The organism is Streptomyces sp. NPDC002520 (assembly GCF_053595235.1).
Genome location: NZ_JBSFXG010000002.1, coordinates 1 through 55920, shown reverse-complemented (window position 1 = coordinate 55920; position 55920 = coordinate 1). Strand labels below are relative to the sequence as shown.

At 70.9% G+C, this 55920-nt stretch carries 58 protein-coding genes (1 of these 58 only partly in view); 15 read left to right on the top strand and 43 right to left on the bottom strand.

Annotation, left to right across the window (positions count from 1 at the left end):
* From ACWD5D_RS03340 to ACWD5D_RS03320, 5 genes are all read left to right on the top strand, one after another.
* Positions 1 to 250, top strand: the final stretch of a protein-coding gene (locus ACWD5D_RS03340) for a hypothetical protein (RefSeq protein WP_451371086.1). 1061 nt of this gene lie to the left of the window's left edge; 250 of the gene's 1311 nt are visible here — the last part of the coding sequence; its start codon lies beyond the left edge, outside the window; its stop codon occupies positions 248 to 250.
* Positions 247 to 2805, top strand: a complete 2559-nt coding sequence (locus ACWD5D_RS03335) for a tetratricopeptide repeat protein (RefSeq protein ID WP_451371085.1) — start codon at positions 247 to 249, stop codon at positions 2803 to 2805. Before ACWD5D_RS03340 ends, ACWD5D_RS03335 begins: the two co-directional genes overlap by 4 nt.
* A 3-nt stretch (positions 2806 to 2808) precedes the next feature.
* On the top strand, positions 2809 to 4161 hold the full coding sequence (locus ACWD5D_RS03330; protein ID WP_451371084.1) for a protein phosphatase 2C domain-containing protein: 1353 nt from the start codon (positions 2809 to 2811) through the stop codon (positions 4159 to 4161).
* A gap of 111 nt (positions 4162 to 4272) precedes the next feature.
* Complete coding sequence (locus tag ACWD5D_RS03325) at positions 4273 to 5649, top strand: VWA domain-containing protein (RefSeq protein ID WP_451371083.1); 1377 nt, start codon at positions 4273 to 4275, stop codon at positions 5647 to 5649.
* 45 nt (positions 5650 to 5694) lie between these two features.
* Positions 5695 to 7239, top strand: a complete 1545-nt coding sequence (locus tag ACWD5D_RS03320; RefSeq protein WP_451371082.1) for an FHA domain-containing protein — start codon at positions 5695 to 5697, stop codon at positions 7237 to 7239.
* Between the two features lie 36 nt (positions 7240 to 7275).
* Here the strand turns inward: ACWD5D_RS03320 and ACWD5D_RS03315 are convergent, their stop codons facing one another.
* A complete protein-coding gene (locus ACWD5D_RS03315; protein ID WP_451371081.1) occupies positions 7276 to 8253 on the bottom strand; it encodes a methyltransferase domain-containing protein in 978 nt (325 codons plus the stop codon).
* A gap of 78 nt (positions 8254 to 8331) precedes the next feature.
* Between ACWD5D_RS03315 and ACWD5D_RS03310 the strand changes: the two genes are divergently transcribed.
* The 4 genes from ACWD5D_RS03310 (at position 8332) to ACWD5D_RS03295 (ending at position 16024) form a co-directional block, all read left to right on the top strand.
* Positions 8332 to 8736 carry a globin gene (locus ACWD5D_RS03310; protein WP_451371080.1) on the top strand — a complete coding sequence of 135 codons (405 nt, stop codon included), beginning with the start codon at positions 8332 to 8334 and terminating at the stop codon, positions 8734 to 8736.
* Positions 8737 to 8920: 184 nt separating this feature from the next.
* Entirely contained in the window at positions 8921 to 12286 is a 3366-nt protein-coding gene (locus tag ACWD5D_RS03305) for an FtsX-like permease family protein (RefSeq protein ID WP_451371079.1), read from the top strand.
* Between the two features lies 1 nt (position 12287).
* Positions 12288 to 15020: an FtsX-like permease family protein gene (locus ACWD5D_RS03300; RefSeq protein WP_451371078.1), complete on the top strand. Its 2733-nt coding sequence runs from the start codon at positions 12288 to 12290 to the stop codon at positions 15018 to 15020.
* Between the two features lie 41 nt (positions 15021 to 15061).
* The gene (locus tag ACWD5D_RS03295; RefSeq protein WP_451371077.1) at positions 15062 to 16024 is read left to right on the top strand and encodes an ABC transporter ATP-binding protein; all 963 of its coding nucleotides are present in this window, start codon (positions 15062 to 15064) and stop codon (positions 16022 to 16024) included.
* Between the two features lie 290 nt (positions 16025 to 16314).
* Here the strand turns inward: ACWD5D_RS03295 and ACWD5D_RS03290 are convergent, their stop codons facing one another.
* From ACWD5D_RS03290 to ettA, 3 genes are read right to left on the bottom strand one after another with little or no spacing between them, the layout of a single operon-like run.
* Positions 16315 to 16995 (bottom strand): hypothetical protein, encoded by a 681-nt coding sequence (locus ACWD5D_RS03290; protein WP_451371076.1) that lies wholly within the window; start codon positions 16993 to 16995, stop codon positions 16315 to 16317.
* Positions 16992 to 17405: an acyl-CoA thioesterase gene (locus tag ACWD5D_RS03285; RefSeq protein ID WP_451371075.1), complete on the bottom strand. Its 414-nt coding sequence runs from the start codon at positions 17403 to 17405 to the stop codon at positions 16992 to 16994. The genes ACWD5D_RS03290 and ACWD5D_RS03285 overlap by 4 nt, the downstream gene beginning before the upstream one ends.
* 6 nt (positions 17406 to 17411) lie before the next feature.
* Positions 17412 to 19076 (bottom strand): energy-dependent translational throttle protein EttA, encoded by a 1665-nt coding sequence (gene ettA / locus ACWD5D_RS03280; protein WP_451371074.1) that lies wholly within the window; start codon positions 19074 to 19076, stop codon positions 17412 to 17414.
* A 651-nt stretch (positions 19077 to 19727) separates the two neighbouring features.
* On the opposite strand from ettA, the gene ACWD5D_RS03275 reads away from it, so the two are divergent.
* From ACWD5D_RS03275 to ACWD5D_RS03265, 3 genes are all read left to right on the top strand, one after another.
* Positions 19728 to 20387 (top strand): NADPH-dependent FMN reductase, encoded by a 660-nt coding sequence (locus ACWD5D_RS03275; RefSeq protein WP_451371073.1) that lies wholly within the window; start codon positions 19728 to 19730, stop codon positions 20385 to 20387.
* Between the two features lie 96 nt (positions 20388 to 20483).
* A complete protein-coding gene (locus ACWD5D_RS03270) occupies positions 20484 to 21536 on the top strand; it encodes a zinc-dependent alcohol dehydrogenase family protein (RefSeq protein WP_451371072.1) in 1053 nt (350 codons plus the stop codon).
* A gap of 60 nt (positions 21537 to 21596) precedes the next feature.
* On the top strand, positions 21597 to 21860 hold the full coding sequence (locus ACWD5D_RS03265) for a hypothetical protein (protein ID WP_451371071.1): 264 nt from the start codon (positions 21597 to 21599) through the stop codon (positions 21858 to 21860).
* Positions 21861 to 21911: 51 nt separating this feature from the next.
* Here the strand turns inward: ACWD5D_RS03265 and ACWD5D_RS03260 are convergent, their stop codons facing one another.
* The 3 genes from ACWD5D_RS03260 to ACWD5D_RS03250 all read right to left on the bottom strand — a co-directional run bounded on the left by ACWD5D_RS03260 (position 21912) and on the right by ACWD5D_RS03250 (position 24594).
* Positions 21912 to 22262, bottom strand: a complete 351-nt coding sequence (locus tag ACWD5D_RS03260) for a hypothetical protein (protein ID WP_451371070.1) — start codon at positions 22260 to 22262, stop codon at positions 21912 to 21914.
* A gap of 175 nt (positions 22263 to 22437) precedes the next feature.
* A complete protein-coding gene (locus ACWD5D_RS03255; protein ID WP_451371069.1) occupies positions 22438 to 23802 on the bottom strand; it encodes a Cys-Gln thioester bond-forming surface protein in 1365 nt (454 codons plus the stop codon).
* A gap of 327 nt (positions 23803 to 24129) precedes the next feature.
* Positions 24130 to 24594 (bottom strand): single-stranded DNA-binding protein, encoded by a 465-nt coding sequence (locus ACWD5D_RS03250; RefSeq protein ID WP_451371068.1) that lies wholly within the window; start codon positions 24592 to 24594, stop codon positions 24130 to 24132.
* A gap of 227 nt (positions 24595 to 24821) precedes the next feature.
* Here ACWD5D_RS03250 and ACWD5D_RS03245 point away from each other — a divergent pair, with 227 nt between their 5' ends.
* Positions 24822 to 25052, top strand: coding sequence for a helix-turn-helix domain-containing protein (locus ACWD5D_RS03245; protein ID WP_451371067.1), 231 nt, complete (start codon positions 24822 to 24824; stop codon positions 25050 to 25052).
* Between the two features lie 66 nt (positions 25053 to 25118).
* Here the strand turns inward: ACWD5D_RS03245 and ACWD5D_RS03240 are convergent, their stop codons facing one another.
* The 6 genes from ACWD5D_RS03240 to ACWD5D_RS03215 form a co-directional block, all read right to left on the bottom strand.
* Positions 25119 to 26300 (bottom strand): methyltransferase domain-containing protein, encoded by a 1182-nt coding sequence (locus tag ACWD5D_RS03240; RefSeq protein ID WP_451371066.1) that lies wholly within the window; start codon positions 26298 to 26300, stop codon positions 25119 to 25121.
* Complete coding sequence (gene tgmB / locus ACWD5D_RS03235; protein ID WP_451371065.1) at positions 26297 to 27271, bottom strand: ATP-grasp ribosomal peptide maturase; 975 nt, start codon at positions 27269 to 27271, stop codon at positions 26297 to 26299. The genes ACWD5D_RS03240 and tgmB overlap by 4 nt, the downstream gene beginning before the upstream one ends.
* 7 nt (positions 27272 to 27278) lie before the next feature.
* Complete coding sequence (gene tgmA, locus ACWD5D_RS03230) at positions 27279 to 27572, bottom strand: putative ATP-grasp-modified RiPP (protein ID WP_451371064.1); 294 nt, start codon at positions 27570 to 27572, stop codon at positions 27279 to 27281.
* Between the two features lie 216 nt (positions 27573 to 27788).
* Positions 27789 to 27974 carry a hypothetical protein gene (locus tag ACWD5D_RS03225; protein ID WP_451371063.1) on the bottom strand — a complete coding sequence of 62 codons (186 nt, stop codon included), beginning with the start codon at positions 27972 to 27974 and terminating at the stop codon, positions 27789 to 27791.
* Positions 27971 to 28348, bottom strand: coding sequence for a DUF6415 family natural product biosynthesis protein (locus ACWD5D_RS03220; protein ID WP_451371062.1), 378 nt, complete (start codon positions 28346 to 28348; stop codon positions 27971 to 27973). Before ACWD5D_RS03220 ends, ACWD5D_RS03225 begins: the two co-directional genes overlap by 4 nt.
* A complete protein-coding gene (locus tag ACWD5D_RS03215) occupies positions 28345 to 28563 on the bottom strand; it encodes a hypothetical protein (RefSeq protein WP_451371061.1) in 219 nt (72 codons plus the stop codon). The genes ACWD5D_RS03220 and ACWD5D_RS03215 overlap by 4 nt, the downstream gene beginning before the upstream one ends.
* Positions 28564 to 28930: 367 nt before the next feature.
* Between ACWD5D_RS03215 and ACWD5D_RS03210 the strand changes: the two genes are divergently transcribed.
* Together ACWD5D_RS03210 and ACWD5D_RS03205 are read left to right on the top strand one after the other, a co-directional pair.
* Positions 28931 to 30361, top strand: a complete 1431-nt coding sequence (locus ACWD5D_RS03210) for a helix-turn-helix transcriptional regulator (RefSeq protein WP_451371060.1) — start codon at positions 28931 to 28933, stop codon at positions 30359 to 30361.
* Between the two features lie 13 nt (positions 30362 to 30374).
* Positions 30375 to 30998: a 2'-5' RNA ligase family protein gene (locus ACWD5D_RS03205; RefSeq protein ID WP_451371059.1), complete on the top strand. Its 624-nt coding sequence runs from the start codon at positions 30375 to 30377 to the stop codon at positions 30996 to 30998.
* Between the two features lie 223 nt (positions 30999 to 31221).
* Here ACWD5D_RS03205 and ACWD5D_RS03200 read toward each other — a convergent pair whose 3' ends face one another.
* From ACWD5D_RS03200 to ACWD5D_RS03055, 30 genes are all read right to left on the bottom strand, one after another.
* Positions 31222 to 31443 (bottom strand): LexA family protein, encoded by a 222-nt coding sequence (locus tag ACWD5D_RS03200; RefSeq protein ID WP_451371058.1) that lies wholly within the window; start codon positions 31441 to 31443, stop codon positions 31222 to 31224.
* Positions 31444 to 31817: 374 nt separating this feature from the next.
* Positions 31818 to 32237 (bottom strand): hypothetical protein, encoded by a 420-nt coding sequence (locus tag ACWD5D_RS03195; RefSeq protein WP_451371057.1) that lies wholly within the window; start codon positions 32235 to 32237, stop codon positions 31818 to 31820.
* Positions 32238 to 32393: 156 nt separating this feature from the next.
* Positions 32394 to 32711 (bottom strand): hypothetical protein, encoded by a 318-nt coding sequence (locus ACWD5D_RS03190; RefSeq protein ID WP_451371056.1) that lies wholly within the window; start codon positions 32709 to 32711, stop codon positions 32394 to 32396.
* Positions 32708 to 32893, bottom strand: coding sequence for a hypothetical protein (locus ACWD5D_RS03185; RefSeq protein WP_451371055.1), 186 nt, complete (start codon positions 32891 to 32893; stop codon positions 32708 to 32710). Before ACWD5D_RS03185 ends, ACWD5D_RS03190 begins: the two co-directional genes overlap by 4 nt.
* A 16-nt stretch (positions 32894 to 32909) precedes the next feature.
* Entirely contained in the window at positions 32910 to 33770 is an 861-nt protein-coding gene (locus tag ACWD5D_RS03180; protein ID WP_451371054.1) for an endolysin, read from the bottom strand.
* A 102-nt stretch (positions 33771 to 33872) separates the two neighbouring features.
* Positions 33873 to 34118 carry a hypothetical protein gene (locus ACWD5D_RS03175; RefSeq protein WP_451371053.1) on the bottom strand — a complete coding sequence of 82 codons (246 nt, stop codon included), beginning with the start codon at positions 34116 to 34118 and terminating at the stop codon, positions 33873 to 33875.
* A gap of 12 nt (positions 34119 to 34130) precedes the next feature.
* A complete protein-coding gene (locus tag ACWD5D_RS03170; protein ID WP_451371052.1) occupies positions 34131 to 34907 on the bottom strand; it encodes a glycine-rich domain-containing protein in 777 nt (258 codons plus the stop codon).
* Entirely contained in the window at positions 34904 to 35716 is an 813-nt protein-coding gene (locus tag ACWD5D_RS03165) for a hypothetical protein (RefSeq protein ID WP_451371051.1), read from the bottom strand. Before ACWD5D_RS03165 ends, ACWD5D_RS03170 begins: the two co-directional genes overlap by 4 nt.
* Entirely contained in the window at positions 35717 to 36793 is a 1077-nt protein-coding gene (locus tag ACWD5D_RS03160; RefSeq protein ID WP_451371050.1) for a DUF5047 domain-containing protein, read from the bottom strand.
* A gap of 10 nt (positions 36794 to 36803) precedes the next feature.
* Positions 36804 to 38270 carry a hypothetical protein gene (locus ACWD5D_RS03155; RefSeq protein WP_451371049.1) on the bottom strand — a complete coding sequence of 489 codons (1467 nt, stop codon included), beginning with the start codon at positions 38268 to 38270 and terminating at the stop codon, positions 36804 to 36806.
* Complete coding sequence (locus tag ACWD5D_RS03150) at positions 38267 to 42655, bottom strand: phage tail tape measure protein (protein WP_451371048.1); 4389 nt, start codon at positions 42653 to 42655, stop codon at positions 38267 to 38269. Before ACWD5D_RS03150 ends, ACWD5D_RS03155 begins: the two co-directional genes overlap by 4 nt.
* A gap of 152 nt (positions 42656 to 42807) precedes the next feature.
* On the bottom strand, positions 42808 to 43248 hold the full coding sequence (locus tag ACWD5D_RS03145; RefSeq protein ID WP_451371047.1) for a hypothetical protein: 441 nt from the start codon (positions 43246 to 43248) through the stop codon (positions 42808 to 42810).
* A gap of 7 nt (positions 43249 to 43255) precedes the next feature.
* A complete protein-coding gene (locus ACWD5D_RS03140) occupies positions 43256 to 43729 on the bottom strand; it encodes a hypothetical protein (RefSeq protein ID WP_451371046.1) in 474 nt (157 codons plus the stop codon).
* Positions 43726 to 44205 carry a phage tail tube protein gene (locus ACWD5D_RS03135; protein WP_451371045.1) on the bottom strand — a complete coding sequence of 160 codons (480 nt, stop codon included), beginning with the start codon at positions 44203 to 44205 and terminating at the stop codon, positions 43726 to 43728. The genes ACWD5D_RS03140 and ACWD5D_RS03135 overlap by 4 nt, the downstream gene beginning before the upstream one ends.
* A gap of 3 nt (positions 44206 to 44208) precedes the next feature.
* Entirely contained in the window at positions 44209 to 44514 is a 306-nt protein-coding gene (locus ACWD5D_RS03130) for a hypothetical protein (RefSeq protein WP_451371044.1), read from the bottom strand.
* Positions 44511 to 44849 (bottom strand): hypothetical protein, encoded by a 339-nt coding sequence (locus ACWD5D_RS03125; protein WP_451371043.1) that lies wholly within the window; start codon positions 44847 to 44849, stop codon positions 44511 to 44513. The genes ACWD5D_RS03130 and ACWD5D_RS03125 overlap by 4 nt, the downstream gene beginning before the upstream one ends.
* 37 nt (positions 44850 to 44886) lie before the next feature.
* Entirely contained in the window at positions 44887 to 45348 is a 462-nt protein-coding gene (locus ACWD5D_RS03120) for a hypothetical protein (RefSeq protein WP_451371042.1), read from the bottom strand.
* A gap of 1 nt (position 45349) precedes the next feature.
* Entirely contained in the window at positions 45350 to 46159 is an 810-nt protein-coding gene (locus ACWD5D_RS03115; RefSeq protein WP_451371041.1) for a hypothetical protein, read from the bottom strand.
* 6 nt (positions 46160 to 46165) lie between these two features.
* Positions 46166 to 46498, bottom strand: a complete 333-nt coding sequence (locus tag ACWD5D_RS03110) for a hypothetical protein (protein ID WP_451371040.1) — start codon at positions 46496 to 46498, stop codon at positions 46166 to 46168.
* A gap of 6 nt (positions 46499 to 46504) precedes the next feature.
* Positions 46505 to 46786: a hypothetical protein gene (locus tag ACWD5D_RS03105; RefSeq protein WP_451371039.1), complete on the bottom strand. Its 282-nt coding sequence runs from the start codon at positions 46784 to 46786 to the stop codon at positions 46505 to 46507.
* Positions 46783 to 47274, bottom strand: coding sequence for a hypothetical protein (locus ACWD5D_RS03100; protein WP_451371038.1), 492 nt, complete (start codon positions 47272 to 47274; stop codon positions 46783 to 46785). Before ACWD5D_RS03100 ends, ACWD5D_RS03105 begins: the two co-directional genes overlap by 4 nt.
* 64 nt (positions 47275 to 47338) lie before the next feature.
* Complete coding sequence (locus ACWD5D_RS03095) at positions 47339 to 48634, bottom strand: phage major capsid protein (RefSeq protein WP_451371037.1); 1296 nt, start codon at positions 48632 to 48634, stop codon at positions 47339 to 47341.
* 280 nt (positions 48635 to 48914) lie between these two features.
* The gene (locus ACWD5D_RS03090; RefSeq protein WP_451371036.1) at positions 48915 to 49892 is read right to left on the bottom strand and encodes an HK97 family phage prohead protease; all 978 of its coding nucleotides are present in this window, start codon (positions 49890 to 49892) and stop codon (positions 48915 to 48917) included.
* Positions 49885 to 51300 (bottom strand): phage portal protein, encoded by a 1416-nt coding sequence (locus ACWD5D_RS03085; RefSeq protein WP_451371035.1) that lies wholly within the window; start codon positions 51298 to 51300, stop codon positions 49885 to 49887. Before ACWD5D_RS03085 ends, ACWD5D_RS03090 begins: the two co-directional genes overlap by 8 nt.
* Before the next feature lie 10 nt (positions 51301 to 51310).
* Positions 51311 to 51544, bottom strand: coding sequence for a hypothetical protein (locus ACWD5D_RS03080; protein ID WP_451371034.1), 234 nt, complete (start codon positions 51542 to 51544; stop codon positions 51311 to 51313).
* A 9-nt stretch (positions 51545 to 51553) separates the two neighbouring features.
* Positions 51554 to 53074 (bottom strand): hypothetical protein, encoded by a 1521-nt coding sequence (locus ACWD5D_RS03075; protein ID WP_451371033.1) that lies wholly within the window; start codon positions 53072 to 53074, stop codon positions 51554 to 51556.
* Positions 53028 to 53390 carry a hypothetical protein gene (locus ACWD5D_RS03070; RefSeq protein ID WP_451371032.1) on the bottom strand — a complete coding sequence of 121 codons (363 nt, stop codon included), beginning with the start codon at positions 53388 to 53390 and terminating at the stop codon, positions 53028 to 53030. The genes ACWD5D_RS03075 and ACWD5D_RS03070 overlap by 47 nt, the downstream gene beginning before the upstream one ends.
* A 234-nt stretch (positions 53391 to 53624) precedes the next feature.
* Positions 53625 to 53951 (bottom strand): HNH endonuclease, encoded by a 327-nt coding sequence (locus tag ACWD5D_RS03065; RefSeq protein ID WP_451371031.1) that lies wholly within the window; start codon positions 53949 to 53951, stop codon positions 53625 to 53627.
* 152 nt (positions 53952 to 54103) lie between these two features.
* Positions 54104 to 54343 carry a hypothetical protein gene (locus tag ACWD5D_RS03060; RefSeq protein ID WP_451371030.1) on the bottom strand — a complete coding sequence of 80 codons (240 nt, stop codon included), beginning with the start codon at positions 54341 to 54343 and terminating at the stop codon, positions 54104 to 54106.
* Between the two features lie 30 nt (positions 54344 to 54373).
* Positions 54374 to 55360: a hypothetical protein gene (locus tag ACWD5D_RS03055; protein WP_451371029.1), complete on the bottom strand. Its 987-nt coding sequence runs from the start codon at positions 55358 to 55360 to the stop codon at positions 54374 to 54376.
* Between the last annotated feature and the right edge of the window lie 560 nt (positions 55361 to 55920).

Below are 55920 nucleotides of genomic sequence, written 5' to 3'. Positions count from 1 at the left end.
GGTCCGCGCCGAGCTGCGGGGCCGGCTGGACGCCTACAAGGCGAAGGTCGCCCGGCACGGGCTCGCCGAGGACTCGCTGCTGGTCGAGCGGTACGACGCCGCCCGGCGCATGCTGTGGAGCGCGCCCTGCGACCTGCGCGTCGCCGAACAAGCCGTCCTGCGCTACCAGCGGGCGGCCGCCGATCTGCTCGCCGCGCCCGGGGCTCCCGGCCGGTCCGGGCCCGAGGACCGCAAGGGGGAGCACGCGTGAGCCAGGCACAGCAGGCCTGTCAGCGACCGGGCTGCGAGGGGAGGTACGAGGACGTCGGCGGCGGTGAGCTGTACTGCGACACCTGCGGTCTCGCCCCGGTCGTCGCCACGTCCGGTGCCGCGTCGGTCCGGCAGGCCGGGAACGGGCTGGTCGGCTCGCTGCCCACGGGGATCACCGGGGGCGGCAGGGGGTCGGCGGGCAGCGGCAGTTCGCGCTCCAGCTCCCGCAGCTCGCGGACGTCCTCCCAGTCCGCCCAGTCTGCCCAGTCTTCCAAGTCCCGGCGCTCGGTGTCGGGACGGCTCTCGCGCTCCCTGTCGGGCGCGTCCACCGGCCGTTCGGTGTCGGTGCGCAGCTCGGGCTCGTCCTCCGGCGCGTCGGCCCGGGGGCGGCTGGGTGCCGGGCTGGTGGCGGTGCCGCAGGTGCCGCGCCCCGACCCGCGCGCGATGGTGCTGGAGAACCCGGAGGTGCCCGAGCGCAAGCGGTTCTGCTCGCGCTCGGACTGCGGGGCTCCGGTGGGCCGTTCCCGTGGCGAGCGGCCGGGCCGCACGGAGGGCTTCTGCACCAAGTGCGGGCACCCGTACTCGTTCGTGCCGAAGCTGAAGTCCGGGGACATCGTGCACGGCCAGTACGAGGTCGCGGGCTGTCTCGCGCACGGCGGCCTCGGCTGGGTCTACCTCGCCGTGGACCGGGCCGTGTCCGACCGGTGGGTGGTGCTCAAGGGTCTGCTGGACACCGGCGACCAGGACGCGATGGAGGCCGCGATCTCCGAGCGGCGGTTCCTCGCGGAGATCGAGCACGCCAACATCGTGCGGATCTACAACTTCGTCGAGCACCTCGACCAGCGCACCGGCTCCCTCGACGGGTACATCGTCATGGAGTACGTCGGCGGCAAGTCGCTCAAGGAGATCGCCAACGCCCGCCGCACCCCGGACGGCCGCCGCGACCCGCTGCCGGTGGAGCAGGCCTGCGCGTACGGTATCGAGGCCCTGGAGGCGCTCGGCCATCTGCACGGCCGCAGCCTGCTGTACTGCGACTTCAAGGTCGACAACGCCATCCAGACCGAGGACCAGCTCAAGCTGATCGACATGGGCGCCGTGCGCCGCGTGGACGACGACGAGTCCGCGATCTACGGCACGGTCGGCTACCAGGCGCCCGAGGTCGCCGAGGTCGGCCCCTCGGCGGCGAGCGACCTGTACACGGTGGGCCGTACCCTCGCGGTGCTCACCTTCGACTTCCAGGGCTACACGAACGTCTTCGTGGACTCCCTGCCCGACCCGGACACCATCGAGGTCTTCCGCCGCTACGAGTCCTTCTACCGGCTCCTGGTCCGCGCCACCGACCCCGACCCGGTCCGTCGCTTCGCCTCCGCGCAGGAGATGGCCGAGCAGCTGACCGGTGTGCTCCGCGAGGTCGTCTCGCTGCAGACCGGGCAGCCGCGGCCCGCGCTGTCGACGCTGTTCGGGCCGCAGGTGAGGGTCACGGACACGGAGTTGTTCCCGCGGCTGGACGGGGACGTGTCCCGGCTGGGGGCACGGCAGGTCAGCGGCGGCAAGCGGGCCTCCGTTCCCGGGCAGGCCCCGGCCCTCGCCCGGGGCCCGGCCCCGGCGGCCCTCGTCCGGCCCGTCGACACCGCGGCCGCGGCCCTCGCCCTGCCCGTCCCGCTGGTCGACCCGGGCGATCCCAACGCCGGTTTCCTCGCGGGCCTGATGGCCTCCGGGCCGGCCGAGCTGATCGGCGCGCTGGAGGCGGCGCCCACACAGACCGTCGAGACCCGGCTGCGGCAGATCCGCGCCCGGCTGGAGAGCGGCGACCACCAGGCGGCCCTGATGTCCCTGGCCAAGCTGGACGAGGAGCGGCCCGACGACTGGCGGGTGGTCTGGTACCGGGGCGTGGCCGCGCTGGTCACCGGCGACTTCGAGCACGCCGCGCTCGCCTTCGACGCGGTCTACGACGCGTTCCCCGGCGAGGCCGCGCCCAAGCTGGCGCTCGGTCTGTGCGCGGAGGTGCTGGGCCAGCTGGACAACGCGGCCGAGTACTACCGGCTGGTGTGGGCGACCGACCCGAGTTTCGTGAGCGCCGCGTTCGGTCTTGCGCGGGTGCAGCTCGCGGCCGGGGACCGCGGGGGTGCCGTGCGTACCCTGGAGTCGGTGCCGGAGTCCTCCATCCACTACACCGCCGCCCGGGTCGCGGCCGTGCGGGCACGGCTGAGACAGCGGACCGCGCAGGCGGGTGACGTACCGTTCCTGGAGGATCTGACGGCCGCCGCGAGGCAGGTCGAGGCGCTGCAGGCGTACGGTCTGGACCCGGCGCGACGCGAGCAGTTGTCCGCCGAAGTGCTCGGCTGCGCGCTGGACTGGATACTCTCCGGAGGCCAGGGCTCCGCTCAGCCCGCCACCGGCGGCCGGGTGTTGCTCGGCAGCGGTCTGGACGAGCGGGGTCTCCGCTTCGGCCTGGAGCGCTCCTACCGCACGCTGGCACGGCTGGCGCCCGGTGGCGAGGAAAGGATCGAACTGGTGGAACGGGCCAACCGTTACCGCCCCCGGACGTGGGTGTAGTTGATGTCGCAGATGCCCCAGCAGGCCGCACTGTCGAAGTGCCCGAGCTGCGCGGAGCCGCTCGAGTCGGGTGACCTCTTCTGTGGCGCGTGCGGATACGACCTCTCCGTCGTACCCGCGCCGCCGCAGGACCACCCGACCCTCACCTTGTCCGGCTCCCCCGCGCCCGGGGACGACGTGGACTGGCCCGCCCCCGAACCCGGTTCCGGCAGCGTGCCGCACGCGCCGCACCTGCCCTCGGACCTGCCCGGGACCGACTCGGCCGGAGCCCCGCTGGCCGGGCCGGAGCCGGCCGCGGCCGGGGTGCGTTTCGACCGGCCGCCGGACCCCGAGGAGTACCCGCTCCAGGCCCCGGACCCACGCGCGACCCCCGACCCGACGGATCCGGCCGACCCGACGGATCCGGCAGGTCCGGCAGGTCCGGCAGGTCCGGCCGCCGGCGGGCAGGCGTGCGTGGCCTGCCGCGCGGGCCGGGTGGACGACGACGGCTACTGCGAGAACTGCGGGCACGCCCAGCCCCACGAACGCGACCACATGGAGCGGGAGTCGGGCCCGGTCGCCGCCGTCAGCGACCGCGGCCTGCGCCACCACCGCAACGAGGACTCCTTCTCCGTCGGCCACACCACGCTGCCCGACGGCACGCCGGTCGCCATGGCGATCGTCTGCGACGGTGTGTCCTCGGCCACCCGGCCCGACGAGGCCTCGATGGCCGCCGCCCAGACGGCCGGTGACACCCTGCTGGCCGCCCTGCCGCGCGGCACGCATCCGCAGACGGCCATGCACGAGGCGATCGTCGCCGCCGCCCAGGCCGTCAACGCGCTCGCCGACGAACCCGCCTCGGACCGCGAGCACGCCCCGCACCAGAACGCCCCGGCGTGCACCATCGTCGGCGCGGTCGTCACCGCCGGTCTGCTGGTGGTCGGCTGGGTCGGCGACAGCCGGGCCTACTGGGTGCCGGACGACCGCTCCGGGCCCCCGGCCCGGCTGACCGAGGACGACTCCTGGGCCGCGCAGATGGTCGCGGCCGGGCTGATGAACGAGGCGGAGGCCTACGCCGACGAGCGCGCCCACGCGATCACCGGCTGGCTCGGCGCCGACGCCTACGAACTCGAGCCGCACACCGCGTCCTTCAAGCCCGACCGGCCCGGCGTGGTGCTGGTGTGCACCGACGGCCTGTGGAACTACGCCGAGACGGCTGAGGAGATGGCCGAGGCGGTGCCGCCGGACGCGGCCGTGCGTCCGCTGCACAGCGCCCGGGTCCTGGTCGGCCACGCCCTTGACGGCGGGGGCCACGACAACGTAACAGTGGCCGTCCTGCCGTTCCCGATGCCGCCCCAGGGGGCAGGATCGGCCTGAGGCCGCACGGCGCACGGCACACGGGGGAAGCCGGCACGGACCGGAGGGGACCGGTCCGTCCACGACGCACCGCCTCGCGTCAGCGGGGTGCCTAGGGGGATGTGAACCAGCATGGCCAATCTGGCGAAGTCGAACGTGCCGCAGTTCTCGATGGACGTCTACCAGAACGAGTTCCTGCCGGAGGGCGGCCGCGAGGTCAACGCGATCGTCACGGTGACCTCGACGGGCGGCGGCACGGTCGGGAGCGGAGTCCCGCACGCGTACACCCAGGGGCACGGCCCGTCCGCAGCGGTGGCGATCATGGTCGACTGCTCGGGCTCGATGGACTACCCGCCGACCAAGATGCGCAACGCCCGCGACGCCACGGCCGCCGCGATCGACACCCTGCGCGACGGTGTGCACTTCGCGGTGATCGGCGGCACGCACGTCGCGAAGGAGGTCTATCCGGGCGGCGGGGGGCTCGCGGTGGCCGATGCGAGCACGCGTGAGCAGGCCAAGCAGGCGCTGCGCCGGATCGGCGCGGGCGGCGGTACGGCGATCGGCACCTGGCTGCGGCTCGCCGACCGGCTGCTGTCCTCGGCGGACGTGGCCATCCGGCACGGCATCCTGCTCACCGACGGCCGCAACGAGCACGAGTCGCCACAGGACCTGCGGGCCGCGCTGAACGAATGCGCGGGGCGGTTCACCTGTGACGCGCGCGGGGTGGGCACCGACTGGGAAGTGAAAGAAGTCACAGGCATCGCCTCCGCGCTGCTCGGCACCGCCGACATCGTCGCCGACCCGGCCCACCTGGCCGCCGACTTCACGCGGATGATGGAGGCGACGATGGGCAAGGAGGTCGCCGACGTCGCCCTGCGGGTGTGGACTCCGGTCGGCACGACCGTCAGGTTCGTGAAGCAAGTGGCGCCCACGGTCGAGGAGTTGACCGGCCGCCGCACGGAGGCGGGCCCGCGCGCCGGGGACTATCCCACCGGGTCCTGGGGTGACGAGTCCCGCGACTACCACCTGTGTGTTCAGGTCCCGGCGGCCGGCCTCGGACAGGAGATGCTCGCCGCCCGCGTCTCGCTGGTCGTGCCGCAGGCTGGGGGCACCTCCCGCTCGAACGCAGCCGAGAGTGAGGGAAGCAGTGTGCTGAACCCGGGCGCGCAGGGGCTCGTACGGGCCGTGTGGACCGACGACATGGCGGCCTCGACGTCGATCAACCCCCAAGTCGCCCACTACACCGGGCAGGCCGAACTGGCACAGGTCATCCAACAAGGCCTCGACCTTCGCAAAGCGGGTGATTCCGATGGAGCAACGGCCAAACTGGGGCGTGCTGTTCAGCTCGCCAGCGCCTCCGGCAACGCCGATACCGCGAAACTGCTTGCGAAGGTGGTGGACGTCGTCGACGCGGCGACAGGTACTGTGCGGTTGAAGGCGAAGGTCGCGGAGGCCGACGAGATGACTCTCGAAACCCGGTCCACCAAGACTGTTCGTGTGAAGAAGTGACCCAGCAGGACACAGAAGGACACCCGGAGAAGGGGAAGCCCCGCCATGCCGACCTGCCCGAACGGACACCAGTCGGGTTCCGACGACTGGTGCGAGGTCTGCGGTCACCGCATGGCCGGTGCCGTACCTCCGCCCCCTCCGCCGCCGCCCCCGGCCGGCGGTGGCTACGGATTCCCGCCCCCGCAGGGCGCGCGGCCGCCGGCCGCGGGTCCCGGACCGGAGCCGGAACTGTGCCCGCAGTGCCGTACGCCCCGCGAGGGCGGCGCGCCCTTCTGCGAGGAGTGCCGGTGGAACTTCCTGACCAACACGGCCACCTCGTACACCCCGGCCGCGCCGCGCACGTCCCAGCCCCTCTTCCAGCCGCCGAGCACGACGTACGGCGGCGGTGACGGGTACGAGTACCAGGGTTCGCGGCCCTCGCAGGTGAACCGTCCCGCCGAGCCGATCCCGTCGTTCCCCAGCGAGCCGTCGGGTCCGACGCCGTTCGCCGGCGCGCGCCCGTCCGCCCCGCCGCCCCCGCCGCCCACGTCGGGCGGGCCCGGTGGCCCCGGTGGGCCTGCCGGTCCGGGTGGTCCGGGAGGCCCTGGCGGTCCGTCGGGCTTCGGCGGCGGCATGCCCGCGGGCGGGCCTCCGTCGGCCTTCGGCGCCGGGCCCGGTCAGGGTCCCGGCGGCCCGGGTGGTCCCGGTGGCCCCGGTGGTCCGCCCGGTTTCGGCGGTGGGCCGGGGCAGGGTCCGGGTGGGCCCGGCGGCCCGGCCGGTCCGCCGCCCTTCGGTCGCGAGCCGTCCGGTCCCGGCGGTATGGCCGGTCCCGGTGGCCCCGGTACGGCCGGCCCCTCGGGCTTCGGTGGCGACCCCTCGCGTCCGGTTCCGCCGCCGCCCGGTCCGACCCCGCCCGCGGGGCCCGGTGGCGTGCCCGGCGGAGTCCCGCAGGCCTTCCAGCAGCCCGCTCCGACCGCGCCGCCCGGCTTCCCGCAGGAGACCGGCCGACCGCCGGCCGGGGGTCCGCCCTTCGGCGGCGGTGACGACGACTGGGTGATCTCCCCGCCGTCGTCCGCGAACCCGTCCGGCGGTCCCGGCGCACCGGGTGGTCCCGCGGGCGGTCCGGGCGGTGGCTACGGCTACCCGCCGCCCGGCGCCACCCAGGCACCGCCCGCCCCGGTCTTCCCGCAGGCTCCGCAGGGCCCGCTCACCTGGATCGCGACCATCGGTCCCGACCGCGACTACTTCATGGCGATGATGCACCGCTCGGGCCCCGAGGCCGCGGGTCTGAACCTGCCCGCGTACTCCCCCGAGCAGCAGCGCACCCTCAGCGGCAACCAGGTCACCATCGGCCGCCGCCGGCACTCCACCGGCGACACCCCCGACATCGACCTGTCGGTGCCGCCGGAGGACCCGGGCGTCTCGCACCAGCACGCGGTCCTGGTCCAGCAGCCGGACGGCGGCTGGGCGGTCGTCGACCAGAACTCGACCAACGGCACCACGGTCAACGGCTCGGACGAGCCGATCCAGCCGTTCGTGCCGGTGCCGCTCCAGGACGGCGACCGGGTGCACGTGGGCGCCTGGACGACGATCACGGTCCGCCGGGGCTGACCGCGCCGGCCCGGGGATCCGGGTCCGGCCGGCACGTCACGGCAGCGGCCAGGCGTACGGCCCGTCCGGGCCGTCGAGCCACGCCCAGGCGCGCTCGCCGCTGACCGTGACGCCGTACCGTTCGCGGTCGGGCATGCCCTCGCGCTCCCACAGCGCGTACGCCTCCCGCGGATCGGGGACGCCCCGGGTCAGGCCCAGCAGGAAGCGGAACGGCTCCCGCTCGCGGGCCCTGATCGGCAGCCCGCCCAGGGACACCGGCTGCGGGTACGCCCGGATCCCGCCGCGCAGCGGCACGAAGTAGGCGGGGTGGGGCAGGAATCGGCCCTCCGCGTGCCCGGCGTCCTGGACGGTGAGGACGAGCAGCCCGGTGGCGAGCGGAGTCAGGATGCGGGCGCCGGGACGGCACTGGGCGAGCCAGGCGCGCGGCACGGTGGGCAGCGCGCAGGTGGCGATGATCCGGTCGAAGGGGGCACGTTCGGGTACCCCGCGGGCGCCGTCCCCGGTGACGACGACCGGGTGGTACCCGGCGGCGGCCAGGTGCTGCCGGGCCGACTCGGTGATCTCCGGTTCCAGGTCGATCGTGGTGACGAGGCCGTCGTCGCCGAGGCGGTGGGCGAGCAGGGCCGCGTTGTAGCCGGTGCCGGCGCCCACCTCCAGCACCCGGTCGCCGGCGCCCACCCGCAGGGCGACCAGCATCCGCGCCATCAGCGAGGGCTGGCTGCTGGAGGAGAGCAGTTCGCCGTCGCGCAGCCTGGTGGCCAGCGGGGTGTCGGCGTAGGCGCCGCGCACCCAGCGCTCACGGGCCTCCCGGTCGGGACTCTCGCCCCAGCGGCGTTCGTAGCCGCCCGCGGTCGCCACGTAGTAGTACGGCACGAACAGATGCCGGGGCACCTCGGAGAACGCCTCCCGCCACACCGGGTCCGCGTCCCATATCCCCTCGGCGTCGATCTCCCGCACCAGCGCGGCCCTCGCCGCGGCGGCGAGTGCGGTGATCTCGGCGTCGTAGGCAGCCATATGCCCACAGTAGGGGTGAACCCATGAGGTTGGACCTAAGCCTCGGGTCCTGGTCACCCCGTCTGAGACCATGGACGGGTGAATGAGATTCGGCGCGGCACGCTTCAGGAGCAGACCTTCTACGAGCAGGTCGGCGGGGAGGAGACCTTCCGCCGGCTGGTGCACCGTTTCTACGAGGGAGTCGCCGAGGACCCGATCCTGCGGCCGATGTACCCGGAGGAGGACCTGGGCCCCGCCGAGGAGCGGATGACCCTGTTCCTCATGCAGTACTGGGGCGGCCCGACGACGTACAGCGAGCAGCGCGGCCATCCCCGGCTGCGGATGCGGCACGCCCCGTTCACCGTGGACCGGGCCGCGCACGACGCGTGGCTGCGGCGAATGCGGGTGGCCGTCGACGAGCTGGGGCTGTCCGAGGAGCACGAGCGGACGCTGTGGAACTACCTGACGTACGCGGCCCAGTCGATGGTGAACACCCCGGAGTGACGGGGCCCGGACGACCGGCCGGACGGCCGACGGGCTGAATGCCGGAATCCGGTCGCATGCGGCCGCATTCCGGTCACGATCCGGTATAGACCGGTGTCCCACGGCTTACCTGTCGCCGGTTCCCTCTGCGAGCATCGCCCAAGATCTGGAAGGTGTCGGGAAGGCCGGACGGCACGGGGGCCGGGTGACGGGGTTCGTCGTTCTACGCGCGCGGGCACACCGCCTGCTGCTGTGCGCCGCGCTGCTCACGGTGCTGCTGACCACCACTGTCCTGGCGACACTCACGGCCTACTCGGGGGCGCTCGGCGACGCGGCGCTCCGTCATGTGCTGAACGACCCGCGCAACGCGGCCGACACGTCGCTGATCATCAAGGCGGACGTCCCGGCGGGCGGCCAGGGCGCCGCGGACAGCGCCGTACGCGCGGGTGGCCGCAGGACGTTCCCCGGGCTGCCGGTGACCGTGCGGACGCTGCGCCGGTCGGGCCCGTACGCCCTGCCCCGCTCCCTCCAGCCGGCCGCCGAGCGCGCGGGCGACCCGGATCTCACGTACGTCGCGGCGCTGGACCACAGCCAGATACGGCTGACCGGCGGCCGGTTGCCGAGCCGCACCGCCGGCGAGGTCGAGGTGGCGCTCCCGGAGAGCGCCGCCCGTCCGCTCGGCCTGAAGCCCGGCGCCCGCCTCACCCTGGCCGACCGGCTGGGCGGCCGGCCGGTCCGGGTGCGGATCACCGGGCTGTACCGCCCGGTCACCGTGACCGCGCCGTACTGGCGGCTGGACGACCTCCTCGGGCGCGGCGTGCAGGTGTCCGGCTTCACGACGTACGGCCCCCTGCTCACCGACCCCGCGGTCCTCGCCGGCGGACGGGTCAGCACCGGTCCGTCGGCGTGGCTGGCGTCGGCCGACTTCGCCGCGGTGACGACCGGGCGGATCGACGCGCTGCGCGAGGCGGCACACACCGGCAGCGTGGCCCTGCGCACCTCCGGCCCGCGCGGTACGACGGTGTCGACGACCTCGCTGCCGGACGTGCTGGACCGGATCGAGCGCTCGCTGCTCGTCTCCCGCTCCACCCTGCTGATCATCGCGCTCCAGCTCGTCCTGCTCGCCGGGTACGCGCTGCTGCTGGTGGCACGGCTCCTCGGTGCCGAACGGGCCGCCGAGACACAGCTGTTGCGGGCCCGCGGCGCCTCCCGCGCCCGGATCACGGCCCTCGCCGCCACCGAGTCGCTGCTCCTCGCCGTCCCCGCCGCCCTGGTCGCGCCCCTGCTCGCCGGACCGCTCACCACCCTGCTGGCCGCGCACGGCCCGCTGACCCGGCTCGGCCTCCACCTGAAGGTCCCGGTGGGCGGCGGCCTTACGGTGTGGCTGGCGGCGGCCGGCGTCGCCCTGGGCTGCGCGCTGGCGGTGACGCTGCCGACGCTGACGAGGGGCGAGGCCGAACGGCGGGACCGGACACGGGGACGGGGACGCAGGGCGGGCAACGGCCGGGCGGCCCTCGGCGCGCGGCTCGGGTCCGCCGTGCGGCGCACCGGTTCCGCCGGAGCGGCACGACGGTCCCGTCCCCGCCGCGACCTGCTCCCCACCCCCTCGCGCGCCGGTGCCGACCTCGGGCTGCTCGTCGTCGCCGGAGTGGCCTACTGGCAGTTGGGCCGGCAGACCACCGGAGCCGTGGCCGCCGACCGGACCGGGGCGCTCGGCATCGACCCGCTGCTGGTCGCCGCGCCCGCGCTGGCGCTGCTCGCCGGGACCGTGCTGACGCTGCGGCTGCTGCCGCCGGTGGCGCGCCTCGCGGAGCGGTGGGCGGCGGCCGGGCGGGGGCTGCCCGCCGCGCTGGCCGGCTGGCAGTTCAGCCGGCGTACCGCGCGTGGCGCGGGACCGGTGCTGCTGCTCGTGCTCGCCGTGGCGCTCGGCATGCTGGCGATCGGGCAGGCCGCATCCTGGGACCGCTCGCAGGACGACCAGGCCGACTTCCGGGCCGGGGTGCCGGTGCGCATGTCGGCCGCGGGGACGAGTGGCCTCGGCCGCAGCGACCTGTACGCGCGTCTTCCGTACGTCCGGGAGGCCGCCCCCGCCCACCGCGGCGAGCAGCCGCTGTCCGGCGACCGTACGGCGACCGTGCTGGCGCTGGACACCACGCATGCGGCGGACTCGATGCTGCTTCGCCCGGATCTGGCGTCCGTACCGGTGCGAAAGCTGTTCGCCGGGCTGTCGCCGAAGGAACCGGCGGCCGGGACCGCGGTCCCGGCCGGCACCGCCGAGCTGCGGCTGACGGCGAGCCTGCGCAGCGACCGGGGACCGGGAACGACCCCCGACGTCACGGTCACCCTGGAGGACGGCTACGGGGTGCCGTACCAGGTGCCGTTCGGGCGGCTCGTCGCCGACGGCCGCCCGCACACCCTGACCGTCTCCCTCCCCGCCTCCCTGAAGCGGGCCACCCTCACCGCAGTGCAGCTGGACGCGTCCCAGCCCCCGAACCGGGGTGAGCGACACAGCATCACCTTCCGGGAGTTGACCGCCCTCGCCGCCGACGGGACATCACGGCGGCTCACGCTCCCGGCGACCTGGGCCCCGACCGCCGTCGCCACCGGCACCGCCCTCCAGGGCCCGGACACCGCCCCCACCCGGCCCCGGACCACCGCCACCCACCCCCTGACCTTCACCTACGGCACCGGCTACGTCATGAACCCCGACCCCTGGACGTTCGGCGGTCTGATGGTCCGGTTCCAGGTGCCGCAGCCCACGCTGTCCGAGGTGGCGGCCGTCACCACCGACCGCTATCTCGCCTCCACCGGCGCCCGTGTCGGGCAGCGCGTGGACGTGGTGATCGACGGACAGAACCTGCCGGTGCGGATCGTCCGGTCGGTCCGGGCGCTGCCCGCCACCGCCGACCCGGGCTACTCCGGCGCCCGCGACGGCGGTGCCGTCCTGGTGGACCTGCGCGCCGCGAACCGGGTGCTGCAGGCGCGGTACGGGCTGCGCGCCGAGCCGACCGAGTGGTGGCTGGACACCGCGCCGGGCCGGGTGGCCGATGTCGCGGCGAGCGTGCGGGCGCTGCCGTACGTGGACCCGGGGCAGGTCGTGGTGCGGGACGAGATCGCCGCCGAGCTGCGCGACGACCCGTTCGGCGCGGGTCCCACGGCCGCGTTCGCGGCGGCGGCCGTGGTGGCGGCGGCGCTCGCCGCCGTCGGCTTCGCCGTGGGCGCCGCCGGATCGCTGCGGGCCCGGGAGGCGGAGTTCGCGGTGCTGCGCGCGCTGGGGACGCCGCGCCGCCGGCTGGCCCGGTCGATCGCCGCCGAGCAGGCGGTGCTGGTGGGCCTGGCGCTGGCGGTGGGGGTGGGCCTGGGCGCCGTACTGGCCCGGGGAGTCCTGCCGTTGATCGTGCTGACCGGCGAGGCCACCCGGCCCGTTCCGGACCTGATCGTCCAACTCCCGGCGGTACGTGTGGTGTTGCTGCTCGCCGCCGTGGCCGTGACACCGCTGGCCGTCACGGCGCTGCTGGCGGCGCGGCGGGCGGATCCGGCTCGGGCGCTGCGCGAACAGGGAGGCGAGTGAGGTGAGTTCGACATCCCGTACGGTCGCGCCCTGGGTGCGCACCCGGCTGCGGGCCGCGCCCGGTGCCGCGCTGGCGCTCGCGCTGCTGGTCGCGCTGACCGCCTGCCTGGCGGGGGCGCTGCCGCGCGCGGTCGACCGGTACGAGAACGCGGGGCTGGTGCACGCCCTGCGCGGCGCCCAGCCCGACCGCACCACCGTGCGGGTGACCGCCGATCTGCCCCTCCCGGGCACCTTCTCCGGCGACGTGTCCGAGGTCCTCCGCGACGACCTGCTCGGACGGAAGTACGAACAGGCGCTGCGCACGGCCGGCGGTCTGCTGCCCGTCGACCCGGACCAGTCGTCGTACGGCGTCGCCACCGCCAGGAACCAGGCGGTGGGCGACCCCTGGATCCCCCGCCCGGACGGGCTCCCCGCGAAGGTGGCGATGGCGTCGCTGAGCGGCCTGGCCGAGCACGCGAGCGTCCGCGCGGGCCGTCTGCCACGCGTCGTCGGCCCGCTGGGCGCCGGGACCCCCGGGATCGAGGCCGCCGTCACCGCCGCCACCGCCAAGAGCCTGCACATCAAGGTCGGTTCGGTCATCCATGTGCCCGGCGTCGGCCGTCCCCCGCTCGCGGTCCGGGTCACCGGCATCCTCACCCCGCGCGATCCCGGGGGCGCCTACTGGTCGACCGAACCACTGCGGCGCACCCCCTCCCTCGTCCCGACGCCCGGCCCCGGCCCGCAGCTGAGGTACTGGGTCGGAGCCCTCCTGATTCCACCGGACGCGGCACCCGCCCTCATGTACACCGGCGGGAATCCGGTCCGCTACTGGTACCTCGCCCCCGATCTCAGCGGGCTGCGCGCCTACGACCTGGGCGGCCTGCGCTCCGCCGTCGCCTCGCTGGAGAGCGGCCCCGGCCTGAACCGCACCCGCGCCGCCACCACCCAGGTCAGCGACGTCTCCACCGAGCTGGACACCGTCCTGGACTCGTTCTCCGGGCTGCGCTCCGGCATCTCCCCGCTCGTCGCCGTGGCCGGCGCCGGCGCCGGCACGGTCGCCGCCGTCGTCCTGCTCATGGCGGGCGGCCTGGCCGCCGACCGGCGCCGCACCGAACTCGCGCTGCTGCGGGCCCGCGGCGCGTCCCTGCCCGGCCTCGCCGGCCGGCTGCTGGCCGAGACCGCCGTGATCGCCGTACCGGCCGGGGCGCTCGGCCTGGCCGCCGCGCTCCTGCTGCTGCCCGGCGGCCGCGCGCGCTACGCCGTCGCCGCCGCGACGGCCGTCACGCTCACCGCCTGCGCCGCGCTCCCGCTGCGCGCCGTCCTCGCCCACCGCCCGGTCCAGGTCACCGCACCCCGCGCCGACGTGGCGACCGTACGGCCCTCCCGGCGCCGCACGGTCGTGGAACTGACCCTGCTGGTGCTGGCCGCCGCAGCGGTGGAGGTGCTGCGCAGAGGCGGCGCGACGGGCAACCAGCTGGTCTTTCTGGCCCCGGTGTTGATCGGCGTCGTCGCGGCCCTGCTGCTGCTCCGCCTCTACCCGCTGCTGCTGCGTCTGGCGGCCCGCCCGGCCGGACGGCTGCGCGGCGCCGTCGCCCAGCTGTCCCTGGCCCGCGCCGGACGCACCTCCGCCTCCGGCGTGCTGCCGCTCCTCGCTCTGCTGACCGCGCTGACCACGGCGGCCTTCGGCGGCTCGGTCCTCACGGGTGTGGCCGAGGCCCGGACCCGGGCGGCCCTGCTCACCGTCGGCGCCGACGCCCGCCTGGAATCCAGCGATCCCCTGCCGGCGGACCTGGCGGGACGCGTACGGCAGTTGCCCGGGGTGCGCGGGGTGGCCGCGGTGACCATCGCGTACCAGGCGACGGCCGGGGAGGATCAGGGGAAGGTTCCCCTGGTGGGCGTGGACCCGCGCAGCTACGGGGACCTGGCGGCGCACACGGGTCTGGGCCCCTTCCCTCGAGGGGCGTTGAAGCAGACCGGCGGCGTCAGGGCCGAGGGCCCCCTCCCGGCCCTCGCCTCCCCGTCCCTCGCCGCGACGTACGGCACGCGCCGCCCCTTCCCGGTGAACCTGCCGGACGGCGACACGGTCACCGTCCGCATCACCGCCGTGCGGGCCGACACGCCCGCCATCACCAGCTCCGACTTCCTGGTCGTGGACCGCGCCGGGCTCCCCTCGTCCGACGCCCGCCCGACCACGCTGCTGCTGACCGGCGACCACCTGGACGCCGGCGCGCTGCGCCGCGCGGCCGGCGGCTCGACGGGCGTCCTCGTCCAGGCCGAAGAGCGCTCCCGGTACGCCGCCTCGCCCCTCCAGACCGGCGCCGAGCACGTCTACACGGCCGCCGTGGCCGCGGGCGCCGGCCTGGCCGTCCTCGCCCTCCTCCTCGCCCTGCTGCGCGCGGCCCCCGAACGCGCCGCCCTGCTCGCCCGCCTGCGCACCATGGGCCTCACCCGCGCCCAGGGCCGCCGCCTCCTGGTCCTCGAGTCCCTCCCCCAGGCCCTGCTGGCCGCGGTCGGCGGCACCCTCACCGGCTGGACGGCCATCCGCCTCCTGTCCCCCGGAGTCGACCTCACCACCATCGCCCTCCCCGCCACCCAGGCCCCGGGCGGCCAGGCGGTCCTCCACCCGGACCCCTGGTCCCTCACCATCCCGGCGCTGGCCGTGGTGACGGCCGCGGTGGGCGTGGCAGGGGTGCAGGCATGGTGGACGGGGAGACGGGGGGCTGTGGGGGAGCTCCGGGCGGGGGATACCCGATGAGCCGCCCACTCAGCCCCGGCACAGGGCACCCAGGAGGCCCCATGACAGTCGAACCGACCCTCACCGACCTCGCCAACCAGGTCACCGAGTCCCGCAACCGCCCCGCCTACGGCCACGACGCCCTCATCACCTGCGACCGCCTGGTCCGCATCTTCTCCGCGGACGGCATCGAGGTGCAGGCGCTGCAAGGCCTCGACCTCCTCGTGCGAGAGGGCGAGTTGATGGCCCTGGTCGGCGCCTCCGGCAGCGGCAAGTCCACGCTGATGAACATCCTCGCCGGATTGGACACCCCCACCGCGGGCGCGGCGCGGGTCGCGGGCCAGGACCTCCTCGCCATGACCGCGAGAGACCGCCTGGCCTACCGCCGCGACACCGTCGGCTTCGTCTGGCAGCAGACCTCCCGCAATCTGCTCCCCTACCTCACCGCGGCCCAGAACGTGGCCCTCCCCCTGCAGCTCGCCGGCGCCCGAGGCCGCCGCGCCCGCGGCGCCCGCGCCCTGGAACTCCTGGAGCTCCTCCAGGTGGCCGACTGCCGCGACCACCGCCCGCACGAGATGTCCGGCGGCCAGCAGCAGCGCGTGGCGATCGCGGTGGCCCTCGCGGGCGCCCCGGCGGTGCTCCTCGCCGACGAACCCACCGGCGAGCTCGACTCCCAGACCGCCGCGCAGATCTTCGAGGCGTTCCGCACGGCGAACGAGAGCCTCGGCACCACCATCGTCATCGTCACCCATGACCAGGCGGTGGCGGGCGAGGTCCGCCGTACGGTCGCCATCCGCGACGGCCGCACCTCCACCGAGGTGCTGCGCCGCAGCGAGGTGGACGCCGCGACCGGCCACGAGACGGTGGTCGCCCGCGAGTACGCCATGCTCGACCGCGCCGGCCGCCTCCAGCTGCCCGCCGAGTACACCCGGGCCCTGAACATGCGCGAGCGGGTGGCCCTGGAACTGGAGCCGGACCACATCGGGGTGTGGCCGGACGACAGCGAGGGGGAACGGACAGAGTGAGCCGCCCTGCGATCGGGCGGCTCGGGGCGGCTCGGGGCGGCTCAGGGCGGCTCAGGGCGGCTCAGGGCGGCTCAGGGCGGCTCAGGGCGGCTCAGGGCGGCTCAGGGCGGCTCAGGGCGGCTCAGGGTGAGTCGGAGTGAGCTGGAGCGAATCAGAGCGAACCGGCGTGAACCGGCGTGAATCAGAGCGAATACGGCCGGATCGGCGAGGCCGGCACCGGCCGGCGCATCAGCACCTCGGCGAGGCCGGCGCATCGGCACCTCAGGGCGTCGACACCTCAGGGCGTCGGCTCATCCACGCACGCTGACGCCGAGCGTCCCGAGCCCCGCCCGCCGGACGGCCACGGAGCCGTACGGAGTCCGTAGCCTCAGCCACGCCCCCGACGAGAACAGCGCGGTGTCCCGCGCGGGAGTTCCCGGCCGCAGGAAGCCGAGGGACTGGGCCGCGTGCACGGCCCGTACCGGGAGCCGGGTCTCGCCGATCTCCCGGGACCAGATGTCCCGCCCTATCCGGTCCAGTTCCGCGCGGGTGCGCAGCTGCGGTGCCAACTCCTCGCTGCGGGACCGGAATTCGGCGACCGACCGGGCGACGGTGGTCCGCAGCGCCTCCGGTGCCGGCAGTCCCGGCTCCGGCTGCCAGCCGCCGCGCGGCGGCAGCAGTCCGGCCCACGGGGGTCCGGTGACCGCGGCCGGTACGGCGGCGGTGGCCGCCCGCTCGTCCACGGACTCCAGGAACTCTCCCGCGGAGACGGTCACGTCGAGGGTGACGTCCAGACCGTTCTCGTACGGCTTGGCGAGCCGCACCGCGCGGACCGCGAGCACCTCGAAGGACGGCGGCCGCCCGAAGACGGCGAGCGCGGTCCCGGCCGCCTGAAGGCGCACCGCGGCTCCACGGTCGTAGTGGAGCAGCCGGGAGAGGAAGGCGGCGAGGTCGGCCGCCTCCGTCTCGTCGGCCAGGTGCAGCACCGTCATGCGGCGACGGCCTCCTCGTCGGCCGCGTCCGTGTACTCCTCGAGGAACTCCCGCTCCTCCTGGGTGATCCGGCGCGGCCGCTGGGTCTCGAAGTCGAACGGTACGACGACCGTCGAGGCCCGTACGTAGACCAGGTCGTCGTCCTTCACCTCGTAGGTGATGGTGAAGGACGCGGCCCTGATCTGGGTGATCCACAGCTCGATGTCCACCGGATGGTGCCGGTGGACGAGCTGACGCTTGTAGTCGATCTCGTGGCGTGCCACCACGGACCCCTGCTTGAAATCCTTTTCCGGGCGGAACAGGAAGTCGATGCGGGCTTCCTCCAGGTAACGGACGAAGACCGCGTTGTTGACATGGCCGTACGCGTCCATGTCGGACCAGCGCAGGGGGCAACGGTAGACGTGACGCAAGACCGATCAGCCCCGGGTCAGCTTCTTGTAGGTGGCACGGTGCGGACGCGCCGCGTCCGGGCCGAGCCGCTCGATCTTGTTCTTCTCGTACGACTCGAAGTTGCCCTCGAACCAGAACCACTTGGACTCGCCCTCGTAGGCGAGGATGTGGGTGGCGACGCGGTCGAGGAACCAGCGGTCGTGGGAGACGACGACGGCGCAGCCGGGGAACTCCAGCAGCGCGTTCTCCAGGCTGGAGAGGGTCTCGACGTCGAGGTCGTTGGTGGGCTCGTCGAGGAGCAGCAGGTTGCCGCCCTGCTTGAGGGTCAGCGCCAGGTTGAGGCGGTTGCGCTCACCACCGGAGAGGACACCGGTCGGCTTCTGCTGGTCCGGGCCCTTGAAACCGAAGGCGGACACGTACGCCCGGCTCGGCATCTCGACCTGGCCGACGTTGATGTAGTCGAGCCCGTCGGACACGACCTCCCACAGCGTCTTCTTCGGGTCGAGGTTGGCGCGGGTCTGGTCGACGTAGGAGATCTTGACGGTCTCGCCGACCTTGATGTCGCCGGAGTCCGGGGTCTCCAGGCCCTGGATCATCTTGAACAGCGTGGTCTTGCCGGCGCCGTTCGGGCCGATGACGCCGACGATGCCGTTGCGCGGCAGCGTGAAGCTCAGGCCGTCGACCAGGACCTTCTCACCGAAGGCCTTGCCCAGCTTGTCGACCTCGACGACGATGCTGCCCAGGCGCGGGCCCGGCGGGATCTGGATCTCCTCGAAGTCCAGCTTCCGCATCTTGTCCGCCTCGGCGGCCATCTCCTCGTACCGCGCGAGACGGGCCTTGGACTTGGCCTGGCGCCCCTTGGCGTTGGAGCGGACCCACTCCAGCTCTTCCTTGAGCCGCTTCTGCCGCTTGGCGTCCTTCTGGCCCTCGACCTTGAGGCGGGTCGCCTTGGTCTCCAGGTAGGTGGAGTAGTTGCCCTCGTACGGGTACGCGCGGCCGCGGTCCAGCTCGAGGATCCACTCGGCGACGTTGTCGAGGAAGTACCGGTCGTGGGTGATGGCCACGACGGTGCCCGGGTACTTGGCCAGGTGCTGCTCCAGCCAGTTCACCGACTCGGCGTCGAGGTGGTTGGTGGGCTCGTCGAGGAGCAGCAGGTCGGGCTGCTCCAACAGCAGTTTGCAGAGCGCGACGCGGCGCTTCTCACCACCGGAGAGGTTGACGACCGGCCAGTCCCCGGGCGGGCAGCCCAGGGCGTCCATGGCCTGCTCGAGCTGGGCGTCCAGGTCCCACGCGTTGGCGTGGTCCAGCTCCTCCTGCAGCTTGCCCATCTCGTCGAGCAGCGCGTCGGAGTAGTCGGTCGCCATCAGCTCGGCGATCTCGTTGAACCGGTCGAGCTTGCCCTTGATCTCGGCGACACCCTCCTGGACGTTCTCCAGGACGGTCTTCTCCTCATTCAGCTTGGGCTCCTGCATCAGGATGCCGACGCTGTAGCCGGGCGCCAGGAACGCGTCACCGTTGGACGGCTGCTGCAGCCCCGCCATGATCTGCAGGACGGTCGACTTACCCGCGCCGTTCGGCCCGACGACACCGATCTTCGCCCCCGGAAGGAAGCTCAGGGTGACGTCGTCGAGGATCACCTTGTCGCCGTGCGCTTTGCGCGCCTTGCGCATGGTGTAGATGTACTCAGCCAAGAGAAACCGTCCGGCAGCTTGAAATCTGGCAGTGGGCAGATACACCCCATCTTGCCTGACGGCCACCCCTGGATGGAAACCAGCGGCCGTGAGGAGCGCTGACCTGGGCTTTCGTCGGTGTCGGCTGGGGCTCTCCTGTCACAGCCGGCCGCCGTCGGGCGGCCTCGGGCGCCTTGTACGTCCCAGGGGCGACCAGAGGCGGCCAGGGACGGCACAGAACCGATCACACGGACCCGCCCCCTTGATCTACTTGATCTACTTGATCGACGGCCGACGCCTGCGACGCGGGCCGCACCCACCTCAGCCGCCGGCAGCCGGCCACGACGGCGGGTGCGCCGGCCGGTCAGGCGCGCGCATGCCTCGCCGCACCGCCCACCGCCTCGACCTCCTCCCCGCCCTGTCGTCCGGGGGGGGCAGCCCGGAGACTCGTCCGGGACCTGACCGACGGCCGGGCTTCGTCGACGGCCGGGCTTCGTCGACGGCCGGGCTTCGTCGACGGCGAGGAGACGACCTGCCGGCGCCGACCGTCCTCGGCCCTGTCGGTACTCGGGCCTGCCGGTTCTCGGCCCTGTCGCGCGGCGTCCGTCGGGGAACCACACTGGCAGTGGGGCGCCCTCTTGGAGGCGCTTGCCCGCGACGGAAGGACGGACCATGCCCACGGACGCGCTTCCCGGCCCGCTGCGATTCCTGGTCTTCGGCGCGGCGCTGCGAGCCGATTCGGCCAATGCCCGCCTCGCCTCCCTCGTGGCCCGGCTCATCTCCGACACCGGTGCCACCGTCGACCTCGCCGGCATGCGTGACTTCGACATGCCCCTGTACGACGGCGACATGGAGGCAGGCGAAGGGCTGCCGGACGGCGCCCTCGCCCTGCGCGACCGGCTCGAGCAGAGCGACGCCTTCGTCATTTCTTCGCCGGAGTACAACGCCTCCGTACCGGGAGTGCTGAAGAACGCGATCGACTGGGTCTCGCGTGTCCGGCCGCAGCCGTTCAAGACCAAGCACGCGCTGCTCGTCTCCGCCTCGCCGTCGCTGATCGGCGGCAACCGCGGGTTGTGGGCCCTGAGGGTTCCCCTGGAACACCTGGGCACCCGCGTCTACCCGGACATGTTCAGCGTGGCCAACAGCTACGAGGCCTTCGCCGAAGACGGAACGCTGACCGACCCGGGGCTGCAGCAACGTCTCACCGAGACGGTGTCGGGTTTCCTCAGCCTCGTCGAAGCGGACGTGCGCTACGTCTGCCTCGAACGCCGTTGGTACGAGTTCCTGGGGGACCGTACCGAGGCGGCCATCACCCAGCGGGCCGAGAAGTGACGCCGGGACGCAGCACGTTCCCATCGGGCGACTGACGCCGGGGCGGCCGGCCGACCGGACGCGTGTCGCCGGCTGCCGAGAGACGAAAGGTCACTCATGCCGCAATCCATGCGCGCGCTCGTAGCCGGAGAGCTCGGCGAGCCGAACGACGTCCTGCGGCTGGAATCCCGGCCTGTTCCCACACCGGAAGCCGGCCAGGCGCTGATCCGCGTGAAGGCGACTCCGATTCACGCCAGCGATCTGCACGTGTTGCGTGGTCGCTACGGTTTCTCCCCCGAGTTTCCCACTGTCGGCGGGCACATGGAATGTGTGGGCCGTGTCGAGGCCCTGGGTCCGGACACCGAGGGACTGCAGGTCGGCGAGCGTGTGGTGGCCGTTGCCGTCCCGGCCGTACCCGGGCCGCGGGTGGCCGGCACCTGGCAGGAATACCTTGTTGCCGATACACACAGGCTTCTGCCGGTCCCCGACCGTCTGAGCGACTCCAGCGCCTGTCAACTCGCCGTCAACCCGTTGACCGCGCTGCTCCTGGTCACTCGCGAACTCGACGCACAACCGGGGGAATGGCTGTTGCAGACGGCGGCGGGCTCCACTGTCGGCCGGCTCGTCATCCAGTTGGCCGGACATCTGGGTATGCGCACGATCAACGTGGTGCGGCGGCGCGACGCCGTCGGGGAGATCAAGGCGCTTGGCGGCGACGAGGTCATCTGCACCGAGGACGAGGACCTGGTGCAGCGTGTGGCCGAGATCGCAGGACCGGCCGGCGTGCGCAAGGCCGTCGACTGTGTCGCGGGCCGCGTGGGCGCCCAGGTGTCCCAGGCATTGGCTCCGGGAGGAGAGGTCGTGGTCTACGGCGCGCTCTCCACCCACCGGCAGACCGACCCGGCGGCGCTGACCATTCCGCTGTCGGCGCGCTCGGTCATCTACGAGACCAAAGTGGTCCGTGGCTTCTGGCTGAACCGCTGGTTCGGCACCGCCTCACCCACGGATGCGCTGCGCGCGCTGTCCGAGGTTCGCAGCCTCGTCGCCGATGAGGTGCTGAGCATCCCCGAGGGCCGGCCGTTCCCGCTCGAACGCTTCACCGAAGCCATCTCGTTCGCCGAAACCCCCGCTCATGGCGCCAAACCGCTCTTCGTCTTCGAGGGACCGTAGTGCGCGGCCGGTGTGGAGAGGCGTCTTCCGGCTGAGGCAAGGACACGGCAGACTGCCGCTGTGTGGATACTGGTGACGGTCGCGGTGCTGCTCCTCGTGCTCGCGTCGGCCTCCGCAATCGTCCAAGCCCGTAAGGGCCGGTGGTGGAGCGCGGTCGCGGTCTTTCTGCCGTCCCTCGGTGTGGCGGCGCTGTTCGGCAGTTCGGAGTGGCGGAGTACGTCGCTCCTGTGGCTGTCGGTCATGTTCGTGGCGGCCGGCTTCGGCGCGGAGGCCATGGCCTACCAGAAGACGCGAACGCCTGCGAAGCAGCAAGCGGGGCAGTGAGCAGGGGCGACGCCTCGAGGCCGGTCGCCGTCGGTCGGACCCGCCGTGCGTCTACGGCTCGCGGGTGGCGTCCAGGACGTCGACCGAGATCCGGAACAAGAGGGTCGCGAGCGCCAAGATCAATCCGGCGGACACGACCACACGCAGCGCCACGCTGTCGGGGACGCCGCCGGCCAGCATCAGTACGCACAGTCCCACGTCACCCAGCACGATGACCGCGACGGACAGCGTGAAGACGCGCACCCGGCTCTTGCTCCAGAAGCGCACGCCGTTCGTCGGGTCCTCACTGCGTAACCGGCGCTGCTCCTGGCGTATGCGCTCCAGATGCCGGGACTCGAACACCAGCGCCAGCAGCAGCACCGGCAACACCTGCGCCACCGTCGCATAGAAGTCGCGTGGCATACATGCACTCCTGGAGTGTCGGTCCGACAAGCCGATCGCCTGCGGCAGGGCAGGGATCCTACCCAACTCACCAACTTGCATAGGGTAGTTGGCGAATCGCCAGATCGACTGACCTACAGGAGCGCAGACCCGGCCGGGGGCCGGGCCGCGCGCGGTGAGCGGGCCGCGGTGGAGGTCACTCGCCCTGGCGAATCTCCCGGTTGCGGAGGATGACCAGGACCGCGCCACCGATCACCACGAAGCCGATGGCCACTCCCGCGATCAGCGGGGTGATCGCGGAGCCGCCGGTGGCGGCGAGGTCGGTGTCGCCGGCGGCGGGCGTCGTGAGGGGTGTGGGTTCGCCGAGGGCCTGGGTGGTCTTCGTGGTGACGGGTCCCTGGGTCTTGCAGTCGAGGACGCCGGCGAAGCGGCGGCTGAAACCGTTCGGGCCGCTGATCGTGAAGTCGTAGGGTCGATCCTCCTCCAGCGGGACCGTGACCGTGCGGGTGGCCCCGGCGGGGACCGTGTGCTCGGCGCCCATCAGCTCGAAGGTGTAGGGCTGGTCACCCTTGTTGAACGCGGTGACGTCCACCCCGCCCTTCGCGCAGTCCGTCCGGGCGGAGACGGCCGGTATCGCGCCCTTGGCCACCCAGCCGGCGCTCGCGGTCGCGGAGACCGTGGACTCGCTGGAGCCGGCCAGGATCTGGGTCTGGCTGCGGGAGTCGGAGGCGAAGGCACGCCCCACCGGCACGGTGGTGGAGGCCTGCACGGTCAGCTGGGCCGCGCCGTCCGGCGCGTCCTCGGGGATGTCGAAGTACAGCCGGCTGCCGTCCTTCGCCGAGGTCATCACCTTGCCGGTCTTGTCGATGATCCGCACCCCACTGGTGACCGCGTCCGCAGGCGGGGTCACCGTCACACTGCGCGCGTTGGTGTGCACGGTCACCGGTCCCAGCAGGTCACCGGGGCGGCCGGAGACCGCGGGCGGGTCCAGGGTCAGCGAGGCCCGCGGCTCGGCGATGTTCCGGGCGCTCTTCTCCAGGTAGTCGGCGAGCTTCTCGGCCTGCGGGTCGACGGCGTCGGCCTTCGCGCCGTCCGAGTAGCGCCAGATGGCCACCTGGGTGCCGGCCGCCGCGTCCTGCTCGGTCAGGCCGCTCGCACCCGCCCGCCGTGCGAGCTCGGCGAGGTCGTTGACCTGGGGGTAGGAGTTCCGCAGGATCCAGCTGATCCGGCCGGCGTTCTCGTTGCCGCCCAGCGAGGTGCCGCTCCAGGCGGTCTCCTGGTACCGCGCGTCGCGCTGGGTCGGGTTGTGGAGGTCGACGCAGTACGTCTGCAGGGTGCCGCCGCCGTCCACGGACATCTCGAACAGGCCTGCCGACACCGGCAGATCGGCGCCGTCCTCGTGGATCACGGCCTGGCCGTAGACCTTGAGGCCGTTGATCGTGGCCGTCGCCCCGCCCTGGGTCTGCGGGGTCCCGTCGGCCAGGGCCGTACCGGCGCAGGACAGCACACCCGCCGCCGCCAGGCCGGAGGCCAGGACCACGGCGCCGGCGCGGGCGGCCATGACGGACCGGGTGAACCCAGAGAACGCAACAAGCACAGAATTCCCCTTCGCGCAGGACCCGTTGGACGTGGGGGAGGGTCCCACCAGCAGAATCGGCAGCCCAAGAAGGGCACGCCCGGCATCCTATGGATCAACGGGACCCCCACTTGCCGGTCGGATCGTCACAGGGCGGATCCGATCCGCAATCGTTATCGCGAGCACGGCGCGTGAGCTTTGCTCATCGACAAATCCACGGATCCGAACGGGTCGTTCGGGCCGTGATCTCCGTCGGACCGCGGCTCGGTGCCGGTGCGGGCGCCGCAGGTGCAGCGCACAGGCGCTCTGACGTCACGTCACTGCTGCTGGTTCCGGGGGCTGTTGGGCCGGGGGGCGTTGTTGGCCCGGTTCGGTGCCCGGAGGGTCCGCGGGCCGCGGTGTCTCCCAGGCGGGCTCCGGACGGCCCGCCGCCCCTGCCGAATCGGGCCTGGCCGAGCGGACGAAGGCCGCGGTACCGCGTGACAGATCGTGACCGATCGCCATCGCGTCGATGTCGGCCGACGCCCAACCCTGCTGCTGCCCCTCGCGCACCTCCGAGCGCACCTTCAGCCGGCCCTGGACGACGACCGGCTGACCCACGTCCACCGACGCCACGACATTGGTGGCGAGTTGGCGGTTGGCCCACACCGTGAAGAAGTTGGTGTGCCCGTCCTTCCAGAGGTTCTTCTCCCGGTCCCAGTAGCGCGCGGTCACCGCCAGCCGGAACCGGGCCGCCGGACCCGCCGCCGTCTCCAGGTACACCGGCCGCGTCGCCACGTTGCCCACCACACAGACCACGGTTACGTCTTAGGTATGGGTAACGAAAAATCGCCCATTCGAGCGCCTACGGTCAGGGCAGGGCGAAAAAAATATCCCGCCCTGTCCGAGGCTTGCGGTCCTCGGGCAGGGCGGGGGATCGTGCCAGCGAGACAGTCTGACGTACCATCAGAAAAAGCCTCTGACCTGATGCTGACATGTGAACACGTGCCCTCCACTTTTGTCGAGTGCCTCGCGACAACTCGGACTGGATCATGCAGCGACGTCGCGAGCTGGGCGAACGCATCGCCGACTTGCGAGCCGCCGCCCACCACACCCAGGAGAGCCTCTGCGAGGCCACCAGCCTGAGCCGCAGCCATCTCCAACGCATCGAATCCGGCGAGGCAGACGCCCGCTACAGCGATCTCCTGAGGATCGCCGCGATTCTCGGCACGCCCGTGTCCGAACTCACCCGCTGACCAGGCACGGGAAGACCCCGCCCATCTGCTACGGGGGATGCAGACGAGCGGGGCCGGTCAGGGGAATCAGCGGGTGAGGTTCCAGCGTGATCCGTCGGGCAGGTGCCAGACGTAGGCGCGGCCGTCAGGCTCCCGCGCGTAGCCGAACCTGTCCTGTGCCGGGCGACCGGCCGCGTTCCACCACACCCAGGCTTCCTCGGCCTGCTTCCACAGCCCCTCGTCGCCGCCGAAGGTCACCATGCCCTGGTTGTCGCCGGCGAGCGGGACGCGGGCCCATGAGCCGTCGTCACGCTGGAGCTGAAACGACGTCTCCCCCGTGTTGTCGTCGACGTAGTACACGACTTCCGTACCGGGCAGGTGGAACGCAAGCACGAGACGCAGCGGGTAGTTGCTGCGAATCTCCGCGGCCATGAGCCCCGTCGGCCGGGCCCCGGTCGCCGGCGGCCGCGCCGGGCGTTCCACGGCTGGGTAGGTGCGGGCCTCGCTGCGGGCGGGCATGAAGCGGCCCGTCGTGGTGGTGAAGAAGCCGCGGGTCTGGCCGTCGGCACTGTGGGAGAGCCGCACCAGACCGCCTTCGATCCCGAGTGCCACGTCGGTCAGCAGGAGGCCGCCGGGGCGCAGCTGGTCGATCCACGCGGCGGGGATGGACGGCACGGAGCAGGTGGCGATGATCCGGTCGAAGGGCCGGCTGCTCGGGTACCCCTGTGTTCCATCTCCCGCCATGAGGTGAGGCACGTACCCGGCGCCCCTGAGACGCTGTTGCGCGGCGTCGACCAGGCCCTCGTCGACATCCACGGAGTGCACGCGCTCGTCGCCGAGGCGCGCACACAGCAGGGCGGTGTTGTAGCCGGTGCCAGTGCCGATTTCCAGGACCCGGTGCCCGTCCTGGACGCCCAGGTCTTCGAGCATCCCGGCCATGAGGCTGGGCAGCGTGCTCGACGACGTCGGGATGCCGGCCCAGGCGCCTGCGTCGACCTGCTCGGCCGTCGCCGGGTCCAGGCCCGTCACGAGGGTCACGTCCCGGTAGACGGCCGCGAGGGCTCCCTCGTCTGCGGTGCAACGCCGCCGCCAGACGGTGATGCCACGGTCGTTGGTCTCCTGCTCGTACCACTCCGGGACGAACACGTGGCGCGGGACGGTGGCGAACGCTTCGGCCCACGGCCGGGTGCGGATCGCGCCGGCCTCGCTGAGTTCCTCGGCGAGTGCGGCCATGTACGGGCGAGCCGTGCCGTGGGCGGGAACGCTCATGGAGCAACTCCTTCGAGTTCGTCGGCGATGGCCTGGGCGATGGGCAGGCCGGTGGCGTGTTCGATCCAGTCCCATTGCCCGCAGGGGTTCGCCTCCAGGAACGTCCATCTGCCGTGCGGGCCGACGATGAAGTCCATGGCGGCGAAGCGCAGATCGAGCCGGTCCATGTAGCGTCGCACCCCGGCCGCGACATCGTCAGGTACTTGGGTGACCTCGTAGGTGAGGGACGCGTAGTCGCTGCGCCAGTCGATGACCGACGCGTCGCTTTCCGCGTGGATCTCTGCGGCCAGGAGCCGGTGCCCGACGACCGTGAGCCGCACCTCGTAGGCCTTCGGGATCCAGGCCTGGAACAGGTGGGCGGTGGTCTCGATGCCGCGCAGGTCGTCGAGGTCGTCCTCGGTGAGCAGGCGGGTGTAGACGGTCTTGAGCTGGTCGTCCTCGATCAGGACAGGGCTGGCGACCGGCTTGCAGATGACCTGGCCGCCGAGGTTGGCGATGTCGCCGACGAACGTGCGGACGGCGTCAGCACCGTTGGTGATGAGGGTAGGCGGGATGGCGAGACCGCAGGCGCGCGCGGTGGCGAGCTGGAGGGGCTTGTACTCGGCGCGGGACATGGCGGCCGGGTGGGAGACCCATCGGCAATCGAGCGCGGTGATGATGCCGCCCAGGCCGGACCGAGCCTGCGCGGCGGCGAACCGACGCTCGGGCTCCGACATGGTGGGGGGCAGCGCGAAGGCGTTCGGCGCGCGGTAGTAGACGGCGGTGATGTCGGCGATGTCGACCGCGCGGAGCGGAGTGGCGAGGCCTCCGGACCAGCCTCGCCGGGCATCGATGCGCCCGGCGAGGGTCAGGTCCATCGGGAACTCAGCGGTGTCCATACGGAACACCTCCGCGCCGCCGTCGGTGAGCGCCTTGACGACCCGGTCGGTTGGCCAGTCGTCGCGGGCCGCGATCACGAGAACGGCGGGCATCACGGCATCAGTCCTTCGTGCCCTCGTCGAGCGGCGGCGGGTTGGTCGTGCTGCCGTCCGGGATGGTCGGAGTGTGCGTCTGCATGTACGGCAGCGGGCCCTCGTACAGGCCGACGGACATCTGCAACTCCTCGTCATACACGGCGAGCGGCAGGACGACCGCCTGTGAGGCGTCGGGGGTGCGGACGAAGCGAAGGATCCAGGGACGGGACTCGGGGCCCGTCGGCGGCTCCGTGCTGTGCGGGATGCGCCCGCCTTCGGGTGCCAGCGGGAAGGCCTCCCGCAAGTCTGCAACGGTCACAGCTTGTCTCTCCTTGACTCGGTTGCGGTGGTCTGTCGGACGTGACCCGCCCCGCCGGCGTCTTGCGGGACACCGACGGGACGGGCGTTCTTGGGGTGCGGCCCTGACCCGGAGCGGCCGCCATGGGGGTGCGTCAGTGCGGTTTCCTCGCGAGCACCAGGGCGAGGGCGGGGCCGGTCACGGCCGCCACGTACACGAGCAGGCCAGCGATCGCCTTCATGAGGCGGTCGGAGGCTGCCGGTGGCACGAGCAGCCGCAGCGGCGCGAGAGCAGGATGCCGCTGGAGTGCGGCAGCGGGATGTCCTTGAGCTGCTGGCACTGCCTGTGCAGGCAGCTGTAGTCGGGCCGGCGCGCAACGGCGCATTCGGCGGACAGGTTCTCGGTGTCGCTCGCTGCGCTCACGCGCCACCGCCGAGCTTCTCGTAGTGGTCGCAGAGGGCGTTGACGGAGCGGGCGAGCTTTCGGGCCACGGCTACGCGGACGGCTGGCGTGTCGCCGTCCCCGACTCGCAGCTTCCTGGTCGCCTCACCGACGCAGGCGAACGCGCAGTGCCGGGAAACGCTGTCCTTCGGCTGCCGCCCGGCCTTCGCCTCGACCTCGGGGATCAGCAGCTCCAGGTGGCCGCGCAGCATCGAGGTGAAAGTGTCCAACTCCTGAGGGACCGGGGGAAGCGCTTCGGACCCGTCGTCCGGCCCCAGCAGCTTGGCCGCGGTCTCACGCATCGTGTCGATGTCCAGGGGCAGGGTCGCGTTGCTTGTCTCGACCGTGGTGTTCACCGGGTCACCGCCTGTCCGGCCCGACAGCGCCCGCACTCGCACGGCGGGTAGGCGGTGCTCATCATCGGCAGCTGCGGCAGCGGCTGATTCCCGAACGCGACGGTGACCGTGCCTCGGTCCCGGGTGATCGTGCCGTAGCGGTCCACTGTGTAGACCCGCATCGTCATCCCGTGCGCTCGTTTCTTGGGCTCGGGATGAGCGGTACCGTTCGTCATGTCGACGCTCCTCGCAGGTTTCGAGCGTTGGCCATGCCCCCGGATCGGTCGCACGGTCGCGGGGGTCCATGTGTCCCGGGAAGGTGTTGTTTCCGGTGCTCTTCTACGGTTCCAAGGAACGCAGTTGGCGTCACGAGCAGACGTGCCCAACTTTTCTGGACACTCAACGCGCGCGCTGACCAGCCAAATAGCCGTTCTTTGGACGGGTAGTTGGGCGGCATGTGGGGCCATTTACGGCTGACGGTCACTCAGGCGGGCGACAGCGCCGCTACCGTGAACTCATCAAGCACACGGTGCAGGGAGCATGCTGATGAACGCCCCTATGAAGCCTGGCTCGAAAGCCGACCGCGATGCCCTCCGACACGACATGACAGCTACGGGCTGCACCGTCGCGGACATCTCCATCGAGATGCGCACGCGCTACCGGATGCGCCCGCGTGAGGCCTGGCGGCACGCCCACGGCTGGACTCTTCAGGAGACAGCCGACCGCATCACCCGTGCCAGCCTCCAGCGGCCGGGCGGAGCAGTCGCAGCGGACGCGTCGCTCGTCGGCAAGTGGGAGAAGTGGCCCACACCGTCCACACGACGGCCAAGCTTGCCGGTGCTGCTCGCCATGGCCGACGCCTTCGGGTGCCGCGTCACCGACCTTCTCGACCTGGAAGACCGGCGCAGCCTGCCAGACGCCGACCTGCGTATGCTGACCGGCCACGCAGAGCAGCCCCGCACCGAGCCTTCGCCCCCGGCCATCACGCCGCCGCCAGCCCAGGAGCTGGAGCCGACCGGCCCAGATCTCGTACACCTCGCCGCAGATGAGTCTGCCACCTGGGCAATGTGGGCCGAGGCCAGCAACGTTGGGGACATCGCGCTCGAACAGCTGATGGCCGAGACCCACGCCCTGGCCTCCGACTACCTCATCTCCGACCCGGTCGGCCTCTTCCTGCGCACCCGAGCGCTGCGCGACCGCGTGTTCACCCTGCTCGAAGGCCACCAGTACCCGCGCCAGTCCGCGGACCTCTACGTCTCCGCCGGCTACCTTTGTGGCCTGCTCGCCTGGATGTCCTCAGACCTCGGCCAGCTCCGGGACGCCGAAACCCAGGGGCGTACGGCGTGGCTGTGCGCCGAACTCTCCGGCCACAACGACCTGCGCGCCTGGGTGCTGTCGACACGGTCCAAGGTTGCGTTCTGGGACGGACGGCTGCGTGAGGCCATCACCTTCGCCCGGCGCGGGGCCACCTACCGCACCTCCGGCTCCGTCGCCGTTCTACTGGCGTGCCAGGAGGCCGACGCCTGGTCGGAACTCGGAGCCGGGTCCGAAGCGCTCGCTGCACTGGCCCGTGCGGAGGATGCCCGAAGCACCACGCAGGGCGAAGACGAGGTTGGCGGCATCTTCGCCTGCGAACCCGCACGCCAGCAGAACTACGCCGCCGCGGTCCAGCTCCGCGTCGGACAGCCCGCCGACGCCCTACGAGCCGCAGAGGATGCCCTGTACCTCCTGTCGAGGCAGCGAGTCAGGGCCTACGGCACGGAAGCCCAGATCCACATCAGCCAGGCCGCCGCACACCTGTCCAGTGGTGAGGCCGAAGGAGCCCTCGAAGCACTGACACCCGTGCTGGCCCTTCCCCCCGACCACCGCCTGGCCCCGGTCGCCCACCGGCTCAGTGAACTCTCCGCAGAGATCGGCCGGCGACCCTGGCGCACCGGCGTCGCCGCGATCGGCCTGCGCGCGGCCATCGAAGAGTTCTGCGTGAACTCTGCTCCGCGCCAGCTTGCACTCTCGCCAGGCGAGGGCTCCGCCTGATTTGATCCCGGCCATGAGTACTCCGCCTCACACAATGCGCAACCACTGGTGGTGGCGGCCCGGTTGGAGCGTGGGCCGCCGCTTCTACACCTGGCACATGACCTTCGATGGCCAGGACGACGTACACCAGCTCGCCGCCCAGTACCGCAACGCGCTCGCGCCCCTCGGCGACATCCTGACCCCCATTCCGGACCGATGGTTGCACCTCACCATGCAGGGCATCGGCTTCGTCGGCGAGGTCAACGACCAGGACGTCCACGCCATCGTCGACGCCGCAAACGTCCGTCTCGCCGCGGTGCCTGCCTTCGACCTCCAGATCGGTCCGCATGTCCCGGACCCGGAGGCCATCCTGCTGCACGTCCACCCGGACGGCCCCGTCCACGCGGTACGGAACGCGATCCGCAGCGCGATCGGTGACGTCCTCGACGAGGTCCCTGAGAACGCTGACGGCTTCACGCCGCACGTCTCCGTCGCCTACAGCGCCGGCGACGGACCGGCGGCCCCCATCCGGGAGGCCCTTGCCGGGCTCGACCTCACTCCGGCGCACGCCCGCATCACCAGCGCGGAACTCATCGTGATCCACCGCGACCATCAGATGTACGAGTGGGAGCCCTTTGCCACCGTGCCGCTGGGCTGAACAACCGAGGGCCCCGGCAGCTCGAACAGGAGCGGCCGGGGCTCGAACCATCCCTTCCACCCGGGGGGAGCGAAAAAAAGGGGGCGGCCAACCGCCCCTGGGAGAGCCGGATCTAGACGACTCCGGTGAGGCAGTGGGGCGACCCCAATGCGCCACTCTGGCCGAAAGACGCAAGACTCCGGACCTGCGGAAAATCCCCGCGCCCTAGGTGGGCGGCGATGCGTCACCGTGTGAGCCGGATGCTGCGCGGCTGCCAGCGTTCGCGGACGATGACGCCCTTCTTCTCCAGTTGCCTGAGGTGGTAGTGCACCGAGCCGATGCTGCCGAGCCCTACCTGCTCGCCGATCTCGCGCAGCGTGGGCCCCTCTCCGTGTTCGGCGATCGCCTCACGGATGCACGCCACGATCTGCTGTTGCCGCTTGCTGAGATACGCCACTCGGTGCATGCACTTAATTAGATCGCGTGTTCGATTTTCTACGCAAGGCTACGAGGCGGCAGGTCCGTGCCGCGCCAGGCAGTAGCAGGCCGCGTAGATTCGGACACATGAACGAGGCGCCCAGACGCATCGACCCCACCACGGACCGCGCGACGGCCGCCTTCATGCTGGGCTGTCCCCCGGACCAGGTCGGCTCCTGCCCACGGTGCCAGGGGCTGACGCAGCGCCTACGGTCCAGTCTCGCGTGTGCCAGGCCTGCCGCGCGGCCGAGGCGTCCGCCAACGGGACCGAGGGGGCCGCACCGAGGGCATGAAGAAGCGCCCCCGCCGCAAGGAACGCGGCGGGGGCTAGCCATATCAGTTGAACTGGCGGCGTCGAGGGGCTTACTCCTGCGGGACCGAGTTGGACCAGCCTGCGATCTGGGCCAGAGGTGCGCGCCACAGCCCCAGGCGCTGACGGGTCGAACCGCTGACGAACGTGGCCTGCTTCAAGTGAACAAACCTGACGGGCCGATCCTCGTCTCCATCCTCGCCCTTCATGGAAGCCACCTGAGACAACACATCGCCAACCCACTCGTTGGCCTGACCGACCTCCCGCAACCAGAGCTTCTCCCAGACATCCCGGGAAACCAGCTGGCCGTAGACGAGGCCGCCGCTCACGTTGAAGCTCATGCTGAGGCTGCTGTCTTCCCCCAAATTCTCCAGCAGCTTCACCAACGCCAAAAGGTAGAAGTCGTAGATCGGCTCCACCACCGTGGGTCCGTCAACCACCGGTTCGGCACTCTCTGCGCGCGACTCGCTCATCGTTCCTCCGTGTTCTGATGTGAGGCGAAGTGCTCCTGGGGCGCAGAGGGTATAGGGCGCCACTGACAATGCCGCCAAGATGACGCCCCCGTGGAGAAGCGCCCCCGCCGCAGGAATGCGGCGGGGGCTCGGTGATCTGTGGGGTCTACAGACGGATCAGTGGACGAAGAACGCGACGACCGCGGCGGCCAGGGCGCCGGCGCCGACGAGGGCGCCGATCTGGGCCAGCGGCCAGCGGCCCCGCTTCAGGTCCTCCAGTTCCGCGCGCAGCGGCTTCAGTTCGTCCTCGCGGATCTTCTGGAACTCGCCTTCCATGTCGGCGCGCAGCTGGCGGACGTCGGCGTCGGTCCGCGTCGTACGCTCGACGAGGATGCCGAGCGTGCCCTTGATGGACTCCAGACCCGTGTTGATCTCCCCTCGTAGCTGCGCCAGCTCAACAGCGACATTCGTCGTCGGGTCCGGGGCCCCGCTCACGATGCGTCCGTGGACCCTCGGTTCGGCACGGCCCACGTCACGGCGTAGGCGCCGAGGACGGCGAGCGCGATGGTGATGCCCTCGGCAGTCGTGACCGTCCCGTCCTGCACCGCCGTCGCGGCAGCCGCGGAACCGGCAGCCAGGCCGCCCGCGACTGCCTTCCACACCTTCGAGATCTTCATGGTCTGTCCTTCCGATTCAGGCGACGACGCCGAAGCCGTGTTTGTCGCCGAGCTTCTTGAGGCTGGTCATGCCGGGTATGCCGTCCGCGGCGGTCCCCGCGTAGCCGAGGCGGCGCTGCCAGCGGGCGTACGCGCTCTTCGTCAGCGTGCCGAACGAGCCGTCCACGTACGCGGCGGCGAGCAGGTTCTCCGCCTTCAACGCCCGCTCCACGACGAGGACTTCCGTCTTGTACGTGGTGTGGCCCTGCGGTGCGGCCGGATCCCGCTTCGCGGCCGCCACCACGTGCGCCAGCGACACCTGCGGCCGCGTCGGGACGGATGTGAACAGGTTCGGCATCGGGCCGGGGTCGACGTGGCTGTTGCCGGGTATCTGGTTGTGCCCGTAGTGCCCCCCGCGATGGAGCCAGGTGTCCAGGGAGACGGTGTCACGGGCGAACGCGGTGGGCGCGCCGCCGGGCCACACGTCGGGGATGCCGAGGCTCCGCAGCCAGGCCATGATCTGGTCGAGACCCTTGCACGGGGTGTCCTGGACGGTGGCGTAGCGCTTGCCGTTGACGGTCTCGCCCGCGGTGAACACGGTCTCGATCTGCACGCAGTAGGCGCCGGTCCGGTTCGTCTTCACGTCACCCGCGTTCTCCAGTGCGAGCGCGCGGGAATCGGCAGGGAAGAACTGGGCGATCTGCCCGGTGAACGGGTCCCACAGCAGATGCGGAGCCACTCCGGCGCCGCCGCCGGTGAACCAGCCGAGTTCGCGGGCGAACGTCCAGTCGGTGGCGTTGCTGGTGATGTGCCAGACAGCCCGAGACGGGCCGCCGTTCATCGCCCCGGTGTTACCGAGGGAGTGCCGGAACGCTCCCGGCATCCAAAGGTCGGGCATGGTCAGGCTCCGTTCACGTGGTTGTCGCGTCCCCGCGCCTGCATCAAACCCAGCCCCTGAACCAGGCATGGATCCGCGGCAGGAGTGGGCGGCGGGTGGAAGTCAGGAGGGCTGCATCTGCCGGGTCTCGCGGGCGCTGGCGCTCTTGACGCCGGTGACGTTGCTGTAGCCGCCGCGGGTGGAGAGGGCATTGACGACGTCCTGGAGGGCTGCGTCCGCGTCGGCCTCAGTGGCAACGTCCTCGATGATGATCCGGGCGGCTACCGTGACGGAACTGACAGTCCCGAACCGGGCGCTGACCGTCCAGGTCGTCTCTTCGGTGGATGAGGTGGGCGGATCGTAGGCCATGAATCTCTCCCTCTACGCCTTGATGGTGGTGACGATGACAACGCCCGCGGCACCAGCCGAGCCGGCGGTCGCCGCGTTGCCGGACCCGCCGCCCTGGCCGTTGGAGCTGCCAGACGCGCCGCCGCCGTACTGACTGCCGGCGATGCCCGAAGCGGTACCGATGGCAGCGCCGGCCGGGCGTGCTCCCTGACCGAGGAATGAATTGCCGCCGTGGTTGCATTTCACGGCGAGGCCGCTGATGACGACACCGGCACCGCCTCCCCCGCCGGGGATGCGCACGGTGCCGCCGGTGCCGCCGGTGCCGCCGTCGCCGCCGGCGCTGCTCAGCACGCCCGACGCTGATGTGACGGCGCCAATGCTGCCGCCGCCGCCCAGCGCGGTGATGGTCGCCCCGAAACTGCTGGTGCCGCCGTTGCCGCCTGCGTTGGCGCCGGTAGTGCCCGCCGTGCCGCCTGCGCCGACGGTCACTGCGACGGTTGCGCCCAGTGACGAGGCGGCGTATGTGCCGCGTGCGTATTCGCCGCCGCCTCCGCCGGGGGCGCATGCGGACTGGCTGCTGGTCGTCGTGGCCGAGCCGCCGCTGCCGCCGCCTCCGCCCTGCACCTCGACGACGACCCAGATCGCGCCGGCGGGCTTGGTCCAGGTACCGGAGCTGGTGAACACCTGCACATCGACCGAGCCGGGGATGATGCCGTCCGCGCCCGTGGCGAGCGCGGCCAGATGCTCCCACAGCCTGGTGTGGTCGGTGGACTCGGGGTAGACGATGCCCTTGGACGTGGTGAGGCTCACGTGGAACGCCTCCAGGAGAGCGAGAGCGTGAAGGCCGCTGACCAGCTGCCGCGGCCGGCGAGGTGGATGTACGGGTCGTCGCTGCTGACGGCGATGGCGATGCCGCCTCGGGTGCCGTCGATGAGGGCTTGACCCCAGCTGGTGGGGAGCGTGAACGTCGTCGAGTCGTTGATCTTTAGGCTGGGGCCGCTGGTGGTCTCGTTGAGGGTGGGTGCACCGCCGGGGCGGGCCTTCTGGGAGACGAGCCGCAGGGTGGCGGAGCGGGCCGAGTAGTCGCCCGCACTCAGTCGTTTGATCTTCACAGTGGCTTTGGTGCAGGTCGCGCCACCCAGCGTGCTGGGTTTGCTGCCATAGAAGGCGACTCCCGTGTTTCGTCCGAACGAGCTGCCGCCGTAACGGCCCTGGTACAGGTCGAACGAATTCGTCGGGTCGCCGTCGGAGCGCCAGGAGCCGTCGCGATAGCAGGCGGTTGCCGTTGGCACGCAGGTGAGGGTGCCTGTTGTCACGACCGGTTTCGGCGCGGGCGGGGTGTCGCCCGGGTCCGGCCCCGGGCTGTCCGGGGGCGGAGGCGGCGTTGGCGTCACGGTCGGGGCGGCCGGGACGACATTCGTGACGTAGTAGGTGCTGCCCAGTCGCGCCAGCAGCACGATGTTGCCCACCGCGATGGCCAGGCTGGTCGCGACTCGCGCCGTGACCTGGATACCGCCCACTTTGACCAGGCATGCCCCGGACGACACCGTGGTCTGGGCGATGCCGCGGACCATTCCGATGCCTGCCAGGGACACGCGTGTGTTCGCGAAGTCCGCCATCTACAGCACTCGCAAGGTCAGGCTCTGCTCGCCGGGCGAGTAAGGCAGCGTCAAGGACTCGATGACACACCGGGCGTTCCGCAGGTCGGCGCCGGTGACGGTCACGATGTCGCCAGTAACCAGCCCCGGGTGAGGGATCATCGTCACGCCCAGTTTCCGGAAGGCCTGGCGGCGCAGAAGCTTGAGCTGAGCGGCCGCCGCGGTCCGGCACTGGGCGACCGTTGTCAGCAGCGACGACTGGTACAGGTAGGGGATCGGCAGCGGGCTGAACGGCCCGTCGAACCGGAACGGGCTGAGTCCATCTGCGTCGTAGACGACGCCCTGGATCTGGGTGCCGGCGCTGTCCTCCCCTTGCGCGACAACGCAGTTGAAGGCGCCATCGCGGGTGGTGGCACCCTGCCAGCGGACGACGGTGCCGGTGTCCCGGTCGTCGGTGATGCTCAAGACGGAGCTGCCTGCGTCGCTGACCGGTTCGATCAGGAGGTAGCCGTCCTCGGTGACGCGTTCGGCGGCCCCCCAGGCGTCCAGGACCTCGGTGACCGCGGCGAGACGGTCGGAGTCCCACTGCATGCCCAGCGGGACCGCCCGGTCGACCAGGCTCCCGTCGAACTGCACGGTCAGGCCGGGCTCGACGAGCGCGCGCACAACGGAGGCGAGGGTATCGCTGCTCGACGGCTGGAACGGGGCGACGAGTTTCGCCTCGTCGATGAGGGTCAACAGGCCGGCGCAGGTGACGGAGACCGTGTCACCGTCGGCCGAGCTTTCGGTGATGAGGAACCAGCCGCGGTTGATCCACTCCCAGCCGTTGCCGACGTCGACGCCGTAATCGATCCTGAGCATCTGCCCGTAGGCGGCGAGCGGGTGGGCCGGATCGGTGCCCGGGTCCCAGTCGAACCCGGCGTCGCGCCGGGGAACGGTGAGGCTGATCTGCTCGGGTACCGCGAGGGAGCGGTCCCGGTTCTCCGTGCCGTCCACGATGGGGATGTTGTCGGCGATGAGCTGCCCGTCGAGCCAGGACTCGGCGCGCATGGCCATGGTGTAGCTGCCCTGGACGACAGCGAGCGCGGTGGCGGACATGTCGAGCATGTCAGGGTCCGAAGTCGTAGAGGGCGATGGCCAGCAGGTTCGTCGTGAAGAACGTGCTGATGTCTTGCAGCGTGGCGAAGTTCGCGGCGATGTCGGCGAGGGTGAACCCGGCCGCTTCCATCACGTCGGGCCAGTCGTCGCCCTGGACTAGATCGAGGGTGAACCAGCGGACCTCGTCGTCGAACCAGGTGGGTGCCTCGCTGTCGGAGAGCAGCGCGTAGGTGCCGTCGAGGCGGCTGCGGCTGACCTGCTTGCGGACGAGGATGACGCCCTCGGTGGCGTTGTCCAGGACGTCGTTGAGTGCGTCGCCGGCAGCGTCGGATTCGGTCCTGACTGTCATGGTGGTAGATCGGGATGAGCGGGGCCGGCCGACGACGACGATCCGGCCGTTGATGTTGAACTGCGAGGCGTCGCGGTCGCGTTTCCACTCCAGCGGGGATTCGATCTTCACGGCGGCGCCGACGCCTCGGACCGCGTCGGAGATGACGTCGGAGTCGACAGTGGACGTGATCGGGGCGGAGTACACCGTCCACTGGTTGCCGTTGACGTCGGTGAGCACCGCTGCGTAGGTGAGGCTGACGCCGAGAGGCTGCTCCGCGTCGACGCGCAGGAGACTGGACTGTCCGGTGACGTCGACGCTGCTGGCCGCCCGCACCGCTGTGAGGTTGGTGTCGACCTGCCGGTACAGCGTGACCGTGGTGATGTCGTCGCCGGTGAGGCCCGTCGCAGACACGAGGTTGCGGGGCGGGAACGCGGATTGCGGACCGACTGTGATGTCCGAGCTGGCCTCGCGGACGCGGACGACGCCTGCGATGCCGATGGAGGCAGTGCCGAGTGTGGCGGTCACGGTCGGTGTGACCGTGGCCGTCCCGGACGACACCGCGCCGGTGGCAATCGCCATCGTGGCGCCGTTGCCGGACGCGACTGCGTTATCAGCCCGCTCGGTGATCACGCCGAAGGTGACGCCCGCCGCGGTGACGGCCTCGGCGCTGTAGGAGTCGGCATTCGAGGCGACGCCATAGCCGAGGACCGCGAAGTCTCCGGTGGCCCACGTCAACGCGGTCGTACCGGTAACCGAGAAGGCTGTGCCCGACACCTGGTCGTCGCCAAACGACACCGCCCACCGCCAGCCGGTGCCAGCCGTGCGCGTCAGGCTGACGATGCGACCGGTGATCAGCGAGCCTGCCGACCCCGACGGGATCGCCGTCGTAGGGCTCGCGTCCCCGCCGGCCAGGACCCGCGCGAAGAACGTCAGCCGCCTCGGCCCGGCCGAGGCCCCGAAGACTCCGCCGCCGCCGGAGGCGCTGCCGATGAGCGTCCAGCCGGATGGTGTGCTGGGGACGGAGTCACTCGGGTGCCCGGACACGACCTGGAGGATGGCGAGGTGGCCCGCCGTTCCGACCATCCCTGGCGTGATGGTGTCCGTGTGGCTCGACTGCGCGCCGGTCGACCCGAAGCTGATCGTCATCCGATGCGCCTCCCGACGTTGGCCCGGAATGCCTGCCGGGCGCCGGACGCCGCGATCTTCGGCTTGGTTGTGACCTCGATGAGGTCGCGGAGGCGGTCGTCGTTGAAGTGGACGTGCACCTCGGAGCCCGCGCCCTCGAGGGCTGTGGCGAGCCGCGCCCAGATCTCTTCCTGGTCTGGCGCGCTGCGGCCGCTGGCTGCGGTCGGTACGTACCGGCGTCGCATGGACACCCCCGTGGCCATGCCGGCCAGGCGCTGCGCGGAAGCGCCGACGAGGTGGCCGTGAGCGTCCATACCCTGCACCCAGCCGAGCACGACGTTCTTGCCGATCTCGTCGCGCATGACGACCGACGGGCTCTTGATCTTCAGGGCCTTCTTGATCTGGTCGACCAAGTCCTTGGCCAGCTTGGCCATCTGCTTGCCAAGCTCCTTCTCCTGGCCCTTCAAGCCAGCCAGGAAGCCCTTCCCAGCGTCCTTGCCGCTGTCGTACATCAGGTCGGCCATGTCGCGGCCGAAGGACGTGGCCAGCTTGTTTCCGCTCTTGGACAGCTTGTTCAGCTTGTCGATGTCCTGCGTGGTGACGTTCTTCTGGCCGAGGATCGTCGCGAGCTGGCTGCCCGGGCCAGCCTCGGCGAGTTGCGCCAGCAGTTCCTTGGACGCGCCGCGCGCCTTCAGCGACTTGGTCAGCGCCACGAAGCTTCCGGCGGTCTTCTGCTGGCTGCCCATCTGGGAGATGAGGTCGCCGACATTGGCCGCGGACGTCCCGCTGATGGACAGGAAGTCCTTGATGTTCCCGGCCTGGTCGGCAGCGTACTGGTTCGCCTCGGCGATCTTCTTCTGGATGGAGGCCCGCTTGTCGGCGAGCTTCTCCAGCTGGGCGCCCTTCTTCTGGACCGACTTCGCGGTCTTGGTGTAGCCGGCGTTCAGGAGCTTCGTCGCCAGAGACTTGATCGCCGAGGCGATCGCCGACGACGTTCCCGCCGAGAGGGTCTTCAGCAGGCCCGTGGCGATGGTGTTGGCGATCGACGTCTTCGCTGAGCGCTTTGCGTTGGCCAGCGCGATCTCTGCCGCCTTCAGCTCCTTCTGAGCAGCCTGGAGCCGCTTCTCAGCCGCTGCCACACCCTTGTGCCTGGACTTGGCACGGGCCAGATCGTCCTTGGCGTCAGCCACCCGCTGCTTGTCGCGGTGAACGCGGTCGGCGGCGTTCATGATGGTGCCCGACGCGTACCCGGGCAGCTTGATGCCGTTGGCCTTGGCGAACACCATCGACTGCGGGTGCGACAAGACGTCCTCGCCGCCCTTGAAGTCGACCAACTCGGGTCCCTTTTCGCCGACCCATGCGAGGCCGCGGGCAGCGCCACCAGTGCCCTTGGCGTACCAGTGCGGGGACCGGGACAGCCACGCGCTGTAGGCGTTCACCGGGTTGCCGTACCGCGAGGCGATGTACGACAGGCCCCACTTGATCTGGGTGGCCGGGTTCGTCTTCCAGTCCGAGCCGGCCGACGCCATCTTGCTCGCCGGCAACGACTGCGGGATGCCATAGGCGCCGGATGAAGCGTTCAGCGCCTTCTCGTTCCAGCCGGACTCGCCGTTCCACAGAGCCCGCAGTGCGGTCCACTGGGGGCCGGCCCAGCCACGCAGCGCGGCCAGCGTGGCACCGATCTTCTGGTTGGCCGACGAACCGCCCCCGCCGCCTCCCAAGCCGAGCAGGCCCAGGATGTCGCCGCCGAGGCCGCCGAGCGCCTTCAACGCCTTGCTGGGCAGGGAGGCGATGGAGACGAGGCCCTTCCTCGCGATGGCCGCCAGGGCCTTCGGCATCGACCCGAAGATCTTCTTTGCGATCGTCGTGCCGTTGGCCTTCGCCATGCCCTTGATCAGGCCGCTGACGAGGTGGCCGCCGATGCTCATGAACACGCGGGACGGCGACTTGATCCCGAAGAACCGCTTCACCGCGCCCACGACAGGGTCGACCACGGTGCCCTTGATCCAGCGGCCGATGCCCTTCATGGCCCCGGAGACGCCGGACTTCAGCCCGGACACCAGGGCGGCGCCCTTCGACTTCAGCCAGCCACCGGCACCCTTGAAGGCATTCACGACGGGAGAGCCGGTGTGCCTCCACATCCAGGAGCCGATACCGGCCGCCGCGCCGAGGATGCCGCCCTTCAGGCCGGCCACCAGGTTTCGGCCGATACCGGCGAACACCTTCGACGGGCTCGCGATGCCGAAGCCGGACTTGACCCAGCCGACGACTGGGTCGACGAGATGCTTCTTCAGCCACGATCCGACGTCGGCCAGGGCGTTGTTGATGCCGGACAGCAGCGACTTCGCCAGGTTCACGCCGATCTGGTAGAGGGTGAAGCGGCCGAAAGCCTTGAGGGCAGCGCGAATGAACTTGTTGCTGGAGCCGGGGAGGTGGTCGAGGAGGCCCTTGCCGAGGGCGCGCACCAACGCAGCGCCCTTCCGGCCCATCTCGATGGCGATGACACCGAGACGCGTGGGCAGCAGGCTCACCTCGCGACCGAACCACTCGGCAGCTTTCGGGAGGTAACGGGCGAACGCCTCGCCCATCTTGAGACCGATCGTGGCCACGAACTCGGTGACCCGCAGGATGATCGGCCCGATCGCCGCGCCCAGCTTCTCCGAGAACGGGATCAGCTTCTGCCAGGGAATTTTCGACAGCGCCTCACCGAACTTGCCCCAGGGCACCTTGGCGCCGAGCTTGGTGACCACCCCACCGATCTTGCCGACCGGCACGACAGAGATCACAGCGAGGATGGTGTCCAGCCAGTGCTTCTCCCAGAACTCCTTATGGAACATGGGGTCGAGCAGGCTGTTCAGGATGCCGATGGACAGTGGCAGGGCGATGACACCGAGCGTCTTGCCCACGCTCACCCAGTCGATCCTGCCGATTGCCACGCCGAGCTTCTTCGACAGGTCGGCGCCGTGAGAGACCAGCCACTGGAAGGCCTGGCCGAGGCCGTCGCCGAGCGTCTTGCCCAGAGAACCCCAGTCGACGTCTTTGAAGCCGCCCGCGATCGCGTCGTGGATCGTCTTGCCGAAGTTCGCGGCATCGGACATGGGCGCCTTCGGCAGGGTGACGACGTCCGGCGCCTTCAGCATCGGCGTCGGCAGCTTCTCCGGCTTCGGGCCCTTCAGACCGCCGAAGAAGTCCGTGACCAGTTGCTTGGTCTGTTCGAAGCGCTTCTTGATCTCCCCATAGGGGATGAGCTTCCCGACCGCCTTGCCGAACCGACTGGCGGCCGGCATGGCAGTCGTGGCCAGGTAATGCACGAAGTCGGTGATGTACGGCAGCACCTTGGTGCCGACGCGCACGCCCATGACCTCCAGGTTGGAGGTGAGCAGGTGCCACTGAGCCTCGGCGGTCTTCCGCTGCATCTTGACCGCGTCGTCGAACTTGCTGGTGCTCTTGTTGACCTGGTCCTGCTTCTTCTTCAGGACGTCGAGGTTGTTGAGCATCAGCAGGATGCCGGAACTGGACCGGCCGCCGCCGAACGCGCGGGACAAGATCTGCGACTGCTGGGAGGCGGACAGACCGGACGCGTCGAGGTGCTCCTTCAGGAGCTGGATCGCGCCGATGAGGCCGTCCTTGCTGCGCATCGCATCAGCGAGCTGCAAGCCGGTGAGCCCGATCTTCTTCAGCTGCTTCTCGGCCGCCCCCGAAGGGGCGCCGAGCAGGCTGAAGGACATCCGCAGCCGGGTGGCCGCGGAGGCGGAGTCGATTCCCTCGTCTGTCATCAGGGCGAGTGCGGCGCCGACCTGCTTCATCGACAGGCCGAACTCCTTGGCCGACGGCAGGATGCCGGTGCCGATGGCCGCGTTGAACTGGTCCATCGACATGTTGCCCGCACCGATGATCGCGTTCACCGTACTGACGGCCTCGTGGAACGAGGTGGCGCCCTTGATGCCGGTACGCCAGGCGCCAGCGAGCGCGTTGGTGGTCTCCTCCAGGTTGGCGTGGCCGACCGCCGCCAGATCGGAGGCTTCCTTCAGCGCCTGCATCGCGGACACGTTGTCCATGCCCACGCTCTTGAGGTGGTACAGGGACTCGGCGAGCGCTTGCGGGCCCTGCTGCGTGGTCGTGCCCAACTTGAGGACCTGCTCGGACAGGGTCTTGACGTCCTTCGCGGTGCCGCCCGCCTGAGTGCTGATGCGGGTCATTTCCGCCTGGAACTCGACCGCGCTCTTCACGCCCTCGGCCAGACCAGCCGCGAGGCCGACCGCCACCGCCTCGCCCGCGATCTTCGCGGTCTTGGCGAGCTTGCCCATGACCGTGTCGGTGCCAGCTGCCGCACGCCCGACCTGCCGGAAAGTACGGCTCGCGGCGTCGCGTGCGATCAGGGTGTAGATGATGCCGGTGGACGCCACGACGCCTCCCCTCTGCGGGTGGTTGGGTCATGGCCAGTTGCGCCGAGGCTCCGCAGCCTCGTTCTGGGCCGCCTCGTCTTCCTCGGCCTGGATCTGGTAGAAGATCTCCCACTCCGCCAGCTCGCGGGCAGAGACCCGGCGGAGCATCTCCGCTACGGAGCAGTGGAAGACGTCGCGGGCGAGGACGAAGTAGAAGCGCCGGGTTCCGTCGGCGCTCCGGAGTTTCCCTCCAGCTCGGCCTTCTCCTCCTCGGACAGTCCCGACAGCCGGGCCGCGACGTCGTAGAGGCGGTCGATGACCGAGCCGTTCTTCGCGCCGAGGACGGGGGCGTCCTGGTCGGTGAACAGCCGCTCCCCGGCCTCGTCGACCAGGCACTTCACCAGGAGCTTGGCACGCATGCCGTCCTGGACGAGGACGGGCTCCATACCCTTGCCGTCGAAGCTGGGCCGGAACTGACGGATGCTGCCCTGGAACGCGTCCAGTTCGTCGCCCGTGAGGCCCCGGATGATGACGTCACCACCCCATTCGGGGACAGGAACGGTATCGCTCTGGACATCGACGGCGCCGAGGATGGCGTCGCGGTTGAGTGCCATGCTGCTCCTAGCTGATCTCTTTGCTGATGTCGTCCAGGACCTTGCTGACGGCGCGTCGGGCCAGTGGCCCGGCGGCGCGGACGACGTTGTAGAAGTAGGGATGCTTGGGCTGGTCGACCCACACCTCGCGGTTACCGAAGACCGGATGGCGCCAACGCTTCTTGCCCTCGACCATCGACGGCAGGGACTTCATGTGGCCGGGCATCTTCCGCCCGTCGACGCGGATTGCGACGCCTGCCTCGCGTCCGGTGGTCTTCACCTCGATCCGCGTGGCCCGGGACAGGGAGCCGCGCAGCCCGTCGGGGCTGTAGGCCCGCTTGGAGGGGATATTGCGGATGCTGGCCCTGACCTTCGGCACGAGCGGCTGCGCCGCCTTCCGCAGCTCCCGCCGGAACTTCGTCTTGACCTTCTTGTCGTCCATGGCACGCAGCTCGCGGCTGATCCGCCGCAGGTCGCCGCTGTCCCGGACGAAGATGCTCACGGGATCGTGATGTTCTCGGCGGGGATCTTGGTGATGGCGTACTGGAACGTCATCGTCGCCGGGTTTTCGACGTCGCGGCTCTTCGGGACGCCGGTGACCTTGACGGGGAACACGTCCATCTTCTGGCCCGTCACGTCGCCCTCGGGCAGGATGACGATGTAGCCGGCGGTGTCGCGCGGCATCAGGGTCCGGGCGTCCGACGAGTTCGCCGATGCGTACAGCGTGATGCTGCTGTCGTCCGCCGTGATCCTCCCAGGGATCTTGGAGACGAACCGGCTGCCGAGGTCGGGGGTGTCCTGCTGGTCCGAGTTGGTGGCGAAGCCGGACACCGCCTGGACCTCGGCCGTCAGGTCGGAGCCCGCGTTCAGCTCCGTGCGGGTCGGGCTGAGGTAGTTCGAGATCGAAGCGACCCAGTAGTAGCGGGTCGTACCCGGCGGGATGTACCGGGTCGTTGCGGAGATCGGGGTGGCAGGCATCGGTTACTCGCCCTTCTTCTCGTGCGCCCGGGCGCGGGGCCGCGCCGGCCTGGTGGATGTGTCCGCCGGCTCGGAGGTGTCCGGCTCGTCTGCTGCTGCCGTGTCCGGAGCGGCGGAGGGTTCCGCCTGCTTCTCGGCCTCCGCGGCCTCCGCGGCGGCGGCCGCCGCCCGAGCGGCGCGTTCGTCGAGTTCCTCCTGCGGCACCAGTTGCCAGCCCGCGAGGGTGTAGTGGGACATGGCGCCCCGGGGGACCTCGATCTCCTGGGTGGGCGGCAGCGTCGGGTGCCGCATCACGATCGTGTCGGTCACGGGACCCTCACCACCGCGACGGTGACGGTGGCGGTCACGGAGTAGTTGATGGTCGCGAGGCCGGTCGTCGGGTCCGCGTACAGGCTGGCGATGAGCGGGATGATGCCGATTCCGGTGGTCGCCGCGACCGTGAAGCTGCTGTCGGCGATGGCGAGTCGGCCGTCGACCTGGCCGGGCGTGGTCAGCGTGACCGTGCAGGCGGCGGCGTTGGCGTTCTTGACATAGAGGAACGTCCCGGAGCCGCAGGCCGCAGTGTCGCCGTTGGTGGCGGCGACAGGCAAGGTTCCGATGTCGAGCCCGACATTGGGCACGACCTGGGTTACGAGCGCGGTCATCGCGCCTCCTGTTCTGTCGGGCGGGGCAGGTGTGGAGTCAGCGGCCGGTGAAGGCGTCGCAGGACACCTGGAAGATGACGACGGCCTGGGCGCCCTTATCGGTCTGGCCCTGGGTCAGCGAGTGGGCGGAGATCATGGCGCGCATCACGGCGCCGTTCAGGGTGCGGTTCGCGGCAATCGCGGCCGCGGCCGCGGTGAACAGCTCGTAGGCCCGTTTCCGGGCGGCGGGCAGGTCTGTGCCGCCCTTGAGGGCAGCGGCCGCGCAGCGGATGATCAGCTGCTCGCGGTCCGGGCTGCCGCCAAGGCCCTCTGTCACCAGCGTTGCGTCCGCGTCGTTCTCGCCGTCGTCGCCGGTGTAGCCGACGGACACGATCTCCTTGACCCGGGCCTGGGAGACGAAGGCGCCATCTCGAACGGTCACACCGTTCAGGCCTTCGGCCGTGGTGAAGATGGCCACCAGGGCGTCGATGGCGTCCGGAAGCTTCGATGTCCACGCCATCTCAAGCCACCCCCGGGAGCTGCGTGTCGAGGAGTTCCTGGGCGCGACGTGGGATGGCGTAGCCCTTACCGGGCATCCAGGGCTCGCCGTCGCCGCCGAGCTGCACGCTCATCGTGCCTCGCTGGGTCTCCCACAGGTGCTGGATGATGATGAGGGTCGCGAGCTGGTAGTCGTCCGGGACGATCCGCAGCCCCGCCTTGTACGTCATGCCGACGTCCCCGTTCAGCGGAGTGCCGGTCTTCGCCGCGACGAGCCCGGTAGCCGTGCCGAAGTCGAGGTTGGCGACGTTCCATGTCGTCGCCCCATCCGGGGTCTGCACGCTGATCAGGGCGAGCACGGGCACGTTGCTGAGCAGGATGCGCCCGCCGCTGTCCGGCGTGCATCGCTCGGTGAAGGTGCGGCGAGCGACGATTGTGCCGAGCTCCCGCTCTACGACGAGGCTGGCCCCCGTGATGAAGCCGCGCAGCTCGTCATCGTCGCTCGTGTCCGTGGCCGCGATGTTCAGCTGCTTCTTCGCGTCCGCGAGGGACACGATGGCGACCGGGGCCTGGTCGCGGACGTCGAAGACGTCGGTGTAGGCCATCGCATTGGCACCGGTGGCCAGCCAGCGCACCGTATGCCGCCCGGCCTGCGTCGTCGCGTAGCTGTAGGCGTACGAGCCAGTCGATGCGGGTGTCACTGAGTTGACGGTCACCGTGGTGTCATCCGGCAGGCCGATGGTGAGCGCCATGTTCCCGGCGTTCGCTGGCTGACCGGAGCCGTCAGTGACGGAGACCGTCAGCCGGACGACCGCGCCGAGGTCATACGCCACGCCGGATCAGTCCTTCGCGGGCGCGGCCGCGGTCTTCTTGGCGGCGGCCTTCCGCGCGGGCGCCGCCTTCTTCGCCGGCATCGGCGGCTCGGCCTCGGCTGCCGGGGCGTTCGGGGTGACGGCCGCGGCGGTTTGGGTGGTCAGGGCCCGCTTCTCCGCGTCGCCCTCGGGGATGGCCGTCTCGACGCTGGCGTCCACGTCGTCCGCGACGGGTTCGGCCAGGCCGTTGGCGCACAGGGCCGCGCCCTCGCTGTCGGGCAGCTCGAGCGTGCCGCCACGCGGCGGCCACGGCTGTCCATTCCGCGATCCGGACACGGCGGTCTTCATGCGGATCTTCATGCTTCCTCACTGGATGTAGAGGACCAGCTCGGATGAGCCGGTGCCGGAGCGGTCGACGAAGATGCCCGTCGTGAAGTCGACGGGCGGCAGCGACGCGGCCTGGCTGCCGTTCGCCGGCAGGCGCAGGATCGCCTTGATGGCCCCGCTGGTGTCGGTGCCGTCCCGCAGGGTCACGTCGGCCGAGGCCGTACCGCCGGTCTCCCGCGCGCAGAAGCCGACGAGCGTGCACGCCCCGGACAGTCCCTGGGCGTCGGCCGTGCCCGTGGCCAGGGGGATCGCCCGGCTCACGCCGTGGCTCCCGCGATCAGACCGTAGCTGCGCATCGAGGCCAGGGCCGAGGTGACGGCGGCCCGGCATTCGACATCGACGGTGGCGCCGCCGGACGGGTCGGCGATCGCCGCGCCCTGGCACAGCTGCATGGTGGGCTGGTTCAGGGTGAACACCGGATCCGCCGTGCCGCCCGCCACGATCGCGGCGGACCGCGCGACCGCCAGCATCGCCGTGATCGCCGTGCGTGCCTGCGTGTCGGCCGTACCGCCGCTCGGATCGGAGATGGCGGAGGCCAGGGCGGGGCGCTGCCGCCCTCCGTCGTAGGGGAGGCTGGCGGGCATCCCCGCCGCGCCCGCGATGACGCCCGCCGTGCGCAGCGCGGCGAGCAGCGGCACCAGGGCGGCGCGTGCCTGGGTGTCGACGGTGGTGCCGCCGGACGGGTCGGCGATGGCTGCGCCGTGGCACATCATGCCGGTCGCGCCGTTGAGGGTCTTCGGCTGCGGCATGCCTTCTCCTTCGTGTCGGATCCGGGGGCCGGAGCGGCGGCCTGCCACTCCGGCCCCCGGATGGTCAGGTCGCGGCGCCGGCGAAGTACTTGACCGCACCCGTCAGGTCGACGAGCGAGCAGTCCGCGCGCAGCAGGGCCCGGAAGGTGACCAGGTCCGTGTTGAACGCGTAGTCGTCGCTGCGCTCGAAGCGGACGCCGCCCGCGAAGCGGACGAAGAACTGGCTGAAGTCGCCGAACAGCACCGACTTCGCCGACAGGGCGACGCCGGCGACGTTCGGGTCGGTCAGCACCGGCTTGCCGAGGATCATGTCGGGGACGCCGGCCTGGAGGCCCGGCTGCCAGAGGTACTGGCCGGTGGTGTCCTTCAGCTTCCGGGCGTTGGCGACCGTCGCGTCCTTCATGACCCACTTGCAGGATGCGGACGCCCGGTACGGGGCGATGACGCTGAAGAACAGGTCGATCAGGTTGTCGCCGGAGAAGGCACCGGTGACGCCGGTCGCGCCGGTGACACCCAGGGTGGCGTCGGTGACGACACCGCGGGGCTGGGAGGTGCCCGTACCGGTGATGGCGTGCGCGCCGAACGCGTTGCCCAGGGCACGGCCCGCCTGCATGGCGAGGTAGCCCTCGAGGTCGACGCCGGTGTCGTCGAGCAGCTCCCGCGACACCTGGATGAGCGTGCCGTACTTGTAGGCGCCGAGCGGGATCTGCCCGAACGCCGGGTCCGACGCCGAGATCGGGCTGCCCTCGGTGACGATCGCGGCCGCCGAGTGCGCAGTGGTCTTCGGGACCTGGATGACCTCACCGGAGTCGGTGTTGAGGATGGTCGCGCCCGCCTGCATGATCGCGGACACCTCGATGAGGTGGGCGATGAGCCGGTCGTAGAAGCTGGTGGGCACGGTGTTGCCGCCCGCGGTCGGCGTGCCCTTGGTCAGGGACCGGTAGTCGACCGGGCCCTCGGGGACAACGTCGTAGAAGCGGCCGCGCTCGCCACGGAGGAAGGACCGCAGCTCCTCGCCGCGGTCGCCGCCCTGCTGCCCGCCGCCCTGGCCGCCGTCGGCGCCGCGCTGCTGCTGGCCGCCGCCCTGGCCGCCGCCCTGGCCGCCGCGCTGCGAGCCGCCCTGGCCGCCGCCGTGGAGTCGGTTGAACGCGTCGTCGGCGTCCTTGGCCCGCTGCTCGGTGTCCAGCGCGGCCTTGATGCGCTGGTCGAGCTTGTCGAGCTCCTCGTTCATCACGTCCCACTGGCCCTGTTCCTCGGCCGTGAGGTTGCGGTTCTCCTCGGTGCTGCGGTCGGCGATCGCCTTCATCTGCTCCCAGACCTGGGCGCGCCGCTCCCGCAGCTTCTTCACCATGTCCGACATGGGTGGACTCCCGTCCGATCGAATCGATCTCGACCGGGAGCCCTCGCGGTCCCACACCCCTGGGGGTGCCGGCGGCCGGCGCCTTTTCGCAACCGGCGGTCCGCTGATCCCTCTCCGTGTCACACGCGGCCCGTTGTGTGCTTCGCCGCACCCAGCGCGGACACCGACCGGGGGTTGCCCAAGTCGACGCCGTGGCGGTGCGGTTACGCGGTCCAGGACTGTCGTGCCGCCCCCTACGCGGGGGTCTTGGTGATGCAGTGCGTACGCGGCCCGTGAGGGCTCAGACGTACGGGTCTTCGCGCCGGGCCAGCAGCGCCGCCGCAGCGGCGTGGCCTGCGATGCCCTTCTTCTTCGGGCGTGCCGGGGACGGCCCGTTGGTGCGGACGAAGAACTTGCGCAGCTCGTCGGCCTGGGCCATCGACCGGACCTCCTCGAGGTCGGCGTCGAACTTCGTCGCGAGCGAGCGCAGGCCGGCCGAGGTGTCGTTGTAGGCGGGGGTGTTGACGGGGGCGACGTCGACAAGCTGCACGCCGAGGAGGCGCCGCAGCGGGTAACCCTGGTCCGTCATCGTCCAGTCGTCGTCCAGCGTGCGGAACGCGAACGAAGACTTGCGGACGTCGCCGCGCTCGACCAGCTCCGTGACGTACGACATCGACGACGGCGGCACCACGTCGTACGACAGGCCGTACGAGTCGATGCCCATGCGCAGGGTGCCGGCTGCGGTCGTGCCCAGCAGCGCCATGTCGTCGTGGTTGTAGCGGGCGATGACGTCGGGCCAGCCGTCTCCGCGGGACTGGTTGAAGGCCACTGGGTCGACGACCTCGATGAACCCGCCGAGGTTCTTGGACTGCCGGTTGAAGGTGGCCGCATAGCCGCCGATCCGCTTGGCGCCGTCGTCGGCGCGCAGTTCGGCCTTGCCGGTGTCGCCGGAGGTGTACCGGCGTTCGATCTCCACAGTGCCCTCCAAGGCGTTCTGACCGGTGAGGCTGCCGTCGGCTGCCCAGTTGTCGGGGATGAGGTCGCTCAGGCCGATGGCCCGAGCGCGCTTGATGATGTGAGCGCGGATCGCGTTGTGGCTGGCCCCGCCGCGGCCCACGGCGCGCATCGCGGCCTCGAGGTCCTGGCGGCCGTGCATGTCCGCGGGCCGGATCGGATACGAGCCGTCCGGCATCGCCCAGCCCTGCGCGGCCGCATACCGGCGGGCGGCCGCATCCAGGTCTGCCGCGTTCGGCGCGGTGATGTTGCCCTGGTCAGCCATGCTGTTGTCCTCTCCCCCGGATCAGGCGCAGCCGCGGGTCGTCGTCATCGCTGCGGATCGCCGGCGGGGTGATGGAGACGCCGGCCGCGATCGGCAGCGGCGTGTAGTCCTGGCCCTGGCCGTCGGGCAGCGGCGGCATCCGCTCCTTGTTGCGGATCTCGTCGACGTTCGTGCCGCCGATCAGGCGCTGCTTCTCGTACATCGCCCAGCGGCTCAGCGGGTCCATGTGGATGAGCGCGTCGCTGTCGAACGCCACGCATTGCCCCCTCGGGGTGAGCATCGACAGGTGAGACTCAAAGGTGGCCATCCACGGCTTCAGCGTGAGCTGGATCAGCTCGATCTCGCGCTGCTCCGGGCTGCTGTAGGACATCGATCCGCCGGTCTCGCCGCCGATCAGCTCCGGCGGCACACCGTAGATCGCCGCGATCTGCGTGGCGCCGAGCTTCAGCGTGGCGATGAACTGCGCCTCGTACGCGGGCACGGTGATGGCCTCGTAGTCCCAGTCGGCGCCGTGCACGATCGGCTGCCTGGACTTGATGGCCTCGACCAGCCGGGCCTTGATGACCGCGGCGTCCGCCTGGTCGACCTTCTTGGCCGTGTTCTTGAAGGTGCCGGGCGGGACCCCGCCAGTGGCGTGCCAGGCCTCCATGTACTCCTGCGCGGCCAGGCTCGTCGACGCCATGGAGGCGAATGCCCCGATCGGCGACAGGCCGAGCACCTTTCCCGGGACCGTGAACCAGGGGATGTGCACGATGTCCTCGGGCTCGACGCGGTTACCGAGGACGTACCAGATCGGGTTGACGAAGCTTCCCTCGCCGTACGACATCGAGTCGACGACCTGGACCCAGTGCATGGGCAGCCACTCGACCATCGTCGGGTAGCCCAGGTAGTCCCGGGCGGTCACGTAGCCGACGGCGTTGCCCCGGTACACCATCGACAGGACGGCCCGCTTGATCCAGTCGTGCAGATTGCCCTGCGTCGACGGGCTCGCGAACAGCGAGCTCAGTGGCAGCTGCTGCACGCTGTCGCCGACCTGCCGGTACTGGTACAGCGGCGCGGCTGCCAGGTTCGTCGACAGGATCCGGCCGGCCGCGAACACAGGCGCCAGACGGAGCGCCCGGTCGACACTGACTGCGCCACCCGAGCCGATCGGGCCGCCCTGATCCCAAGGCACCGACGTGATGGCGCGCTTCTCGACCGCGCCACGGGACTCGACACCGACGACCCACCCGCCAGCCTGTCGCACGCCACGCATCGCGACACCGAGCCGCCGCCCCCACGTGGCGCGCGCCGTCGCACGCCAACTGCTCGCCGTACGGCCGCGCGCGTCCATCCAGATGTCGCCGACGAGGACCGGACCTGCGTCGTCGACTGGCAGGGATGGCTTGCGCCGGGGCCACCACTTCACGGGCGATCGCCTACCAATCCAGGTCGTCGGGGTCGACGCCGGCGATCCAGAAACCGACGCGCTCACGGCCGCGTCGTACGGCGTCCAGGAAGACCCACCGCCACCGCCGGTACAGCGACGGCCGCGCAGGCTCCGATGGCGCCTCCATACCCGGCGGCAGCGGGATCCCGGCGTCGAGCAACTGCTGCGCGGTCACCGGCACGATGACCCCGAGCTTCTTCACCTGGAGGTCCGGGACGTCCACGCGCACCTCCTAGAAGATCGATTCGAGGACGTCGTATTCGGCGTCGGCGAGCAGGTGCGAGCGGGCGTCGTACGACCATCGGGCGAGGCTCATGGCGACGAGCGGGGTGATGTCGACGTCGCTCTTGGTCGGGGTCCAGGCGATCGTGTCGCCGGAGGCCTTCGTCTTCGCGCCGGCCACGGCGACGTCGAGGTGACGGTTCGGCTGGACCCGGAAGGCCTGCTCGCGAACGCCGTCGAGGACCTGGCCGGTGGCGGCCGCCATGTCGATCGCCCCGGTCACGGCCAGGTCGCCGGGCTCCGGCTCTTCCGGGTCCTCCGGGAGCTGGAAGCCCTCCTTGTCGAGGGCGGTCTTCAGGAAGGCGAAGGTTCCCTTGCCCATGGCGATGGCGAGCGGCTCCAGGGCCTCGCGCAGCTCTACCAGCCGCGGGATGAGCCACTTCGTCCCGGGCCGGTAGTCGGCGAGCTGGGCGTGGCCCAGGCCGTCCGCGCGCAGCCCGTACACGCAGATCGCGGCGGAGTCCCGCAGTGGGCTGATGTCCACACCCAGGGCGAGGCCGGCGTCCCGGTCGCGCTGCGAGTGCTCGTCGAGCATGGCCGCCCACTTGGCCGGGTCGATAACCGTGGAGCCCTCGACGCGCTTCGGCCAGATGCCGAGAATCTCGCGGGCGAAGCCCTGGTCGCTCATGCCGCGCCGGTCGCGCGCCGTCGCCTCTTCAGTGACGCGGCGCCCCCAGGCCGGGTTGGTCTGCTCCCACAGCGCGAGGTCGTCCAGGTCGATGTCGGCGAGGTGCTCCAGGTCGCCGTCCAGGCCCCAGTCGCGGTAGCCCAGCGAGGCGTCCCCTCCAGCTTCGGCTCGCTGGCGCAGCGCGTACATCACGTCGCCGCTGTCGCCGGAGAGCGGCGGCGTGCTGGTGTAGACGATCTGCGGGTTCGGGACCGCCCGCATCGTCGGCATGAGAGCTTCGTTCTGCTCCCACGTGTAGGCGAAGGCCTCGTCGATGATGTTGACGTGTCCCGTGAAGCCGCGGCCGCTGCCCTTGCTGCGGGCGATGAACTTCAGCTCCGCGTTGGTGTCGAGGCGCTCGAAGCCTTCCTCACCGTTGGTGTTGATGACCTTGATGCGGATGCCGTCGACCTCGAGCAGGTTCTCGTTCGCGCCGACTTGCTTGCCCAGACGCTTCAACAGCTGCTTCATCCGCCGGAACGCGCGGATCGCCGTCTTGTACTCGTGGGCGCTCCACATGATCAATTTCTCACCGAGCAGCAGGAACCCGGCGAGCGCTCTGATCTCGAGGATGGCGCCCTTGCCGTTCTGGCGCGGCACCCACTCGGCGAACTCGAAGCACGCCCACTTTCCGTCCGGGCGCACGGACATCATCAGGTCGAGGCTGTCCGCCTGCCACGGGTCCGCGACCAGCCCGGCGCGCTCGGCGAGCTCGCAGGCCTCCGGCCCGAGCGTGTACGCGGCCGGCGGGGCAAGCTCAGCCCTGGGCCTTGCGCGCGATGCGGGCGGTGAGGTCGGAGACACCCGCACCCCCTGTCGGATCGACCGAGGCCGGAGAAGCGCCGTACTGGCCCTGCCGGATCTCCGCCAACAACGCCTTGAGAGCGGCTGATTGTGACCGGGACTCCGCCAACAGCCCCGAAATATCAGCGAATTGTGCGACATCGACATTGACATCGGCCGAGGACACGCGCAGTATGGAATCGAGCAATTCGAGCCGGTCAGCGATCCGACAAGCCTCCTCCAGCAGCACCAGATGCGCCGGAGTCAGAGACCAGATCGCCAGGGATTCCCGCCACATCCGGCGGCCCCGCTCACCGAGACCGGCAGGCTCCTCCACTGTTCTCCACTCTCTCTTTCCAAGATCATTGGCATGCCCAAAAAATCGCGGGGGGAGAGGGAGGGTCAGGTGGGGGCGGGGTCGGCCACCCCTTGATCAAAAAAACGCCCGAATTGGACATTGTGACGTTTTCGCAGGTCAGGGCCTTGATCGAAGATCGCTGCCTGATGATCTTGACTGAGATTGATCTTGAACGCACCCCGCAAATCCCCAGGTCGGAGACATATGTGCAGGTCAGAGCGCTGCCGTGTCTACGGTGAAGCTGGGGCGCGGCCGCTGCGCGGCGCGCAGCTGGTTGTTCCGGGCGGTGTTGCACCGTCGGTGGGCGAGCCGGCAGTTCGTCCGGTCAAGGGGATCCCCTCCGAGCCACAGTGGGTGGACGTGGTCGACGGTGCGACCCATGGGATGGGTCGTGCCGGGCAGCGACTGGTCTACCCACTTGTGGCACCACCAGCAGTGGGTCTCCTCTGCGTAGACCTGGGCCTGGACCCTGCGCCAGGGCCGGCCACTGCGAGCCTGCCTGGTGCGGCGCTCGATCTCCCGGTCCGTGAGCTGGGGCATGGCCACCACCCCCGGACATGCCAGAGCCCGGCGCTGTGGCCGGGCTCGGGATGCTGTGTTCTGGTGGCGGTGGGGTGTTGAGACCTTCCCGACAGCGGTGCCACCGTCTCACAGAATGAGCGGCGCACTGATCGATGTCAAGTAGATGCTGGTCAGGCGCCTTGACAGGCGGGTCGCTTGGCGTCCTGGCGGCGTACGCCGTCGGCGATGTCGGCGAGGTCCCACAGGGCGAGGGCCTGGCCACGCATGGGGTTGGGCTTGGAGCCGGCCGGAGTCAGGGCACGGCGGCGCGCCCAGTCCCGGAACTGCTTCGGGTCCATGCCCAGGCTATAGGCGGCCTGGGTGGTGGTGACGAGAGGCCGGCCATCACGTCCGGTACGCACGGTGCTCATATGTCCAGTGTGCCCAGCCCTCGGGAGAGTTCAGGCATCGGCAGCCGGTCGCGCTGGCCCGGTCCATGAGCGCTCGGGCAGAGTCTCTGTGCGGCGTCGGCCTGACTCAAGTCGATCCTGTCGCAGTTGCTCAATACCGTCGGCGCCGGCAGCTCGGAGCGCGGATTCGATGACGAAGTGCCGTGCCCAGTCGTAATCGTCCGCCGTCAGAGCCTCGTGGTACTCCGCCACAACGTAGCTCTGACCGCCGTCAAGGTACTGGATGACCCGAGGCGCGATGATCTTGAATCGCGCAAGGCTCGCGTAGTCGATCCCAATACTGATCGCCCGCAAGGCATGCTGTGCGGACTCGGCGATCGCAGTCAGCTTGGCCAGGCGCCCGTCGCGCGGAGCACTACGTCCGTCAAGCTTCGGATCGTCGTGCCACGCGATATTCGGCCCGAAGGAGAACGGCGACCCCGTACCTCCGAACTCACGGACGGCATAGTGATCGACCAAGGCGTCAATTGAGAGTGACAGCCCCGCCACAGCCTGGGTGTAGTCCCCGATGTCGGCGTGGGTCTGGGCGTCTCGCAGCAGTTGGGCGACCTCAGGTTGGGTGAGCAGGTCGACCATGTCGATGGTGTCGAAGTGAACACCGAAGACCCTCGGCGTGACGGTGGTAAAGAAGTCGGCGAGCGTCTCACGGGCCTGCTCGATGTGGTGCCCGCTCGGGAACGTTCCGTTGTGCTTCAGTGACACCCGCACGTCATTCAGCCGACGCATCTGCTCCTTCTTGGGCAGCTCGAACTTAGGCTTGATCGCCGCCCAGTAGGCCATGAACTCCGTGTTGCGGGCCAGTTCGATGCCAAGGTGCTGTGCCACGAGGCCGAGGTAGTTCTCGACCGCATCGTGGAATGAGGTGATGGCGCGGGATCGCAGCGGGGGCGGCTGTCGGCTCTGCTCGATGCCCTCGCGGTGCAGGTATCGGATGTACGCGAGCCGCTGGACGGTGAGCGGGTCAAGGGTGGGCGCCATCGAAACTCCTGGTGTCACTACTGCCTCGGAAGCAAGGATGGCACCAGGCTCTGACAACAGGGCCTCACTTTTAGGGTGTTTGGTGGTGAGCCGGGGTTCTACCCCTCTCGGGCGCACGGGTTCGCGCGGCCCGCCCCGACGCGGGCGGTGTACGGCCGCCCGGTACGCCTGCCCTTTGCGAGGGCTCACGATCAGCGTTCGTCTACCAGCTACTGGCCCCTGCGGCGCCAGGAAAGGCGGCGGCGAGCGGGCGGGTGCAAGACGGTGCGGACCGCGGCTCCGAAGTCGTGGGCGGCTGCTTCGAGCTGCTGAGGGTCGCGGGACTCGTGGTAGCTAAAGACGGCCGCCACCAGTCTGTCCGTGGCGTCGACCACTTCGCTGCTGGGGTGTCGCTGTAGTGGAGCGCCAGCTGCTACGACAGCTTCGAGCTTCGGTGTGATGCTCGCAGAGGCCGTCCTCGACTGGTGGCGCTCGAGAGCCAGGAACCAGCCGGCGCCGCCAAGGGCGGCGGCTATCTCGCGGCGGTCGGAGCCCCTGACGAACGCGGCCGGGGCAAGTCC

Excerpts from the sequence above, each read along its gene's own strand:
- ACWD5D_RS03155 (WP_451371049.1), bottom strand. The coding sequence starts at position 38,270 with ATGACGATCAGCTTCGGGTCGACCGGCGCGCAGTCGAGCCACACGGAC.
- ACWD5D_RS03320 (WP_451371082.1), top strand. The coding sequence starts at position 5,695 with ATGCCGACCTGCCCGAACGGACACCAGTCGGGTTCCGACGACTGGTGC.
- ACWD5D_RS03135 (WP_451371045.1), bottom strand. The coding sequence starts at position 44,205 with ATGCCTGCCACCCCGATCTCCGCAACGACCCGGTACATCCCGCCGGGT.
- ACWD5D_RS03275 (WP_451371073.1), top strand. The coding sequence starts at position 19,728 with ATGCCCACGGACGCGCTTCCCGGCCCGCTGCGATTCCTGGTCTTCGGC.
- ACWD5D_RS03185 (WP_451371055.1), bottom strand. The coding sequence starts at position 32,893 with ATGAAGATCTCGAAGGTGTGGAAGGCAGTCGCGGGCGGCCTGGCTGCC.
- ACWD5D_RS03160 (WP_451371050.1), bottom strand. The coding sequence starts at position 36,793 with ATGTCCGCCACCGCGCTCGCTGTCGTCCAGGGCAGCTACACCATGGCC.
- tgmB (WP_451371065.1), bottom strand. The coding sequence starts at position 27,271 with ATGCCCGCCGTTCTCGTGATCGCGGCCCGCGACGACTGGCCAACCGAC.
- ACWD5D_RS03145 (WP_451371047.1), bottom strand. The coding sequence starts at position 43,248 with ATGGCACTCAACCGCGACGCCATCCTCGGCGCCGTCGATGTCCAGAGC.
- ACWD5D_RS03205 (WP_451371059.1), top strand. The coding sequence starts at position 30,375 with ATGAGTACTCCGCCTCACACAATGCGCAACCACTGGTGGTGGCGGCCC.
- ACWD5D_RS03095 (WP_451371037.1), bottom strand. The coding sequence starts at position 48,634 with ATGTCGGACATGGTGAAGAAGCTGCGGGAGCGGCGCGCCCAGGTCTGG.
- ACWD5D_RS03165 (WP_451371051.1), bottom strand. The coding sequence starts at position 35,716 with ATGGCGGACTTCGCGAACACACGCGTGTCCCTGGCAGGCATCGGAATG.
- ACWD5D_RS03060 (WP_451371030.1), bottom strand. The coding sequence starts at position 54,343 with ATGAGCACCGTGCGTACCGGACGTGATGGCCGGCCTCTCGTCACCACC.
- ACWD5D_RS03315 (WP_451371081.1), bottom strand. The coding sequence starts at position 8,253 with ATGGCTGCCTACGACGCCGAGATCACCGCACTCGCCGCCGCGGCGAGG.
- ACWD5D_RS03180 (WP_451371054.1), bottom strand. The coding sequence starts at position 33,770 with ATGCCCGACCTTTGGATGCCGGGAGCGTTCCGGCACTCCCTCGGTAAC.
- ACWD5D_RS03215 (WP_451371061.1), bottom strand. The coding sequence starts at position 28,563 with ATGACGAACGGTACCGCTCATCCCGAGCCCAAGAAACGAGCGCACGGG.
- ACWD5D_RS03210 (WP_451371060.1), top strand. The coding sequence starts at position 28,931 with ATGACAGCTACGGGCTGCACCGTCGCGGACATCTCCATCGAGATGCGC.
- ACWD5D_RS03125 (WP_451371043.1), bottom strand. The coding sequence starts at position 44,849 with ATGACCGCGCTCGTAACCCAGGTCGTGCCCAATGTCGGGCTCGACATC.
- ACWD5D_RS03330 (WP_451371084.1), top strand. The coding sequence starts at position 2,809 with ATGTCGCAGATGCCCCAGCAGGCCGCACTGTCGAAGTGCCCGAGCTGC.
- ACWD5D_RS03240 (WP_451371066.1), bottom strand. The coding sequence starts at position 26,300 with ATGAGCGTTCCCGCCCACGGCACGGCTCGCCCGTACATGGCCGCACTC.
- ACWD5D_RS03290 (WP_451371076.1), bottom strand. The coding sequence starts at position 16,995 with ATGACGGTGCTGCACCTGGCCGACGAGACGGAGGCGGCCGACCTCGCC.
- ACWD5D_RS03110 (WP_451371040.1), bottom strand. The coding sequence starts at position 46,498 with ATGAAGATCCGCATGAAGACCGCCGTGTCCGGATCGCGGAATGGACAG.
- ACWD5D_RS03255 (WP_451371069.1), bottom strand. The coding sequence starts at position 23,802 with ATGGCCGCCCGCGCCGGCGCCGTGGTCCTGGCCTCCGGCCTGGCGGCG.
- ACWD5D_RS03065 (WP_451371031.1), bottom strand. The coding sequence starts at position 53,951 with ATGCCCCAGCTCACGGACCGGGAGATCGAGCGCCGCACCAGGCAGGCT.
- ACWD5D_RS03270 (WP_451371072.1), top strand. The coding sequence starts at position 20,484 with ATGCCGCAATCCATGCGCGCGCTCGTAGCCGGAGAGCTCGGCGAGCCG.
- ACWD5D_RS03200 (WP_451371058.1), bottom strand. The coding sequence starts at position 31,443 with ATGCACCGAGTGGCGTATCTCAGCAAGCGGCAACAGCAGATCGTGGCG.
- ACWD5D_RS03100 (WP_451371038.1), bottom strand. The coding sequence starts at position 47,274 with ATGCCGCAGCCGAAGACCCTCAACGGCGCGACCGGCATGATGTGCCAC.
- ACWD5D_RS03090 (WP_451371036.1), bottom strand. The coding sequence starts at position 49,892 with ATGGCTGACCAGGGCAACATCACCGCGCCGAACGCGGCAGACCTGGAT.
- ACWD5D_RS03055 (WP_451371029.1), bottom strand. The coding sequence starts at position 55,360 with ATGGCGCCCACCCTTGACCCGCTCACCGTCCAGCGGCTCGCGTACATC.
- ACWD5D_RS03120 (WP_451371042.1), bottom strand. The coding sequence starts at position 45,348 with ATGGCGTGGACATCGAAGCTTCCGGACGCCATCGACGCCCTGGTGGCC.
- ACWD5D_RS03195 (WP_451371057.1), bottom strand. The coding sequence starts at position 32,237 with ATGAGCGAGTCGCGCGCAGAGAGTGCCGAACCGGTGGTTGACGGACCC.
- ACWD5D_RS03325 (WP_451371083.1), top strand. The coding sequence starts at position 4,273 with ATGGCCAATCTGGCGAAGTCGAACGTGCCGCAGTTCTCGATGGACGTC.
- ACWD5D_RS03260 (WP_451371070.1), bottom strand. The coding sequence starts at position 22,262 with ATGCCACGCGACTTCTATGCGACGGTGGCGCAGGTGTTGCCGGTGCTG.
- ACWD5D_RS03295 (WP_451371077.1), top strand. The coding sequence starts at position 15,062 with ATGACAGTCGAACCGACCCTCACCGACCTCGCCAACCAGGTCACCGAG.
- ACWD5D_RS03175 (WP_451371053.1), bottom strand. The coding sequence starts at position 34,118 with ATGGCCTACGATCCGCCCACCTCATCCACCGAAGAGACGACCTGGACG.